This is a genomic window from Sphaerotilus mobilis (assembly GCF_004216565.1).
Classification (GTDB): Bacteria; Pseudomonadota; Gammaproteobacteria; order Burkholderiales; family Burkholderiaceae_C; genus Sphaerotilus; species Sphaerotilus mobilis.
In genome coordinates this window covers 1-54,192 of the sequence record NZ_SGWV01000015.1, presented here as the reverse complement: position 1 = coordinate 54,192, position 54,192 = coordinate 1, and the positions used below count along the sequence as shown (strand labels likewise).

At 67.7% G+C, this 54,192-nt stretch carries 60 protein-coding genes and 2 pseudogenes (1 of these 62 only partly in view); 25 read left to right on the top strand and 37 right to left on the bottom strand.

What is annotated here, in order from left to right; all coding sequences use genetic code 11:
• The 6 genes from EV685_RS20405 to EV685_RS20380 form a co-directional block, all read right to left on the bottom strand.
• On the bottom strand, positions 1-297 hold the start of the coding sequence (locus EV685_RS20405; protein ID WP_130483916.1) for a tannase/feruloyl esterase family alpha/beta hydrolase. 1,572 nt of this gene lie to the left of the window's left edge; 297 of the gene's 1,869 nt are visible here — the first part of the coding sequence; its start codon is at positions 295-297; the stop codon falls past the left edge of the window.
• Positions 298-418: 121 nt separating this feature from the next.
• A complete protein-coding gene (locus tag EV685_RS20400) occupies positions 419-1,318 on the bottom strand; it encodes a helix-turn-helix domain-containing protein (protein ID WP_165396882.1) in 900 nt (299 codons plus the stop codon).
• 74 nt (positions 1,319-1,392) lie between these two features.
• Positions 1,393-2,262, bottom strand: a complete 870-nt coding sequence (locus tag EV685_RS20395) for an IclR family transcriptional regulator (RefSeq protein WP_130483914.1) — start codon at positions 2,260-2,262, stop codon at positions 1,393-1,395.
• A gap of 87 nt (positions 2,263-2,349) precedes the next feature.
• A complete protein-coding gene (locus EV685_RS20390; RefSeq protein WP_130483913.1) occupies positions 2,350-3,105 on the bottom strand; it encodes an SDR family NAD(P)-dependent oxidoreductase in 756 nt (251 codons plus the stop codon).
• 35 nt (positions 3,106-3,140) lie between these two features.
• Positions 3,141-4,355 carry a CaiB/BaiF CoA transferase family protein gene (locus EV685_RS20385; protein WP_130483912.1) on the bottom strand — a complete coding sequence of 405 codons (1,215 nt, stop codon included), beginning with the start codon at positions 4,353-4,355 and terminating at the stop codon, positions 3,141-3,143.
• On the bottom strand, positions 4,355-5,230 hold the full coding sequence (locus EV685_RS20380) for an HTD2 family dehydratase (protein WP_130483911.1): 876 nt from the start codon (positions 5,228-5,230) through the stop codon (positions 4,355-4,357). The genes EV685_RS20385 and EV685_RS20380 overlap by 1 nt, the downstream gene beginning before the upstream one ends.
• A 236-nt stretch (positions 5,231-5,466) precedes the next feature.
• Here EV685_RS20380 and EV685_RS20375 point away from each other — a divergent pair, with 236 nt between their 5' ends.
• The 8 genes from EV685_RS20375 (at position 5,467) to ypfH (ending at position 12,310) form a co-directional block, all read left to right on the top strand.
• Entirely contained in the window at positions 5,467-5,889 is a 423-nt protein-coding gene (locus tag EV685_RS20375; protein ID WP_130483910.1) for a VOC family protein, read from the top strand.
• A 58-nt stretch (positions 5,890-5,947) separates the two neighbouring features.
• Entirely contained in the window at positions 5,948-6,997 is a 1,050-nt protein-coding gene (locus tag EV685_RS20370; RefSeq protein WP_130483909.1) for a TRAP transporter substrate-binding protein, read from the top strand.
• A 96-nt stretch (positions 6,998-7,093) separates the two neighbouring features.
• Positions 7,094-8,980, top strand: a complete 1,887-nt coding sequence (locus EV685_RS20365) for a TRAP transporter large permease (protein ID WP_130483908.1) — start codon at positions 7,094-7,096, stop codon at positions 8,978-8,980.
• A 25-nt stretch (positions 8,981-9,005) separates the two neighbouring features.
• Positions 9,006-9,908, top strand: coding sequence for an NAD-dependent epimerase/dehydratase family protein (locus tag EV685_RS20360; protein ID WP_130483907.1), 903 nt, complete (start codon positions 9,006-9,008; stop codon positions 9,906-9,908).
• Between the two features lie 38 nt (positions 9,909-9,946).
• Entirely contained in the window at positions 9,947-10,717 is a 771-nt protein-coding gene (locus EV685_RS20355) for an SDR family NAD(P)-dependent oxidoreductase (protein ID WP_130483906.1), read from the top strand.
• A gap of 19 nt (positions 10,718-10,736) precedes the next feature.
• Positions 10,737-11,147 (top strand): cupin domain-containing protein, encoded by a 411-nt coding sequence (locus EV685_RS20350; protein ID WP_130483905.1) that lies wholly within the window; start codon positions 10,737-10,739, stop codon positions 11,145-11,147.
• Positions 11,148-11,178: 31 nt separating this feature from the next.
• Positions 11,179-11,502 carry an antibiotic biosynthesis monooxygenase family protein gene (locus EV685_RS20345; protein ID WP_130483904.1) on the top strand — a complete coding sequence of 108 codons (324 nt, stop codon included), beginning with the start codon at positions 11,179-11,181 and terminating at the stop codon, positions 11,500-11,502.
• Between the two features lie 190 nt (positions 11,503-11,692).
• A complete protein-coding gene (gene ypfH / locus EV685_RS20340) occupies positions 11,693-12,310 on the top strand; it encodes an esterase (protein WP_130483903.1) in 618 nt (205 codons plus the stop codon).
• 16 nt (positions 12,311-12,326) lie between these two features.
• Here the strand turns inward: ypfH and EV685_RS20335 are convergent, their stop codons facing one another.
• From EV685_RS20335 to EV685_RS20325, 3 genes are all read right to left on the bottom strand, one after another.
• Positions 12,327-12,752 (bottom strand): GFA family protein, encoded by a 426-nt coding sequence (locus EV685_RS20335; protein WP_130483902.1) that lies wholly within the window; start codon positions 12,750-12,752, stop codon positions 12,327-12,329.
• Positions 12,753-12,765: 13 nt separating this feature from the next.
• Positions 12,766-13,863: an LLM class flavin-dependent oxidoreductase gene (locus EV685_RS20330; protein WP_130483901.1), complete on the bottom strand. Its 1,098-nt coding sequence runs from the start codon at positions 13,861-13,863 to the stop codon at positions 12,766-12,768.
• Positions 13,864-13,934: 71 nt separating this feature from the next.
• Positions 13,935-14,492, bottom strand: coding sequence for a flavin reductase family protein (locus tag EV685_RS20325; RefSeq protein WP_165396881.1), 558 nt, complete (start codon positions 14,490-14,492; stop codon positions 13,935-13,937).
• Between the two features lie 271 nt (positions 14,493-14,763).
• On the opposite strand from EV685_RS20325, the gene EV685_RS20320 reads away from it, so the two are divergent.
• From EV685_RS20320 to EV685_RS20310, 3 genes are all read left to right on the top strand, one after another.
• Positions 14,764-16,791, top strand: a complete 2,028-nt coding sequence (locus EV685_RS20320; RefSeq protein ID WP_165396880.1) for a sigma-54-dependent Fis family transcriptional regulator — start codon at positions 14,764-14,766, stop codon at positions 16,789-16,791.
• 229 nt (positions 16,792-17,020) lie between these two features.
• Positions 17,021-18,259 carry a bifunctional 3,4-dihydroxy-2-butanone-4-phosphate synthase/GTP cyclohydrolase II gene (locus EV685_RS20315; protein ID WP_130483899.1) on the top strand — a complete coding sequence of 413 codons (1,239 nt, stop codon included), beginning with the start codon at positions 17,021-17,023 and terminating at the stop codon, positions 18,257-18,259.
• Positions 18,256-19,695, top strand: a complete 1,440-nt coding sequence (locus EV685_RS20310) for an NAD-dependent succinate-semialdehyde dehydrogenase (protein ID WP_130483898.1) — start codon at positions 18,256-18,258, stop codon at positions 19,693-19,695. Before EV685_RS20315 ends, EV685_RS20310 begins: the two co-directional genes overlap by 4 nt.
• Before the next feature lies 1 nt (position 19,696).
• Here the strand turns inward: EV685_RS20310 and EV685_RS20305 are convergent, their stop codons facing one another.
• On the bottom strand, positions 19,697-20,623 hold the full coding sequence (locus tag EV685_RS20305) for a LysR family transcriptional regulator (RefSeq protein ID WP_130483897.1): 927 nt from the start codon (positions 20,621-20,623) through the stop codon (positions 19,697-19,699).
• 113 nt (positions 20,624-20,736) lie between these two features.
• Here EV685_RS20305 and EV685_RS20300 point away from each other — a divergent pair, with 113 nt between their 5' ends.
• From EV685_RS20300 to EV685_RS20275, 6 genes are all read left to right on the top strand, one after another.
• Positions 20,737-21,897, top strand: coding sequence for an acyl-CoA dehydrogenase family protein (locus EV685_RS20300; RefSeq protein WP_130483896.1), 1,161 nt, complete (start codon positions 20,737-20,739; stop codon positions 21,895-21,897).
• A gap of 46 nt (positions 21,898-21,943) precedes the next feature.
• Positions 21,944-23,164, top strand: a complete 1,221-nt coding sequence (locus EV685_RS20295) for a CaiB/BaiF CoA transferase family protein (RefSeq protein ID WP_130483940.1) — start codon at positions 21,944-21,946, stop codon at positions 23,162-23,164.
• Positions 23,165-23,179: 15 nt separating this feature from the next.
• The gene (locus tag EV685_RS20290) at positions 23,180-25,228 is read left to right on the top strand and encodes a 3-hydroxyacyl-CoA dehydrogenase NAD-binding domain-containing protein (RefSeq protein WP_130483895.1); all 2,049 of its coding nucleotides are present in this window, start codon (positions 23,180-23,182) and stop codon (positions 25,226-25,228) included.
• A 26-nt stretch (positions 25,229-25,254) separates the two neighbouring features.
• Complete coding sequence (gene pcaF, locus EV685_RS20285) at positions 25,255-26,457, top strand: 3-oxoadipyl-CoA thiolase (protein ID WP_130483894.1); 1,203 nt, start codon at positions 25,255-25,257, stop codon at positions 26,455-26,457.
• A gap of 112 nt (positions 26,458-26,569) precedes the next feature.
• Positions 26,570-27,076, top strand: a complete 507-nt coding sequence (locus EV685_RS20280) for a VOC family protein (protein ID WP_165396879.1) — start codon at positions 26,570-26,572, stop codon at positions 27,074-27,076.
• A gap of 3 nt (positions 27,077-27,079) precedes the next feature.
• Entirely contained in the window at positions 27,080-27,967 is an 888-nt protein-coding gene (locus tag EV685_RS20275) for a TolB family protein (RefSeq protein ID WP_130483892.1), read from the top strand.
• A 286-nt stretch (positions 27,968-28,253) separates the two neighbouring features.
• Here the strand turns inward: EV685_RS20275 and EV685_RS20270 are convergent, their stop codons facing one another.
• Complete coding sequence (locus EV685_RS20270; RefSeq protein WP_130483891.1) at positions 28,254-29,300, bottom strand: LacI family DNA-binding transcriptional regulator; 1,047 nt, start codon at positions 29,298-29,300, stop codon at positions 28,254-28,256.
• A 140-nt stretch (positions 29,301-29,440) separates the two neighbouring features.
• Between EV685_RS20270 and EV685_RS20265 the strand changes: the two genes are divergently transcribed.
• A complete protein-coding gene (locus EV685_RS20265) occupies positions 29,441-30,613 on the top strand; it encodes a phytanoyl-CoA dioxygenase family protein (protein ID WP_130483890.1) in 1,173 nt (390 codons plus the stop codon).
• Between the two features lie 44 nt (positions 30,614-30,657).
• Positions 30,658-31,683: a Gfo/Idh/MocA family protein gene (locus EV685_RS20260; protein WP_130483889.1), complete on the top strand. Its 1,026-nt coding sequence runs from the start codon at positions 30,658-30,660 to the stop codon at positions 31,681-31,683.
• An 80-nt stretch (positions 31,684-31,763) separates the two neighbouring features.
• Here the strand turns inward: EV685_RS20260 and EV685_RS20255 are convergent, their stop codons facing one another.
• From EV685_RS20255 to EV685_RS20235, 4 genes and pseudogenes are all read right to left on the bottom strand, one after another.
• Positions 31,764-32,702 carry an anhydro-N-acetylmuramic acid kinase gene (locus EV685_RS20255; protein ID WP_242615705.1) on the bottom strand — a complete coding sequence of 313 codons (939 nt, stop codon included), beginning with the start codon at positions 32,700-32,702 and terminating at the stop codon, positions 31,764-31,766.
• Positions 32,605-33,276 (bottom strand): annotated as a pseudogene (locus tag EV685_RS20250) (LacI family DNA-binding transcriptional regulator); the annotation flags it as partial. The gene EV685_RS20255 and the pseudogene EV685_RS20250, both read right to left, overlap by 98 nt.
• Before the next feature lie 137 nt (positions 33,277-33,413).
• Positions 33,414-33,560 (bottom strand): annotated as a pseudogene (locus EV685_RS21250) (oxidoreductase C-terminal domain-containing protein); the annotation flags it as partial.
• A gap of 120 nt (positions 33,561-33,680) precedes the next feature.
• A complete protein-coding gene (locus EV685_RS20235; RefSeq protein WP_130483887.1) occupies positions 33,681-33,935 on the bottom strand; it encodes a DUF1653 domain-containing protein in 255 nt (84 codons plus the stop codon).
• A 174-nt stretch (positions 33,936-34,109) separates the two neighbouring features.
• Between EV685_RS20235 and eptB the strand changes: the two genes are divergently transcribed.
• A complete protein-coding gene (eptB, locus tag EV685_RS20230) occupies positions 34,110-35,876 on the top strand; it encodes a kdo(2)-lipid A phosphoethanolamine 7''-transferase (RefSeq protein ID WP_130483886.1) in 1,767 nt (588 codons plus the stop codon).
• A gap of 22 nt (positions 35,877-35,898) precedes the next feature.
• Here eptB and EV685_RS20225 read toward each other — a convergent pair whose 3' ends face one another.
• Together EV685_RS20225 and EV685_RS20220 are read right to left on the bottom strand one after the other, a co-directional pair.
• Positions 35,899-36,789: a pirin family protein gene (locus EV685_RS20225; RefSeq protein WP_130483885.1), complete on the bottom strand. Its 891-nt coding sequence runs from the start codon at positions 36,787-36,789 to the stop codon at positions 35,899-35,901.
• A 92-nt stretch (positions 36,790-36,881) separates the two neighbouring features.
• The gene (locus tag EV685_RS20220; RefSeq protein ID WP_130483884.1) at positions 36,882-37,508 is read right to left on the bottom strand and encodes an FMN-dependent NADH-azoreductase; all 627 of its coding nucleotides are present in this window, start codon (positions 37,506-37,508) and stop codon (positions 36,882-36,884) included.
• Between the two features lie 135 nt (positions 37,509-37,643).
• Between EV685_RS20220 and EV685_RS20215 the strand changes: the two genes are divergently transcribed.
• From EV685_RS20215 to EV685_RS20205, 3 genes are all read left to right on the top strand, one after another.
• On the top strand, positions 37,644-38,639 hold the full coding sequence (locus EV685_RS20215; RefSeq protein WP_130483883.1) for a LysR family transcriptional regulator: 996 nt from the start codon (positions 37,644-37,646) through the stop codon (positions 38,637-38,639).
• A 58-nt stretch (positions 38,640-38,697) separates the two neighbouring features.
• Positions 38,698-39,561, top strand: a complete 864-nt coding sequence (locus EV685_RS20210; RefSeq protein ID WP_242615703.1) for a hypothetical protein — start codon at positions 38,698-38,700, stop codon at positions 39,559-39,561.
• Between the two features lie 122 nt (positions 39,562-39,683).
• Positions 39,684-39,971, top strand: coding sequence for a cupin domain-containing protein (locus tag EV685_RS20205; protein ID WP_130483882.1), 288 nt, complete (start codon positions 39,684-39,686; stop codon positions 39,969-39,971).
• A 26-nt stretch (positions 39,972-39,997) separates the two neighbouring features.
• On the opposite strand, the gene EV685_RS20200 is transcribed toward EV685_RS20205, so the two are convergent.
• Both EV685_RS20200 and EV685_RS20195 read right to left on the bottom strand, forming a co-directional pair.
• The gene (locus tag EV685_RS20200; RefSeq protein ID WP_130483881.1) at positions 39,998-40,558 is read right to left on the bottom strand and encodes a dihydrofolate reductase family protein; all 561 of its coding nucleotides are present in this window, start codon (positions 40,556-40,558) and stop codon (positions 39,998-40,000) included.
• A gap of 89 nt (positions 40,559-40,647) precedes the next feature.
• The gene (locus EV685_RS20195) at positions 40,648-41,046 is read right to left on the bottom strand and encodes a tautomerase family protein (RefSeq protein ID WP_130483880.1); all 399 of its coding nucleotides are present in this window, start codon (positions 41,044-41,046) and stop codon (positions 40,648-40,650) included.
• Positions 41,047-41,161: 115 nt separating this feature from the next.
• Here EV685_RS20195 and EV685_RS20190 point away from each other — a divergent pair, with 115 nt between their 5' ends.
• Entirely contained in the window at positions 41,162-42,079 is a 918-nt protein-coding gene (locus EV685_RS20190) for a LysR family transcriptional regulator (RefSeq protein ID WP_130483879.1), read from the top strand.
• A gap of 20 nt (positions 42,080-42,099) precedes the next feature.
• Here the strand turns inward: EV685_RS20190 and gloA2 are convergent, their stop codons facing one another.
• The 15 genes from gloA2 to EV685_RS20110 form a co-directional block, all read right to left on the bottom strand.
• Positions 42,100-42,483, bottom strand: a complete 384-nt coding sequence (gloA2, locus tag EV685_RS20185; RefSeq protein WP_130483878.1) for an SMU1112c/YaeR family gloxylase I-like metalloprotein — start codon at positions 42,481-42,483, stop codon at positions 42,100-42,102.
• A complete protein-coding gene (locus tag EV685_RS20180; RefSeq protein ID WP_130483877.1) occupies positions 42,483-43,208 on the bottom strand; it encodes an SDR family NAD(P)-dependent oxidoreductase in 726 nt (241 codons plus the stop codon). Before EV685_RS20180 ends, gloA2 begins: the two co-directional genes overlap by 1 nt.
• A 33-nt stretch (positions 43,209-43,241) precedes the next feature.
• On the bottom strand, positions 43,242-44,276 hold the full coding sequence (locus tag EV685_RS20175; RefSeq protein WP_130483876.1) for a DUF2157 domain-containing protein: 1,035 nt from the start codon (positions 44,274-44,276) through the stop codon (positions 43,242-43,244).
• Positions 44,277-44,314: 38 nt separating this feature from the next.
• The gene (locus EV685_RS20170) at positions 44,315-44,776 is read right to left on the bottom strand and encodes a methyltransferase family protein (protein WP_130483875.1); all 462 of its coding nucleotides are present in this window, start codon (positions 44,774-44,776) and stop codon (positions 44,315-44,317) included.
• Between the two features lie 15 nt (positions 44,777-44,791).
• On the bottom strand, positions 44,792-45,346 hold the full coding sequence (locus EV685_RS20165) for a DUF4256 domain-containing protein (protein WP_130483874.1): 555 nt from the start codon (positions 45,344-45,346) through the stop codon (positions 44,792-44,794).
• The gene (locus tag EV685_RS20160) at positions 45,343-45,756 is read right to left on the bottom strand and encodes an SRPBCC family protein (protein WP_130483873.1); all 414 of its coding nucleotides are present in this window, start codon (positions 45,754-45,756) and stop codon (positions 45,343-45,345) included. Before EV685_RS20160 ends, EV685_RS20165 begins: the two co-directional genes overlap by 4 nt.
• 3 nt (positions 45,757-45,759) lie before the next feature.
• Entirely contained in the window at positions 45,760-46,116 is a 357-nt protein-coding gene (locus EV685_RS20155) for a DUF2834 domain-containing protein (RefSeq protein ID WP_130483872.1), read from the bottom strand.
• Between the two features lie 27 nt (positions 46,117-46,143).
• Entirely contained in the window at positions 46,144-47,106 is a 963-nt protein-coding gene (locus tag EV685_RS21285) for a GNAT family N-acetyltransferase (protein WP_338054475.1), read from the bottom strand.
• Between the two features lie 36 nt (positions 47,107-47,142).
• Positions 47,143-47,574, bottom strand: coding sequence for a VOC family protein (locus EV685_RS20140; RefSeq protein WP_242615702.1), 432 nt, complete (start codon positions 47,572-47,574; stop codon positions 47,143-47,145).
• Positions 47,528-47,743, bottom strand: a complete 216-nt coding sequence (locus tag EV685_RS20135) for a DUF4287 domain-containing protein (protein WP_130483871.1) — start codon at positions 47,741-47,743, stop codon at positions 47,528-47,530. The genes EV685_RS20140 and EV685_RS20135 overlap by 47 nt, the downstream gene beginning before the upstream one ends.
• A 25-nt stretch (positions 47,744-47,768) precedes the next feature.
• A complete protein-coding gene (locus EV685_RS20130) occupies positions 47,769-48,167 on the bottom strand; it encodes a GFA family protein (protein ID WP_130483870.1) in 399 nt (132 codons plus the stop codon).
• Between the two features lie 86 nt (positions 48,168-48,253).
• Positions 48,254-48,568 (bottom strand): hypothetical protein, encoded by a 315-nt coding sequence (locus EV685_RS20125; protein WP_130483869.1) that lies wholly within the window; start codon positions 48,566-48,568, stop codon positions 48,254-48,256.
• Entirely contained in the window at positions 48,565-48,966 is a 402-nt protein-coding gene (locus tag EV685_RS20120; protein ID WP_130483868.1) for a hypothetical protein, read from the bottom strand. Before EV685_RS20120 ends, EV685_RS20125 begins: the two co-directional genes overlap by 4 nt.
• 126 nt (positions 48,967-49,092) lie before the next feature.
• The gene (locus EV685_RS20115) at positions 49,093-49,770 is read right to left on the bottom strand and encodes a DUF4336 domain-containing protein (protein WP_130483867.1); all 678 of its coding nucleotides are present in this window, start codon (positions 49,768-49,770) and stop codon (positions 49,093-49,095) included.
• A gap of 108 nt (positions 49,771-49,878) precedes the next feature.
• Positions 49,879-50,385, bottom strand: coding sequence for a BglII/BstYI family type II restriction endonuclease (locus EV685_RS20110; RefSeq protein ID WP_165396877.1), 507 nt, complete (start codon positions 50,383-50,385; stop codon positions 49,879-49,881).
• Positions 50,386-51,013: 628 nt separating this feature from the next.
• Between EV685_RS20110 and EV685_RS20105 the strand changes: the two genes are divergently transcribed.
• Positions 51,014-52,129, top strand: coding sequence for an IS110 family RNA-guided transposase (locus EV685_RS20105; protein ID WP_130483936.1), 1,116 nt, complete (start codon positions 51,014-51,016; stop codon positions 52,127-52,129).
• A gap of 324 nt (positions 52,130-52,453) precedes the next feature.
• On the opposite strand, the gene EV685_RS20100 is transcribed toward EV685_RS20105, so the two are convergent.
• The 3 genes from EV685_RS20100 to EV685_RS20090 all read right to left on the bottom strand — a co-directional run bounded on the left by EV685_RS20100 (position 52,454) and on the right by EV685_RS20090 (position 54,045).
• Positions 52,454-52,900, bottom strand: coding sequence for a hypothetical protein (locus EV685_RS20100; RefSeq protein WP_130483865.1), 447 nt, complete (start codon positions 52,898-52,900; stop codon positions 52,454-52,456).
• A gap of 81 nt (positions 52,901-52,981) precedes the next feature.
• Complete coding sequence (locus EV685_RS20095; RefSeq protein WP_130483864.1) at positions 52,982-53,620, bottom strand: hypothetical protein; 639 nt, start codon at positions 53,618-53,620, stop codon at positions 52,982-52,984.
• An 89-nt stretch (positions 53,621-53,709) separates the two neighbouring features.
• Positions 53,710-54,045, bottom strand: coding sequence for a hypothetical protein (locus EV685_RS20090; RefSeq protein ID WP_130483863.1), 336 nt, complete (start codon positions 54,043-54,045; stop codon positions 53,710-53,712).
• Between the last annotated feature and the right edge of the window lie 147 nt (positions 54,046-54,192).

Here is a 54,192-nt window from a genome sequence, read left to right as displayed (position 1 = left end):
CGCGTTGCCCGGGCCGACGACCATCTTGACCAGACACATCCCGGCACCCAGCACCGGCGGCACGGGCGAGGCGGGTGTGCCCGGAAGGGCCAGCGGGTCGCCGGCCGCATAGGACTTGACCAGCAGCACGGTGGTGTTCGCATCGGGCGCGAACGACGTCTTCAGGCCGTCGTCGCAGGCCTGGGCCGTGGCCGTGGGTGTCGCCGCCGGGGCGTTGCCGCCGCCGCAGCCAGCCAGGGCCAGCGTGGTGGCGCTCAGCACGGCCAGCATCGGGGAGGGGTAAGTCCGGGAATGCATCTGTCGGGTCTCCTTGATTGGGGCTCGCTCGACTGAAGCGAGTTGTCCGGGAGCGTAGGCAGACGGGTATCGGCGGTCTTTCAGGAAAGGGGGCGGCCTGTCGAAAAGCGGCGGTCTGCGCTCAGGTCTTTCTCGCAACGGCGGGCGTGATGCCGCCATGGGCGCGAAACACCTGGGTGAAGTGCGACTGGCTCGAGAAGCCCAGCGCGAGCGCCATCTCGGCGATCGGCATCGAGGTGGTCTTGAGCAGCGTGCGGGCGCGAGCGAGTCGTTGCTGCAGCACGTAGCGGTGCGGCGTCATGCCCATCGACGCCTTGAAGCACTGTGCGAAGTGGTGCGGACTCAGGTCGACCTCCCGAGCCAGCGCGACGATGCTCAGGTCGTCGCCGAGGTGGTCGTGGATGTGCTCGATGATCCGTTGCCGATGGGCCCTGCCCAGCTGACCGGCCGGTGTGACCTCGATAGGCGCGCCGTAGTGCGAGGCCAGACGCCCAAGCAGCGAACACGACAGTCCCTGCGCGTAGAGCGCACCGCCGGGCGCCCCGCGTTCGGCTTCCTCCAGCAGTTCCTGCATCAGCCACTGCAACTTCGGATCGAAGACCTCGTGCGTCGTGCGCAGGTCGAACGACGCCGTGGCGGGCGCCAGCGTGCGGACCATCTCCGGGCTGAGATGTACGCCGACCGTCTTGCCGGGCTCGCCCAGCCAGCGTGCGCCGCTGCGCTGGAAGTCGCGGCCATAGAGTTCGAACATGCCGGGCTGCGTCGACAGCTCCACCGTGCGCGCGCCGAAGCGATACCAGCGTCGGCCGCGCCCGCGCAAGGCCATCAGCACCAGGGGTACGTTGACGTGTGCGGGGCCGCGCTGCGAGTCCGTGGGGATCGGGAAGACCGCCAGCGGCAAGCCGGCCCAGCCGTCGGGCAGCTCGAACTCCGGCTCGCCGCTCGCGTGGCGAGCGACATCGGCGGGATCGCAGATGGCGGCAAGGCCGAGGTCATGGTGCTGTTCAGCGGGGTCGGCCATCGGTGTGTCTCCAGGCCGATCACGATGCCTGCCGATGCGCCCGCAGGCGATCGGGGCCTGCCCTTGCATCGCCCTCAGCGACCGCCGTTGCGGGCCGCCCGACGCGAGGGTGCGTCGCGCTCGGGCGACTCCATCGCGCCGGCCGACACCATCCCGCCGACCCGGCGCGACAGGTTGCGGGCGGCCGAACCGAGGGCCTCGGTCACTTCCGGGATGGACTTGCGCTGGGTCTGGTCCAGCCGCTCGGCGTAGGGCACCGTCAGCGCGGCGATCGCGCGGCCCTGGGTGTCGAGCACCGGGAAGCTCACGGCCCACAGCCCGCGCACCTGCACGCTGGGGATGGACTCGAAGCCGGCGACGCGGATCTGGTCGAGGATGCTGTCGATCTGCGGATCGGCCTGCTCGGGTCGGCGCTGCAGCGATTCCTCGATGCGCAGCTTGCGGGTCTCGTCGTCCTGGAAGGCCAGCAGCACCCGGCCAGAAGCCGAGATCAGCACGTCCAGCTCGGCCCCTGCGCGCACCGCGAAGCCCATGCCGCTGGGCGTGTCGACCTTGCTCAGCACGACCTGCTTGCCCTGGCCGTAGACCGTCAGGTGGCAGGACTGGTCCAGCTCGCTGGCCAGGCGCTGCATCACCGGGGTGGCTTCGAAAAGCAGGCGGTGGGTGGGCGGGTTGACGTGGGCCAGCTCGAACAACTTGGTGGTGATGCCGTAGTTGGTCTCGTCGACCAGCGTCACGTAGTTGCGGTTCACCAAGCAGGCCATCATCCGGTAGATCTCGCCCACGCTGCGACCGAGCAAGTTGGCGATGTCCTTCTGCGACATCGGGTGCTCGCTGCGGCACAGGGCCTCCAGGATGTCCAGGCCCTTCTCCAGCGCCGGGGCCGAATAGGACCGGCTTTCGGCGTCAGCCACCGGTGTTGTTTCGTTCTTGTCCACGTTCATCGCTGCGCTCCAGCCTTGCCGATGCCCGCCGATCGTGCCGGACATCCTGTCGATTGCGCATTATCTTGGTGAGGCGCAGGGAGGGGATCACGCCGGCAGGCCGCCGTCGATCATGAAGGTTGCGCCGGTGACGTAGGACGCCTCGTCCGAGGCCAGCCACAGCATCGGGTAGGCCATCTCGGACGGATCGGCCCAGCGCTTGAGCACGCACGGCGGCACCAGTTCATCGACCGCCTGCGCCCCCATGCGCCGAACATGGAACGGCGTGCGCGTGTAGCCCGGGCAGACCGCGTTGGCACGCACGCCGTGTTCACCTTCTTCATAGGCCAGCGTACGGGTCATGGCCAGCACGCCGGCCTTGGTGGCGTCATAGGCACCCATGCCCTTTCGGCCGTAGACCGCATAGGTCGAAGACGTGTTGACGATGCTGCCCCGGCCGCAGCGGCGCAGGTGGGGCAGGGCCGCACGCGTCATCGACACGAAGCTCAGCAGGTTGACGCGGATGATTGCGTCCCAGGTCTCCCAAGGCGCATCGGCCAGGGCCTCGTAGCGGCGGATGCCGACGTTGTTGACCAGCACGTCGACGCCGCCCAACCGCGCGACCACGTCGCCGATGACGCGGTCCGCCTCGGCTTCCACACCGAGGTCGGCGACGTGGCCATGAACCTCCGCGCCCGGAAGGATCTGGCGGATCTCGTGCACCGCGCTCGCCACGGCGTCCTCGCTCTGGTCGACCAGCGCGACGCGGGCGCCTTCCTCGCAGAAGATGCGCCCGGCAGCCGCGCCGATGCCCCCGCCGCCGCCGGTGATCACGGCGACCTTGCCCTGCAGTCTCGTGCCCATCTCTGTCTCCTGTGGTGGTCGTTGTTGACCGGTGTTCAGCGCATGGCCGGCACCGGCGCGAGCGCAGCGCCCGATGCCTGCAAGGCCACGATCTGGTCGGTCGAATAGCCCAGCTCGGCCAGCAGCGCGAGGTTGTCCGCCCCGCGCGGCTGCGCCGGCTGGCCAGGTGGCGGGTAGTGGCCGTCGAAGCGCACGGTCGAGCGGATGGCCGCCGTGCGGCCTTCGGTCGGGTGGTCTTCCCAGCCGATCAGGCCGACCGCCTGCAGGTGCGGGTCCTGCGGCAGCGTCTCCAGCGTGTGGCAAGCCTGCACGGCGATGTCTGCCGCCTGCAGGATGGCCAACCACTCGGCGGTGGTCCGGTTGGTCAGTGGCGCACTGCGGATCTCGAACCATGCCGCGACGTGGCGTGCCCGGGCGGCGACGCTGCTGAAGCGCTCATCGCCCAGCAGGTCATGCCGGTCGGTGGCGGCGAGGAAGGCGCGCACCTGCGGGTCGGTGTTGACGGTGAAGGAGATCCAGCCGTCGGCCGTCTGTACCGGCCGGTTGTGCGGGCTGAGCAGGCGCTGGTCGCCGGGCGGTCCCACCGGCGGGTCGAAGCTGCGCTGGGCCAGGTGTTCCTGCAGCACAAAGGCCGACATGGTCTCGAACATCGGGATCTCCAGGCTGCAACCGGTGCCGGTGGCGCGCTGCTGCAGCACGGCGGCCAGCACCGCACCGGCGGCGATCTCGCCCGAGACGTGGTCGCAGATCAGCAGGGGCACATAGCTCGGCTGACCATCCCGGGCCAGCGCCAGACCGGCCATGCCGGTGGCCCCCTGCACCACGCTGTCGTAGGTTGGCTGGCCGGCATAGGGGCCGTCGGTGCCGTAGCCGGTGATGAGGCAATAGACCTTGTCCGGGTGCCGCGCCAACACGCTGTCCGGGTCGATGCCCAGCCTTGCCAGCGCCTGCGGTCGCATGTTGGCCACGATCACGTCGGACGTCGCGATCAGTCGGTCCAGCACCTCGCGTGCGGCGGGCTTCTTGATGTCCAGGCAGACGTTGCGCTTGCCCCGGTTGAAGTGCAGGTAGGTGCCCGAGTGCTGGCCGGTCGGCGACAGGCCGCCCAGGCCGCGCATCAGGTCGCCTTCGGGGCTTTCGAGCTTGACGATCTCGGCGCCGTACTGGCTCAGGCGCCAGGTGCAGACGGGGCCTACCACCACCGAGGTCAGGTCCAGCACGCGCACGCCCTTGAGCGGTTCGAAGGCCATCAGAGGCTCACCTCCAGCTCGACCGCGAGCTGCTGCTGGTCGTCCAGGGCCTTGAGCCGCCAGCCGCCGTCGACGGGATCGGCGCACAGCGTCACCGGGCGGTTGCAATACAGCGGTGCCACATGACGAGCCTTCAGGCTTCGGGCCACGATGCCCAGATCGAGGCGCAGGAACTCGGTCAGCAGCAGCGTGGACAGGCCGCCGTTGACGACCAGGTCCGGAAAGCCCTCGACCTCGCGGGCATGTTGGCGATCGAGGTGGATGCGGTGGGAGTTGAAGCCCAGCGCCGAGTACTGGTAGATCAGCGTGTCGTCTGGCACCACGGTCTTCTGGTGGGCCGACGTGGCGACTGACGTGGCCACTGACGTGGCGGCGGGTGTTGCAGCCGGTGTTCCAGCCGGTGTTGCAGCGACCGCACTGGCCGCACGTGCGGGCAGCAGCAGATAGGTCTGTGACTCGACCAACGCTGGCTCTGCGTGGGCGAGCGCCCGCAGTTCATGGTCCAGCGTGACCACTGCCATCGGACCTGACGCCGTGGTCTTGTGCACCACGCTGCGCACGCGGCTTGAGCGCTGCACGGCCGCGCCGATCGGCAGGTCCTGGTGAAAGCTGACCGTGCGACTGCCCAGCATCAGCCGGGGCAAGCCCAGGTCCGGCATCGGCACCCCCAGGCCGGGGAATCCGTCGCTGCGCAAGGCCGATCGGCGCGTGTCGGCCGCCAGCAGAAAGAAGTGCCAGCCACGGGGCAGGGGCTGGCCGTTCGCCAGTGTGTCGGGGTCCTGGTCCAGCATCGCGGCGACACGACGCACGCTGGCAAGGGTGCAGCTCTCGTCGCGCGTCACGTCGGGGGTGGGGGTCTTGTCCGGTTCGGTCATGTCTGGCCGTCAATCAAATGTGAATGAAAACGTTCGCCAATGAAGACAAAGTCTGCCTGAGAAGTCCAAAAGTTGCCGACTCACGGGCTAATGGTTTTCACGAGTGCATCATTAATTTCACCAATGCATCATGCCGACCCAGGCGACCGGTCTGCGTGTCGCCGGACCCGGCATCGCGACGGCACGACTCCGGCACGACTCCCCGACATCTCCCCCTCTTTCGACGAAGGATCGGCATGAACTTCAAGTTCCACCACATGAACCTCTGCACGGACAACCTGCCGAGGCTGACCCAGTTCTACAAGACGCTGTTCGAGCTGGGCACGATCAACGACAAGGAGCACACCGTCGTCAGCGGCGTCCGTCAGGACCGCGCCTACACCGGTGCCGTCGACTTCCTGACCGACGGGGCGATCGAGTTCCACTGGGCCGAACGCGACCTGGAGACCGGCTTCAAGATGAAGCAGTTCGTCAACCCGATGGGGCATGGCCACTTCTGCTTCCGCACCGACGACATCAAGGGCTTCATGCGCAAGTGCGACCAGCTCGGCATCCGCTACTCGGACTACGGCTGCTGGGCCATTCCGGGCTGGCACCAGGTCTTCCTGCACGACCCCGACGGCCACGTCATCGAGGTCCATCAGCCCGGCGTGTTCTGAGCCGTCCAGCGACGCAACCCGACCCGACCCGACCCGACACGACACGAGGAGACTCCACATGCAAGAAGACCAGACCCCGAACGCCGCCCCTCAGGATTGCGGCCGCCGCAGCGCGCTGCGACAACTCGCCGCCGTGGCCGCGACCACGTTCGTGCCAGGCGCGGCCATGGCGCAGGCGGGCGGCAAGTTCGCCTTGAAGATCGCCATCTCGCTGCCCGAGTCGCACCCGACCACCGCCGCGCTCAAGTCCGCCTGTGCCGACATCGGCAAGGAGTCCGGTGGCCGCCTGACGATCGACGTCTACCCCAACGGCCAGCTCGGCAGCGACACCGACACGGTCTCGCAGGTCCGCTCCGGTGCCATCGACTTCGTCTGCACCGCCGGCACGATCTGGGGCAACCTCGTGCCGGTGACCTCGATCAACACGATCGCCTTCGCCTTCCCCGACTACGCGACGGTCTGGAAAGCGATGGACGGCGATCTGGGCGCGCACATTCGCGGCGCCTTCGACAAGATCAACCTCGTGCCGATCGGCAAGGTCTTCGACCATGGCTTCCGTCAGACCACCACGGCGGCCAAGCCGATCGTCGAGCCCAAGGACCTCGCAGGCCTGAAGATCCGCGTGCCGGCCAGCCAGATCCTGACCTCGCTGTTCAAGGGCCTCGACGCCTCGCCAGCCACGGTGCCGATCGGCGAGCTCTACACCGCGTTGCAGACCAAGGTCGTTGACGGGCAGGAGAACTCGCTGCCCACGATCGACGCGACCAAGCTCTACGAGGTGCAGAAGTACTGTTCCTACACCTCGCACATGTGGGACTGCTTCACGCTGGTGGGCAACAAGCGCATCTGGAGCGCACTGCCCGAGGACCTGCGTGCGCTGGCCACGCGCAACTTCGAGGCCCATGCGCTCAAGCAGCGCGCCGCCCACGATGTCCTGACGGCCTCGCTGGAGACCAAGCTCAAGGGCCTGGGCATGCAGTTCAACAAGGTCGACGTGCGCCCGTTCCGCGAGGTGCTTGCCAAGTCTGGCTTCTACGTCGAATGGCAGAAGAAGTTCGGCCCCGAGGCCTGGGCCCTGCTCGAGAAGTACAGCGGCAAGCTGGTCTGACGCTCGCCTGATCGGGTGCCGATGAACGCTGGCTGACAGCGTTCGCGGCACCCCTGTTCCATCCGAACCCTGTCGACTGCCCGCGGGCAGGCCACCATGTCGCAAGCCCTTACCCGCAACCCAGCCGATGCGGACCTGAGCGGCGCCGTCGCGACGGCAGACGCCGCCGTCAACCGTGCCCTGGCCCGCTGGATCGCGCCGCTCGAGGCCCTCTGCGCTTTCCTGATGCTGGCCATCGTGGCGATGCTGTTCGGCGGTGTTGTCACGCGTTACGTCTTCGGCCACCCGATCACCTGGATCGACGAGGTGGTCTCCTTCGCCTTCATCTGGGTGGCCATGCTCGGTGCCGTGCTGGCCATGCACCGCAATGAGCACCTGCGCCTGACGATGTTCGTCGAGCGCATGCCCGAGCGCTTGCGGGTGCAGGTGCATGCCTTCGCGCTGGCGGCCATCGCGGCCTTCCTGATCGGACTGATCGGCCCGGCGATCGAGCATGTCGAGACCGAGTGGATCGTCGAGACACCCGCGCTCGGCCTGCCGGGAGGCCTGCGCGTGGCGGCCATCGCTGCCGGCCTGATCCTGATGCTGGCCGTCGTGGCCGTCTATGCCGTGCGCACGGTGCCCAAGGGCTCGCTGGTGATCGCCGTGGTCGGTGTGCTGGCCTATGTCGGCCTGTGCACCTGGCTGGCACCGCAGTTCGCGCAACTGGGGCTGGCCAACATCCTGATCTTCCTGACCGGTCTGGTCGCCCTTTGCCTGGTCGCGGGCGTGCCGATCGCGTTCTGCTTCGGCTGCGGGGTGATGAGCTTCCTGGCCTTCTCCAGCCATGTACCGCTGATCGTCATCGTCGGGCGCATCGACGAGGGCATGGCCAACATCGTGCTGGTTTCGGTGCCGATCTTCGTTCTGCTGGGCTGCGTGCTCGATGCCACTGGCATGGGCAAGGCCATCGTTGATCTGCTCGCCTCGCTGATCGGCCACGTCAAGGCGGGCATGAGCTACGTGCTGCTCGGCTCGCTGTTCATTGTCTCGGGCATCTCCGGCTCGAAGGTGTCGGACATGGCCACCGTCGCGCCCGCACTGTTCCCGGAGATGCGCCGACGCGGCAACAAGCAACCCGAGATGGTCGCGCTCCTGGCCACCGGCGCGGCCATGGCCGACACCGTGCCGCCGAGCATCGTGCTGATCGTGCTGGGCTCGGTGGCGGGCGTGTCCATCGCCGGCCTGTTCGAAAGCGGCTTCGTCGTCGCCATGGTGCTGCTCGTCTCGCTGCTGCTGTTGGCGCGCTGGAAGGCCCGCCACGAGGACACCTCCAGCGTGCGCCGCCCGGCCTGGAAGGCCATCGGCCGGCTGGCCGTGATCGCCGCGCCCGCCTTGGTGCTGCCCTTCCTGATCCGCAGCGCGGTCGGCGGCGGCGTGGCCACGGCCACCGAGGTGTCGACCATCGCGGTGCTCTACGCGATGCTGATCGGCCAGATCCTCTACGGTGGGCTCGGGCTGCGCCGCATCTACGTGATGCTGGTCGAGACGGCCGCGCTCAGTGGCGCCATCCTGCTGATCCTGGGCACCGCATCGGCCATGGCCTGGGCCATCACCCAGAGCGGCGTGGTGCAGCAGATGTCGCAGGTGCTGACGACGCTGCCCGGCGGCATCTGGGCCTTCATGGCCGTGACCGTGGCGGTCTTTCTGGTGCTGGGCTGCCTGCTCGAAGGCCTGCCGGCGGTCCTGCTGCTCGCGCCCATCATGTTTCCGATCGCCAAGAAGCTGGGCATCCACGAGATCCACTACTCGATGGTCATCGTCTGCGCGATGAACGTCGGCTTGATGATGCCGCCCATCGGTGTCGGCTTCTATGTGGCATGTCGAATCGGTGACGCAAAGCCTGATGACGCGATGGTGGCCATCTGGCCCTACATCGCGGCCCTGTTGGTCGGGGTCCTGGTGATTGCGGCCGTGCCATGGTTCTCGACCTTCATGCTGTGAAGCGGCGAACGACAGGAGATTCAGGATGAACGTCTTCATCACGGGCGCCAGCGGCTACATCGGCGGATCGGTCGCCCAGGCACTGATCCGGGCGGGCCACCGTGTGCGTGGCCTGACGCGCGACGACCGCACCGGCGCCTTGCTGGCCGCTTCCGGGATCGAGCCGGTCATTGGCTCGATCGACGACGCCGACCTGCTGGCCCGCGAGGCCCGTGCGGCCGACGGCGTGATCCACACCGCCAGCGCGGACCATGCGCCCTCTGCCCTGTCCCTGGTCGATGCACTATCCGGATCGGGCAAGTTGCTGCTGCACACCAGCGGTTCCAGCATCGTGGCCGACGATGCCCACGGCGAGCGCCTCTCGGACCACGTGATCCACGAGGATGCGCCGCTGGTCGTGCATCCGCTCAAGCAGGCCCGTCGGGACATCGATCTGGCCGTTCTGGGAGCCGCAGCCAAGGGCGTGCGTTCGGTGGTGATCTGTCCCGGGTTGGTCTATGGCCTCGGACGTGGTCTCAAGCGCGACAGCGTGCAGGTCCCCTTTCTGGCGGCGAATGCTCGCCAGCGCGGTGTCGTCGAGATCGTCGGCTCGGGGCGCAACGTCTGGTCGAACGTCCACCTGGATGACCTGGTCGAGCTTTACCTGCTGGCATTCGACCGGGCACCAGCTGGCTCGTTCTACTTCGCCGAGAACGGCGAGGCGGCGTTCAGCGACGTCGGTGCTGCCATTGCCAGCCGACTGGGCTTGCCGGGTGTCGTCTCGGTGCCTGTTGACGAGGCCGTCCGCCAATGGGGCGAGGCCCGTGCGCGGTTCTCCTTCGGTGGCAACAGCCGCATGCGTGCGGCGCGAGCCCGTCGGGAACTGGGCTGGGCGCCACATCAGGCCTCCTTGCTCAACTGGATCGCGCACGAGCTGCCGGTCGCTTGATCCGACCTCTGTCCATCCCGAATTCCAGAAAGATCCAGATGCTGTTGAAGGACAAGGTGTGCGTCATTGCCGGTGCAGGTTCGCTGCGCAGCATCGGCTACGCCACGGCTGAACTCTTTGCCGAACACGGTGCCAAGGTCGTGCTGGCCGACGTGATGCTGGACGACGCGCTGGTGGCCAGCCTGCGTGCGTCGATCGAGCGCCACCTGGGCCGTCCGGCCGAGGTGCAGGGCTGGCGCTGTGACGTCACCCAGGCGGAGGACTGCGACATCCTCGTCGCCAGGACGCTCGACCTGCACGGCACGATCGACTGCCTGGTGAATGCGGCCGGCATCGTCAAGTCGACGCCGCTGCTGGAGATCGGCGCGGACGAACTCGACCGCATGCTCGACGTCAACCTCAAGGGCGCCTTCCACCTATGCCAGAGCGTCCTGCGCGTGTTCGTCGAGCGTCGCGGCGGCACGATCGTCAACGTCGCCTCGCTGGCCGCGCAACGCGGCGGCGGCCTGGTGGGCGGGCCGCACTATGCGGCCTCCAAGGGCGGCATGTTGAGCCTGACCCGCAGCATCGCCCGCGAGTTCGGCGCGCTGGGCATCCGGGCCAATGCGATCTGCCCGGCCATGATCGATTCGCCCATGCTCGACGGTCTGCCGGCCGATCGGCTGCAGGGCATCGTCGACGCCATCCCGCTCAAGCGCATCGGCGCGCGACGTGAAGCGGCGGGTGCCTGCCTGTTCCTCGCGTCCGACCTGTCCGGCTTCGTGACCGGCGCGACGCTGGACGTCAACGGTGGCGCGCACATTCACTGAATCGAACCGGACACCCGACATGAGCGACCACGCGCATTTCCTTCCCTTCGACACCCTGCCTGAAGTTTCTCGCGGCAATGGCATCGTCAACTACCCGATCGCCGGCCGGAAGCAGGGCGCGCGCGCCATGCACACGGGCATCACGATGCTCCCGGTTGACGTGCCGGCGCCGCCCCATGTCCACAATGCCGAGGAACAGGTGACCGTGCTCGAAGGCCGCGTGAAGATCCGCCTGGGCGAACGCGAGCAGGTCTGTGGCCGTCTGGACTCGACCTTCATCGCGGCCGGCGTCGAACATGAACTGGTCAACGTCGGTGACGCACCAGCCTGGGTGCTGGTGGTGTATGGCACGCCGGACGTGACGCGCACCTTTGTGGCCACGGGTGAGACCGTGGCCATCGGCTCGGACGCTGACCGCTTCACGAACTGATCGCGTGTTCTCACTTGTGAAGGCTGCCAACATGATTTTTGAGATCGCCGACATCCACGTCCAACCGGGCCGCGCTGCGGAGTTCGAGCAGGCGTTGAACAAGGGCCTGCACGAGGTCTTTCCGCAGGCCCGAGGCTTCCTGGGCCACGAGGTGCAGCACTGCATCGAGACGCCGGAACGCTACGTGCTGCTGCTGCGTTGGGAGACGGTGGAGGACCACACGGTGGGCTTCCGGAGTTCGCCCCTGTTTGCGCAATGGCGCGGCCTGGTCGGCGACTTCTTCGCGCAGCCGCCGAAGGTCGAGCACTTCAAGTGCATCGATCGGTCGACGACGGTCTCTGGAGCCGAACGATGAGCGGATTCCCGCGTTCAGCCGGCCACGCTTCTGCAGGGGGGGTGAGTGGCAGCATGTGGCCGGATTGGTTTGGCGGCCGGGACAGTCTGTTCCATGCTTCCCGCTTGATCCTGCCCGGCTGACTGACTAAGGTCTGGTCAATGGCGGCAAGCATCGCTTGTGCCTTTCTGACCCAACACCCGAGATCGACATGTCCCTCGCCATCACCGTCCAGCGCCCCACCTCAGCCACCGAGCTGATCCTCCTGTTCCACGGCGTGGGCTCCAGCGCCGCCGACCTGGCGCCGCTGGGCGAGGCGTTGGCACCGCATCGGCCGCAGGCCTGCATCGTCAGCGTGCAGGCGCCCGACGCCTCGGACTTCGGCTCGGGCTGGCAGTGGTTCTCGGTCCAGGGCGTGACCGAGGCGGGCCGTCCGGCTCGCGTCGCCGCGACGATGCAGCGCTTCGTCGACACCGTGCAGCACTGGCAGCGCGAGACCGGCATTGGCACAGCGACGACGACGCTGCTGGGCTTCTCGCAGGGCTCGATCATGGCGCTGGAGTCGACCCAGCAGCCGATCGCGCTGGCCTCGCGCATCGTGGCCATCGCCGGGCGCTTCGCACAGCCGCCTCGGCTCGCACCGGCCGGCACGCGCATCCATCTGCTGCATGGTGATGCCGACGCCGTGATGCCCGTGCGCCTGAGTGTGGACGGCCAGGCCCAGCTTCAGGCGCTGGGTGCCGAGGTCACGCTCGACCGCTTCCCTGGCCTGGGCCATGGCGTTGACGCCCGCGTGTTGGCCAAGGTGCTCGACAGGCTCAAGGACTGAGCCACTGGGCGCCGTCCTACGCCGCCTTGGGCCCTTGTGCAAAGGTCTGGACGCCGGCTGGCATGTCGTTCGCCTCGACCCATGGCTGGGCCGAGTCGCACCACAGTGCGAGCGTCGGGCGCACCCAGCTCGTGTCGTCCAGCGTGCCGGCCTTGACCCAGTCCAGCGTGGGCCGCGCCACCACGTCCGACAGGATCGGCGAGCCACAGCGGCCGCAGAAGTGCCGGTAGACCGGCTGGCCGCTGCCGCCGGTGTCGGCATAGACCTGCGTCCGACCCCGCGTGAACTGGAGCGCGCCCTTGGGCACGCCCACGTTGACCGAGTACGCCGCGCCGGACTGGCGCTGGCAATGGGTGCAGTGGCACAGCGCCACGACGACCGGCTCGGCCGTCGTCGTGTAGCGCACGTCGCCGCACAGGCATCCGCCTTCGATGCTGGGCACGGGCTGACGGGACTCAGCGGCCCAGTGCCGCGCGGATCTTGGGCATGACCTCGCGGGCCAGCAGCGTCATCGACTCCCACTCGCGGGCGCGGTTGGCGCCGGAGCCGTCCATTGACGCCATCAGCAGCGCACCGAACGGGCCGGTGCGCTCGCGGAAGGCCAGCAGCTTTTCGGTGACGGTCTTGGGCGAGCCGTAGACCACCATGCTGTCGATCAGCTGCTCGATCGTGACCTCCGAATCGGGCTGCTTGGGGTCGGCCTTCATGACGGCCGTGTAGTTCACCGCCAGCAGCACCTTCCAGAGGTATTCGAAGTAGTAGTAGTTGCTGCCTGCCGGATCCATGACACGGTCACGCGCCTCGGAGTCGCTGCGCGCCAGCACGATGTTGCGTGCCACGCGCCAGTCGTCGCCATTGGGCTTGCGGCCGCCCAGCTCGCAGCCTTCGAGGTACTTCTTCCAATGGCTGGCGATGACGTACTCGGGGCAGAAGTTCGCGCTCATCGGGCTCCAGCCGCGCTGGCCGGCCGTCTTCACGCTGTCCGAGAAGGGCGACATCGCCGTCATCATGATCGGCGGGTGCGGCAGCTGGAACGGCTTGGGGATGTAGCCCACGCCCAGCTCGGGCATGACGGTCTGCGACAGCTGGATGTTCCAGTGCTTGCCCTCGATGTGATACGGCGGGTCCTGGCGCCACAGCTTCAGGATGGTGTCGATCGACTCCATCATCCGCTCGCTGCGGTAGGCGTTGTCGAGGACCTGGAACAGCTCCATGTCGCTGGCCAGGCCGCCCGGGCCGATGCCGAACATCAGACGGCCGCGGCTCATGTGGTCGAACTGGGCGACCTCGGCGGCGACGACGGCCGGGTGGTGGTTGGGCAGCGCGATCACGCCGGTGCCGAACTTCACGTGCTTGGTGCGGCTCAGCAGCGAGGCCATGAACATCAGCGGCGCGGCGATCGGCTCGGTGGTGCACGACATGTGCTCGCCGAACCAGACCTCGTCGAAGCCGAGTTCATCGGCGTGGATCACGCGGTCGGTGTTCTCCTCGTAGGTCTCCGCCGTCGGACGGGTGGGCGGGTGCAGGGGCATGCCGAACAGGCCGAGTTTCATGGTCAGTCTCCTCTTGGGGTTGGAAGCGCCGGCTGGCGCGGGGGAAGAAAGCGGGGCAGGAGGCGTGGCGGTCAGGCCGCTGCGGCAAGGCGGGCGCGTTGGCCGGCCAGCCAGACCAGCGGCTGTGGCGCGGAGGTGCCAGTGGCCGTCTCGGTCGGCGCACATCGCACGCGGACGACACGGCCGACGAAGAGGGTGTGGGTGCCGTAGTCCAGGGTCTGGTCGACTTCGCACTCGATCGCGGCGGGGGCGCCGTCCAGCCAGGGCAGGGGACCGTCGCCGGTCGTCCAGGCATCACGCCAGTCGTCCGAGCGAAAACGCTGCTCGCGCAGTGCGGTCTGCGAGAAGAGCTTCAGCAACGGGTGCTGGTCGTCGGCCAGCAGGTTGATGCAGTAGCGGCGCGAGCGCTGCAGCACCGGATGGAGGCCGGCATCGCGGTTGACCGCCACCAGCATCGACGGCGGGTCCATCGACACCGGGATCACCGCCGAGGCCGCCATGCCGTGCGGCTGGCCGTCCGTGTCCCGGCTGGTGACGATGGCCACCGAACTGGCCAGCCGGCGCATCGCTTCCTTCAGGTGGGCGGACAGGTCCTGCTGTCCTTCTCCCACGCTGTTGCTTGTGCTCATCTCGCTCGTCTCCTGTGTGGCGTCGTTCGCCTTGTGCAGGAGTCCTTGCCAGTGCCGTGCCACGGGTAGGAAACGAGACAAATCAAGCACTTGCCGGCGTCGGCGGTGTCGCACGCGGCGGCGGATGCGACAGTCGACTGTCGCAGCCCGGGTGCGGCGCGACAGCCCTCGGCGACACCTCGACAAAGGTCGGACGCCGGCACGGGTTGTCACCATAGGCGAAACGCGGCGTGCACCCTTAAATTCGTGCGCCAACCGTGGGAGAGCCGACTTGGCCAACAACAGTCACGCGCACCTCGTCATGGCCGCGCTGGAAGGGCGGCGCCCGGTTCAGATGCCCGACGTCGAGCCCGGCGTGCTGGCCTCGTGGATGCGCAGCGTCACCGAACATGGACTGGAGCCCGACCGGATCGTCGAGCCCGACGTCCTGACCCACGCCGAACTGCAGGTGCGACGCGCACCGATCGAGGAGATGAGCGCGTACTCGTCGCCCGAGATCGACCGGCTGTTCCAGTCCCTGAGCGATCACGCCCAGGTGGTCATGCTGTCCGACGCCCAGGGCGTGGTGATGCATTTCCGCAGTGCCTCGACGGTCGTCGACACCTGCTCGAACCTGCGCGTGTTGCCAGGCTCGGTCTGGAACGAGGAGAAGCAGGGCACGACCGGTGTCGGACTCTGCCTGCGCGAGCAGAAGCCGCTGTCGGTGGTGATGTCAGAACACTTCGCGACCAAGCTGGCCGGCCTGAGCTGCACCGTGGCGCCGATCTTCGGCGCGGAGGGCCGGCTGGCCGGGGTCCTCAACGTGACCGCGATGCGCAGCACCGACCACACGCTTCAGGCCGTCGTGCGGCAGATGGTGGCCAGCTCGGCGCGCCGGATCGAGAACGTGTTCTTCGACCGGCGTCACGTCCGTGCCCGCGTCCTGCGGCTGTCCCGCCACGATGATTTCAGCGACACGGCGGCAGAGGCGCGCTTGGCCGTCGACGAGAGTGGCCGCATCATCGATGCGACACCCAATGCCGCGCGGCTGCTTCGCAGCGTCTCGATCAACGGGCGTGCCCGTGAATTGCCCGAGCAGCTCATCGGCCGCAAGTTCAGCGCGATCGTCGACGCCGGCCATGTCGAGCGCCTGCTGCAGGACCCGTTGGCGACGCTGGAGGGCGTCAACGGTCGCATTCACCTGCGGGTGACCGAGCCGCCCAGGCGTGCGCCCGTGAAGGTTCAGGACATCGATGTGGCCCCTCGTGCGGCCCGCTTGGCGCCGCAGTCTGCGGCGCCCAAGGTGTCGACCTCGAAGGCCGCGACGGCGCCGACGCTCGAGGAGATCGTCGGCCACGACGAGGCCATGCTGGAGCGCCTGCGCTTCGCCCAGCGCCTGCATGCGCGGGGCCTGCCGCTGCTGCTGCAAGGCGAGACCGGCAGTGGCAAGACACAGCTCGCGCGGGCGCTGCACGAGGATGGGCCGCATCGCGCCGGAGGCTTCGTCTCGATCAACTGCGCGGCGATCCCGCAGGAGTTGATCGAGAGCGAGCTGTTCGGCCATCGACCCGGCGCCTTCACCGGTGCGGCACGTCAGGGCTCGCCAGGACGGCTGATGGGCGCCCACGGTGGCACGCTCTTCCTCGACGAGATCGGCGACATGCCACTGGGCCTGCAGGGCCGCTTGCTGCAGGTGCTGTCCGAAGGCGAGTTCGTGCCGGTCGGCGCGACCGAGCCGGTGCAGGTCCGCTTCGCGCTGATCTCGGCGAGCCTGCGCGACCTCCAGGCACTGGTACAGGAAGGCCGCTTCCGCGAAGACCTCTACTACCGCTTGAGCGGCGCCACGCTGGCCCTGCCACCGCTGCGGGAACGCACCGACCTCGACCAGCTGGTCGAACGCGCCTTTGCTCGGGCGGCAACAGAGGCTGGTGTCGACGACTGCCCGCTGGGCGCGGCTGCCATGGATGTGCTGCGCCGTCACCGCTGGCCCGGCAACATTCGCGAGTTGCAGCACGTCGCGAAGTTCAGCGTGGCCATCAACGATGACGGCGTCATCGGCCTGTCGTCCCTGCCGGCCTCCCTGCGCGAACAGGTCGAGTGCGCCGAGCCAGCCGAGCCACTGGTTGGACGCAAGGGCGGACCGGCCTCGCCACCGGCTGTGAAGCGCCAGGTGTCCGATGCCGAATCGCTGCTCACGTTGATGGAGCGGACCGGCTGGAACGTCTCGGCCGCCGCTGCCCAGCTCGGCATCTCCCGGGCGACCCTGCACCGTCGGCTCAACGAGTTCGACGTGCACCGCCCACGCCGCCAGCCTCACTGAGGCGCGACAGCGACCCGACTGGACTGTCGCAGGCGCTCGTCGCATGCGACACCTGCCTGTCGCAGCCGCTGTGCGCACAGGCGCCGGTCCGCAGTGCGACGGTTGCAAGTCCTTGTTTCTTCAAGCGTGGCGACCTGCAGCCCTGGCTGCAAGACCGATTGGCACGGACTTGGCTATCTCCTGATCCATCCACGGCCCTGCAGGGCCGGATCAACCCAGGAGACAGGTGATGGCCTTGCATCGGATCGAAGACGCTCTGGCGGCGCTCGCGCGCGGCGAGATGGTGGTGGTGGTGGACGACGAGGACCGCGAGAACGAGGGCGACCTCATCCTGGCGGCTGAACACGCGACGCCGGAGTCCATCGCCTTCATGGTCCGCCACACCAGCGGCATGTTGTGCATCGGTCTGCCCGGCGAACGGCTGGACCAGCTCGGCCTGCCGCTCATGGTTGAGCGCAACACCGACTCGATGCGCACGGCCTACACCGTCACCGTCGACGTCCGGCACGGCACGACCACTGGCATCTCGGCGGTCGACCGGGCGCTGACCTTCCGTGCGCTGGTCGACCCTGATGCCGTGCCATCGGACTTCAACCGTCCGGGCCACGTCTTCCCGCTGCGGGCCGTGCCCGGTGGCGTGCTGCACCGGCCAGGTCACACCGAGGCATCGGTCGACTTGACCCGCCTGGCCGGCCTGCGCCCCGGTGGCGTGCTGGCCGAGGTGGTCAACGACGACGGCACCATGGCCCGCCGGCCGCAGCTCGAGGACTTCGCCCGCACCCACGGCCTGGTGATGATCTCCATCGCCGACCTGGTGGCCTACCGGCGCGCGCGCATCGAGGTCCGGCGCGAGTCCGAGGCCCGCCTGCCGACCCGCCACGGCATGTTCACCGCCTGCGTCTACCGCGCCCAGGGCGGTGAGCACGAGCATCTCGCGATGGTCATGGGCGACCTGCAAGGCGCCGAGAACCTGCTGGTCCGGGTCCATTCCGAGTGCCTCACCGGCGACACCTTCGGCTCGCTGCGCTGTGACTGCCGACAGCAGCTGGAAGCTTCGCTGGCCGCCGTCGGCCGGGCCGGGCGCGGCGTCGTGCTCTACCTTCGCGGACACGAGGGGCGCGGCATCGGCCTGACCCACAAGCTGCGCGCCTATGCGCTGCAGGACGCCGGGCGCGACACCGTCGAGGCCAACCTGGAACTGGGCCTGTCGGTCGATGCGCGCGACTACAGCGTGGGCGCGCGCATCCTGCAGGACCTGGGCATCACCAGCATCCGGCTGCTTACCAACAACCCGGCCAAGTACCAGGGCATCGCCGAGTTCGGCCTGAACATCACCGAACGCGTGGCGCTGCAGACCCCGCCGACTGCCGAGAACGAGGCATACCTGCGCACCAAGCAGCACCGCATGGGTCACACGCTCGGCCTTCCGGCGCGCGACCCGCAGCGGTCCGACGAGGTGAGTCCGTGAGCGCGCACGACGTCCGTCACTTCATCGCCGGGGTCTGGCGCGACGGCGCGGCCGGACGCACGCTGCCGGTGATCGATCCGTCCGACGGACGGGTGATCGGTCAGGTCGCACGGGCCGAGCGCAGTGATCTCGAAGAGGCCGTCGCGGCGGCCCGCAGCGGCTTCGAGACCTGGCGTGCCATGACCGCCATCGAGCGGGCCCGCATCATGCGCAAGGCCGCGACGCTGTTGCGCGAGCGGGCCGATGCCATCGCCACCCTGATGACGCGCGAGCAGGGCAAGCCGCTGCTGGAATCGCGCGCCGAGACGCTGGCGGCGGCCGAGATCATCGACTGGTTCGGCGACGAAGGGCTGCGTGTCTATGGCCGGCTGGTGCCGTCGCGCCACGACCTGCGGATCCGGCAGATGGTGGTCAAGGACCCGGTCGGTCCGGTCGCCGCGTTCACGCCGTGGAACTTCCCGATCAACCAGGTCGTGCGCAAGGTGGCGGCCGGGCTGGCTGCGGGTTGCTCGATGCTCGTCAAGGGCCCGGAGGAAACCCCCGCCAGCCCCGCCGCGCTGATCCGCGCCTTCGCCGACGCCGGCCTGCCGCCGGGCGTGCTCGGGCTGGTCTATGGTGATCCGGCCGAGATTTCCGGCTACCTGATCCCGCACCCGCTGATCCGCAAGATCACCTTCACCGGCTCGACCGCCGTGGGCAAGCAGCTTGCTGCGATGGCCGGCCAGCACATGAAGCGCGCGACGATGGAGCTGGGTGGCCATGCGCCGGTGATCGTCTGCGATGACGCGGACCTCGAACTGGCCGTGAAGATCTCCGTGGCCAGCAAGTTCCGCAACGCCGGTCAGGTCTGCATCTCGCCCACCCGGTTCCTGGTCCAGCGCCGTGTGGCCGATGCGTTTGCCGAGGAGTTCGCGCGGCAGACCGAGGCCCTGCAGGTCGGCAACGGTCTGCTCGACGGCACGCAAATGGGGCCGCTGGCCAATGCCCGCCGCGTCACCGCCATGCAGGACCTGACCCGCGACGCCATGGCCCGCGGTGCGCGCCTGCTGACCGGGGGTGAACGCATCGGCGAGACCGGTAACTTCTGGCGCCCGACCGTGCTCGCCGATGTCACGCTCGATGCGCGCGCACTCAACGAGGAACCGTTCGGCCCGATGGCGCTGATCCGCCCGTTCGACACGCTCGACGAGGCCATCGCCGAAGCCAATCGCCTGCCCTATGGCCTGGCCGGCTATGCCTTCACCCAGGGCCTGCGCAACGCCGACCGGCTGACCCGTCACGTCGAGGTCGGCATGTTGTGGATCAACATGGGCGCGCTGGCATCGGCCGAGATGCCGTTCGGCGGCATCAAGGAATCCGGCCACGGAACCGAGGGCGGCAGCGAGGCGCTGGAGGCCTATCTCGACACGCGATCCGTGGCAGTCATGAACGCCTGATTCAGCGCGTGGCGGATGGGTCCCGTGAGAAGGAGGTCGCCCAAGAGCGGGACCTGGCCACGATGAAGTCGATCAGCGTGCGTGTGGCCAGCGTCTGGTAGCGACCGGGCATGCGCAGCAGGTGCAGGCGCGAGCCGAAGACGCTCAGGCGCCAGTCGTCCAGGGCGGTGACGAGCCGTCCGTCGACGACATCCTGCGCGACCACGTAGTCCGGCACCAGTCCGAGGCCCAGGCCGGCCAGCACGGCCTCGCGCAGGAACTGGAAATTTTCGGAGGCCAGCGTGGGATGCAGCGTGCGCTCGTGGCGCTCGTCGCCTTGGTAGCCCGTGACCTTCAACTCGCGTCCGGACACGGCAGAGGTGATCAGCGGCTGCCGTGCCAGGTCGTCGAGCGTCTGCGGCAAGCCTTGCACATCGATGAAGGCGGGCGTGGCGCAGAGCACATAGCGCACCCGGGCCAGCTCGATCGCGATCAGGTTGGGCGGCGGTTCGGACATGACCCGCACGGCCAGGTCGACCTCGTCGCGCAGCAGGTCGCCGACCTGGTTGTCGAACAGCAGCTCGAGCGCGATGTCCGGGTACTGGCGCTTGAACTCGATCAGCCACGGTGACATCACCAGGTGGCCGAAGCCCGTGGGCATGCTCAGCCGCACCGAGCCGTGCAGCGCCTTGCCGAACATCGCCACCGATTCGCGCACGGCCTCCCATTCGTTGCGGATCGCGCTGCCATGTTCGTAGACGCGCTGGCCCACCTCGGTCAGCTCCATGCGCCGGGTCGTGCGCCGAAGCAGTTGCTGGCCGACCGACTTCTCGAGCTGGGTCAGGTGGTAGCTGACGTTGGCGCGGCTCATCTTCAGGTTGCGGGCGGCCAGGCTGAGGTTGCCGGCTTTCACGATGTCCACGAAAAGCGCCAGGGCGTTGAGGTCCATTGGGGGTCCTGTTCGTTTGATTCGTCGAAAGCGCTTGACAGTGTGTTTATCGGCTTTGTGATTGTCAAACACGACCACCGAACCAACAATCGTTTCTGTCCCCTGGAGAGCCCATGTCCCTCGATCAAGAAACCTTCCTGCTGCTCAAGGACGCCGTGCAGCGCTTTGTCCGCGAACGCCTGGTCCCCGCCGAGAACCACGTCGAGGAGCACGACGAGGTGCCCGCCGACATCGTGTCCGACATGAAGGACCTGGGTCTGTTCGGCATCTCGATCCCCGAGGCCTTCGGCGGCATCGGCCTGTCGATGGCGCAGGAATGCGAAGTCGCCTATGAGCTGGGACAGACCGCCCTGGCTTTCCGTTCGGTGGTCGGCACCAACATCGGCATCGGCTCGCAGGGCATCCTGATGGACGGCACGCCCGAGCAGAAGGCGCACTGGCTGCCGCAGATTGCCAGCGGCGAACTGATCGTGTCCTTTGCGCTGACCGAGCCGGATGCGGGCTCGGATGCGGCTTCGCTCAAGACCCGTGGTGAACGCGATGGTGATCACTACGTCCTGCACGGCAGCAAGCGCTACATCACCAACGCCACCCGTGCGGGCGCCTTCACCCTGATGGCTCGCACCGACGGGCCCGGTGCGGGCGGCATCACCGCTTTCATCGTGCCGGCCGACTCCCCCGGGCTCTCGCTGGGCAAGCCTGACAAGAAGATGGGCCAGCGCGGCACCAAGACCTGCGACGTCAACCTCGATGGTGTGCGCGTCCCGGCCGCGAACATCATCGGCGGCGTGCCGGGCCGTGGCTTCAAGACGGCGATGAAGGTGCTGGACCGGGGCCGCCTGCACGTCTCGGCGCTCGCTTGCGGCATGGCGCAACGCATCCTGCAGGAGAGCATCGCCTACGCCCAGCAGCGCCGCCAGTTCGGCCAGCGCATCGGCGATTTCCAGCTGATCCAGGCGATGCTGGCCGACAGCCAGGCCGAATTGCTGGCAGGCTGGTCGATGGTGCATGCCACGGCCCGTCGCTACGACGAGCGGGCCGCCGGCCGTGACGATCCGGACGTCGGCATGCACGCGTCCTGCACCAAGCTGTTCACCACCGAGATGGTGGGCCGCGTCGCCGATCGTGGCGTGCAGATCCACGGCGGCGCGGGCTACATCAACGAATACAAGGTCGAGCGCTTCTACCGCGACGTGCGTCTGCTGCGCCTGTACGAGGGCACCACGCAGATCCAGCAGATCATCATCGGCAAGCACCTGATGCGCCAAGGCTGAGGGGGGCTACATGACCACGCACGCCACATCTTCCGTCGCCGGCAGCATCGGCGCCTTGACCGGTCTGCGCGTTCTGGACCTGACGCGCGTGCTCGCCGGCCCCTGGTGCACCCAGACGCTGGCCGACCTGGGGGCCGACGTCATCAAGATCGAACGTCCCGGCGCCGGTGACGACACCCGCCACTGGGGGCCACCGTATGCCCGTGATGCGAACGGCGAGGAGACCCGCGAGGCGGCCTACTTCCTGGCCGTCAACCGCAACAAGCGCTCGGTCACGTTGGACCTCGCCAGCCCCGAAGGCCAGGCGCTGGTGCGGCAGCTGGTTCCGCAGTGCGATGTGCTGGTCGAGAACTACAAGGTCGGCGACATGGCCCGCTACGGGCTGGACCCTGACAGCCTGCGCGCGCTGAACCCGGGTCTGGTCTATTGCTCGATCACGGGCTTTGGCCAGACGGGACCCTATGCGCCAAGGGCCGGCTATGACTTCATCGTGCAGGGCATGGCCGGCTTTATGAGCGTGACCGGCGAACGTGACGACCTCCCCGGCGGTGGTCCGCAGAAGGCCGGGGTGGCGATCGCCGACCTGGCCACCGGTGCCCATGCGGTCATCGCCATCCTGGCCGCGTTGCGGCACCGCGACCGCACCGGCGAAGGCCAGCACATCGACATGAGCCTGCTGGACGTGCAGGTCTCACTGATGGCCAACATGGCCAGCAACTACCTGGCGACCGATCGGGCGCCCAAGCGCTGGGGCAACGCACACCCCAACATCGTTCCCTACCAGGTCTTCGAGGTGTCCGACGGCTGGGTCATCGTGGCCTGCGGCAATGACCACCAGTTCGGCAAGCTGGTGGAAGCGGGCAGCCGGCGCGAGCTGGCCTTCGATGCACGCTTCTCGACCAACCCTGCCCGGGTGCGCCACCGCGACGAACTGGTCGCCGAGCTCGAGTCGATGATGCGCCAGCGCAGCCGAAGCGACTGGATCGCCACGCTGGAGGCCATCGGCGTGCCCTGCGGCCCGATCAACGACCTGGCCGATGTCTTCGCCGACCCGCAGGTCATCGCCCGCCAGATGCGGCTCGACCTGCCACATCCGACTGCCGGACAGGTGAGCGTGCCGGCCAGCGCGCTCAAGCTTTCGGCCACGCCGGTGAGCTACCGCATCGCCCCGCCGCTTCTGGGCCAGCACACCGAGGAGGTGCTGAAGGAACTGGCCGGACAGTCCGACGCCGATCTGGCGGCGCTCAAGGCCCGATCGATCATCTGACCCAAGAGACCCCCCATGCCTTGCCACGACATCGCAGTCGTCACGCTCGACAACCCACCCCTGAACAGTCTGGACCACGCTCTGCGCGTTCGCATCGTCTCGGCACTGACGGCGGCGCAGGCCGACCCCGCCATCCGCGCCATCGTGCTGACCGGCAGCGAGCGAGCTTTCTCGGCGGGTGCGGACGTGACCGAGTTCGGCACCCCGCGCCAGTTCGCGGAGCCCATCCTTCGCAGCGTGCTGGAGCAGGTCCGCCACAGCAGCAAGCCCGTGGTCGCCGCCATCGACGGTGTGGCACTTGGCGGTGGACTGGAGCTGGCGCTGGCCTGCCACGGTCGTGTCGCGACCCGCCGGGCCAAGGTTGGCCTGCCAGAGGTCACTTTGGGTCTGATTCCCGGCTCGGGTGGCACCCAGCGGCTGCCTCGGCTGGCCGGCATCGATGTGGCGCTCGGCCTGATGCTCGGCGGTACACAGAAGACCGCCTCCGAATTCGTCGACACCAGCCTCTTCGATCGAGTGGTGGAGGGCCATCTGCTGGACGCCGCGTGTGCCTGTGCTGCGGAGCTTGCAGATGCCGGCGCGCCGTGGCCCCATGCCGATCGCATCCACCTGGACCCGGGTTATGTGTCCACCAAGGTCTCGCTGGCCCGCCAGCGGCTGAATGCGCGCCAACGCCTGCAGCCGGCCTATGCCGCGTTGCTGGATGCGGTGGCGGCTTCGGCAGGACCGATGGATGAAGGTCTGGCGCTGGAGCGGTCCTTGTTTCTCGGCCTGATCGGCTCCACCGAGGCGCGTGCGCTGCGCCACCAGTTCAAGGCCGAACGAGAGAGCGCGCGCCTGCCCGATGCGCTGCAGGTCGCGCCGCGCCCAGTGTCGACCGTGGCGGTCATCGGCGCCGGCACGATGGGCACGGGCATCGCGATCTGCGCGCTCGATGCCGGCCTGGACGTGATCCTGGTCGAACAGGACGACGCCGCGTTGTCGCGTGGTCGCCACCGTGTGGCCGACCACTATGCCGCGCGCGTGTCGGCTGGCAAGCTCGATGAACACGCAGCCGTCGCCGTTCAGGCCCGCTTGCTGCCCACCATCGACTGGCAGGCCATCGGTCGTGCCGACCTGGTGATCGAGGCGGTGTTCGAGGAGCTGTCGGTCAAGCAGGACGTCTTCCGCCGGCTTGATGCAGTCGCCCGTCCTGGCGCGGTGCTGGCCACCAACACGTCCTACCTGGACATCGACACCATCGCGGCCGTGACCTCGCGCCCGCAGGACGTGCTGGGTCTGCACTTCTTCAGTCCGGCCAACGTGATGAAGCTGCTGGAGGTCATCCGCAGTCGCGACACGGCAGCCGACGTGTTGGCCACCGGCATGGCGCTGGGCCGCACGCTGCGCAAGTCGCCGGTGCTGTGCGGCAACGCCTTCGGCTTCATCGGCAACCGCGTCTACAACGCCTACCGACGCCAGTGCGAGTTCATGCTCGAGGACGGCGCCTGGCCCGAGGACGTCGACCGTGCCTTGACGGCCTTCGGCGTTGCGATGGGGCCATTCGCCGTGGCCGACCTGTCCGGCCTGGACATCGCCTGGCGCATGCGCCTTGCCCAGGCGGCCACACGCGACCCGCGCGAGCGCCACGTGCCGGTGCTGGCGCAACTCTGCGAGCAGGGCCGCATGGGGCAGAAGAGCGGTGCCGGCTACTACCGCTACACCGACGGCCAGCGTGCGCCGTCCACCGACGAGACCGTGCGTGGCCTGATCGAGCAGGCCAGCGCCGCCCGTGGCCTGCAGCGGCACGCGCTGAAGGCCGACGAGATCGTGCGCCGCGCCCTGCTGGCCATGGTCAACGAGGCCGCCTGCCTGCACGCCGATGGCGTGTCGTCTCGCCCGGGTGACATCGACGTCGTGCTGGTCCAGGGCTACGGCTTCCCGCGCTGGCAGGGCGGCCCGGTCTTCTGGGCCCGAGAGCAGGATCGAAAGCAGCTGTTGGCCGAACTGCGCGAACTCGTCGCGGCCGGTGGTCGCGGCATGCGTCTGGCCGACGAGGCGGCGCTGGCCCTGCTGCTCGACTGAACCCCATCCCTCCGAACACCTACCCAATGACCCACGCCTACATCTGCGACGCCATCCGCACCCCCTTCGGCCGCTACGGCGGTGCGCTGTCCATCGTCCGTGCCGACGATCTCGGTGCGATCCCGATCAAGGCCCTGATGGACCGCAACCCGCAGGTCGACTGGGCGGCTGTCGTCGATGTTCTGTATGGATGCGCGAATCAGGCCGGCGAAGACAACCGCAACGTGGCTCGCATGAGCGCGCTGCTGGCCGGCCTGCCGATGGAGGTGCCCGGCGCCACGATCAACCGCCTCTGCGGATCGGGCATGGACGCGATCGGTTCGGCCGCCCGCGCCATCAAGTCCGGCGAAGCGGGCCTGATGATTGCCGGCGGCGTCGAAAGCATGAGCCGCGCCCCGTTCGTCATGCCCAAGGCCGAGAGCGCCTTCTCACGCGCCAACGCCGTGTACGACACCACCATCGGCTGGCGTTTCGTCAACAAGCTGATGAAGGCGCAGTACGGCGTCGACTCGATGCCCGAGACGGCCGAGAACGTCGCCACCGACTTCGGCATCGAGCGTGAGGCGCAGGACCGCATGGCCTTGGCGTCGCAGCAAAAGGCCGTGGCGGCGCAGAAGGCCGGTGTGTTCGATGCCGAGATCTGCCCGGTCACGATCTCGCAGAAGAAAGGCGATGCGGTGATCGTCAGCAAGGACGAACACCCGCGCGAGACCAGCCTGGAAGCGCTCGCGAAGTTGAAGGGCGTCGTGCGTCCCGATGGCACGGTGACGGCCGGCAACGCCAGTGGCGTCAACGACGGCGCGTGTGCCTTGCTGCTCGCCGATGAGGCGAACGTGGCCCGCTATGGCCTGACGCCGCGCGCCCGCGTGGTCGGCATGGGCACGGCAGGCCTGGCCCCGCGGATCATGGGCTACGGCCCCGCACCGGCGACGCTGAAGGTGCTGGCGCAGACGGGGCTGAAGCTCGATCAGATGGATGTCATCGAGCTGAACGAGGCCTTCGCCGCCCAGGGGCTGGCCGTGCTGCGCGGCCTCGGGCTGGCCGATGACGATGCGCGCGTGAACCCGAACGGCGGTGCCATCGCGCTCGGCCATCCGCTGGGCGCGAGTGGCGCGCGGCTGGTGACGACTGCCGTCAACCAGTTGCACCGCACCGGTGGGCGTTATGCGCTGTGCACGATGTGCATCGGCGTTGGGCAGGGGATTGCGGTGATCGTCGAGCGGGTGTGAGGTCCGGTGCATTGCGCGGCGCCGAATCTGCCGTCGCTTGCACCCTGGCATGGCCATGCGTCATGCTGCGCGCGCTTCGTTCGCCATCCTACACCTCAGACCCAGCCACGACATGTCCAGCCCACCCAAACTCTTCCAGATCTGCATCGTCGTCCACGACGTGCGCCAGGCCAACGCCCACTGGGCCCGCCTGCTCGACCGCCCGGAGGCGCCGGTCGAGGTGATCTTCCAGGGCGCCATCGTCCACCACACACACGGCCAGCCGGCCGACTACGTCGATTGCCAGGTCGCCAAGCACGACCTCGGCCACATGGTGCTGGAGCTGATGCAGCCCGGCCCTGGCCCCAGCCCGTGGCGCGATCACCTCGATCGGCACGGGCAGGGCGTCTTCCACGTTTGCCTGCAGGTCGATGACCGCCGGGCCTTCCAGCGTGAGCTTGGCGAGATCGGCGTGGGCCTGCCGTATCACGTCGGCTACTGGCCGGGCGGGTCGTACAGCTATGTCGACACCCGGGCGCAGCTCGGGCTGGAGTTGAGCGTCAATCACCAGGCCGACCACACGCAGCTGATGCAGGCACTGCTCAGCGGTGCGGCGCAGCCCTTCGACGAGATGAGGTGATCCATGCCCGGCAACCTGACCCTTCTCGAACTGCGCGCGTTGCTGGCGCGGCGCGCCTCCACCAGCGTGCTCGAGACGCTGGATGTCGACACCGGCAAGCGCACCGTGCTGAAGGTCTTCGACGCCGTCATCGAGGCACCGAACTGGACCCGCGACGGTCGCAGGCTGATCTTCAACAGCCAGGGCCTGATGCATGCCCACGACTTGGCGAGCGGCGAGGTCACACGCATCGACACTGGCTTCGCGGTCGACTGCAACAACGACCACGTGCTGTCGCCGGACGACACCGAGCTGGCGATCAGCCACTTCGCGCACGAGGACGTCGAGTCGCGCATCTACATCGTGCCGATCGGCGGTGGCGAGCCCCGCCTCGTGACGGAACGGGGGCCGAGCTACCTGCACGGCTGGTCGCCCGATGGCCGGCGACTGGCCTATTGCGCCGAGCGCGGCGGGCAGTACGACATCTACACGATCAACATCGATGGCGGACCGGAGACGCGACTCACCGACACGCCCGGGCTGGACGACGGGCCCGAGTACTCACCCGACGGCCGCCACATCTGGTTCAACTCGACGCGCAGCGGGCTGATGCAGGTCTGGCGCATGAACGCCGACGGCAGCGAGCCGACGCACATGGTGCGCGAGGACCGCAACAGCTGGTTCCCACACGTCTCGCCCGATGGCCGGCGCGTGGTCTACGTGGCCTATGGGCGCGACGACGTCGCGCCGGGCGACCATCCACCCGATCGCCAGGTGGAGATCCGGCTGGCGTCGACCGAAGGAGGCGAGTCCCGCGTGATCGCGCAGTTGTTCGGCGGGCAGGGGACGATGAACGTCAACTCGTGGTCGCCGGACGGTCGGCGCATCGCGTTTGTGTCCTATCGGACCTGACGCGGGTCGCTTGTGCCGATCGCCCTGACGGTGCCTGTGGCAGAGCGACGCCACTGACCTGACGGTATGTCTGACGGTATCAAGCTGGGCCCGAGTCATGATTTGCTCGTGGCCATTGGGGCGGCAGCCCGCACTTGACGATTGGGTGGGCCTCGGTCGTGACGCTGAGCAGCAGACCACAACATCCCGTTCGAACAGCGATGGCGTTGTCGTGCTGTGGGACGGCCGACGGTTGGGTCCCGGCCAACGTCGAGCGCGCTGTGCACGGACGCTGGCTGCGGCTCCATCATGGCCCATGCCCCACGGAAGCGACCGTGCCTGGCAGGTTGAACGGTGTGATGACCTCGACGTTGGATCGGGTTGACGTCAAGGCCGCAGGTGCCGCGCCGTGGGCCTGCATCACCACCTGGCAGGCCATGTGCAGGTCGTGCAGCAGGTCATGGTGCAGGACGCTCGACAGCCGTCCTGCCCGCAGCAGGGCGAGGTTGTCCTCGTCCAGGTCGTGGCCGATGAAGGCCCGGCAGGGACGCTGCGCCTGATCGAACGCGGCGAGGATGGCGGCATTGGCGCCGCCGACCGAATACACGGCTGCCACCTCGGGGCAGCGCGCCAGCAGCTGCGCGACCACGGCCACCGTCGGGGCGTGCAGGCCCAGGCCGGTGTCGAGCACCCGCACCCGGTGGCCCGGCTGATGCATGGACATCGCCTGTGCGAAGGCCTGGATCCGCTCGCCTTCGCCCTGGAAGCGCTGGCCACTGCTGGACACCAGGATGTCGGTGGGCGCCGGCCCGAGCCATGACGCCATCAGGTAGGCCGCCGTCTGCCCGGCACTGCGGTTGTCCAGCCCAACGTAGGCGCTGCGCGAGCCAGGGTGGATGTCGGTGACCAAGGTGACGACCGGGATGCCCTTGGCCTGCAGGCGCGCTGCGGCATCGGCCACGACCGGGACGTCGGGGGCCTTGAGCAGCACGCCGTGGCTGCCGCGTCGCGCGAGGGCGTCGAGCAGGTCCACCAGCTCGTCTGCGGCCCAGGTCTCGGCGACGTGCTCGCGCACCCGGAAGACGGCCGGGTGCATGCGCCGCATCGCGCTGTCCAGGGCGTCGCGCACGATGCGCGAGAAGCGCGTCGGGGTCTCCATCACCAGGTCGATCAGGAAGCGACGGCCTTGCAGGCCGACCTGGCGCTGCTGCCGCTCCAGTTCGAGCTGGGCCTGCCGGACCCGCCGCTGCGTCGCGGCCCGCACCCCCGGCCGGCCGTGCAGGACCCGATCCACCGTCGCCAGGCTCACGCCGGCCTGCAGCGCGATCTCCTTCATGGAAAAGGCGTGCGTCATGTGTTTCCCCCCAGGAGCGATGCCCGTTCATCGAGCCCGGATTCTGCGATCTTCCTGAGGTGTTTCTGAGGTGTTTTGACCGCCCGTCGGCGCCCGGCCTTCCTAAACTTCCATCAAGACAACGCACCCCAGGACGCCCCATGAACCACCCCACTTCCCCGCGCTGGCTGCGTGCCGATGAGGCCCGGCTGGACGACTTGCGCAGCGTCCTGTCCGCACACACGGATCCGGCTGGCTGCCCACAGGCCGCACGCCTGCTGGGCGACGTGCCCGTCTACGACTGCGCGTCGCTGCGCGAGCGGCTGGCTCGATCGGTCGAGGCCCGGGATGCGCTGATGGCCGAGTGGGCCTGGGTGTGGGAAGAAGGGCCCGGCATCCTGGTGCTGCAAGGTGCGGTGGCCGCGCCGGAGGTCGATGCGGTGACGGCACGCTTCCAGGACATCATCGACCGCGAACGCAGCAGCAGCAGCGGGGGCGACCACTTCGCCAAGGCGGGCGCCAATGACCGCGTCTGGAATGCGCTGGAGAAGCTCTGCCGGATCGACCCGGTCTCGTTCGCGCGCTACTACGCCAACGACATGATCGCGCTGGCCAGCCAGGCGTGGCTGGGGCCGGCCTACCAGATCACCTCGCAGGTCAACAACGTGCGGCCGGGTGGCGCCGCGCAGACGCCACATCGGGACTACCACCTCGGCTTCTGCTCGCCCGCCCAGGCCGAGCGCTATCCGGCGCATGTGCACCGCCTGTCGCCGATGCTGACCTTGCAAGGCGCCGTGGCGCATGTGGACATGCCGCTGGAGAGCGGGCCAACGCTCTACCTGCCGCATTCGCAGAAGTACGCCCACGGCTATCTGCTGGCCGATCGGGACGACTTCCGCGCGCACTTCGCCGAGCACCGCGTGCAACTGCCGCTGGGCAAGGGTGATGCCGTGTTCTTCAACCCCGCCTTGCTGCACGCGGCCGGCGAGAACCGCTCGCACGACATCCAGCGCATGGCCAACCTGCTGCAGGTCTCGTCGGCCTTCGGGCGGGCGATGGAGTCGGTTGACCGCGACGGCATGTCGCGGACCTTGTATCCGCATCTGCTGGCGATGCTGGGTCAAGGCGAGCTCGACGGCGACGGCGTGGACCGTGCGGTGGCCGCGTGCGCCGAAGGCTATGCATTCCCGACCAACCTGGACCGCGATCCGCCCCTGGGCGGCCTGGCGCCCGAGAGCCCGCAGGCGGTGATGCGACGGGCGCTGCGCGAGGGCTGGACGCCCGAGCAATGGTCCGGCTGGCTGGACATCGCCGCCCACAAGCGTCTGACCTGAAGCGTGCAACCTGCATCCTGAAACCTGACATCGAGGAGACACCCATGTCGCCCACATCGCCCCTGAAGGTCGGCATCGTCGGCCTGGGCCGGCTCGGCCGTCGCCACGCCAGCTACCTGGCCCGCCGCATGACCGGCGCCCGACTGGTCTCGGCCTGCAATCCGAGCATGGGTGCCCTGGACTGGGCGCGCGACGAACTCGGGGTCGAGCGCCTGCACCAGGACTACGACCGCTTCATCGCCGAAGCGGACCTCGATGCCGTCGTGCTCGCCAGCCCGACCACCGAGCACCCGAGGCAGTTCGAGGCGGCCTTGCGAGCCGGCAAGCACGTCTTCGTGGAGAAGCCGCTGGCGCTGGACCTGGCGACCTGCGAGTCGCTCACGGCCTTGGCGCAGGCCTGCCCCGAACAGGTGGCGATGGTCGGCTTCGAACGTCGCTTCGACCCCGATCTCATGGCGGCCCAGGCGGCCGTCGCGCGCGGGGAACTGGGTCGACCGTACATGGTGCGTTCGCAGACCTGCGACATGAACGACCCGAACGGCTTCTTCGTGCGCTTCTCGGCCACCTCTGGCGGCATCTTCAACGATTGCAGCGTGCACGACATCGACCTGGCGCGCTGGATGCTGGGCAACCCACGGGCGCTGAAGGTCTTCGCGAGCGGCACGATCGCCCTGCACCCCGATCTGGCGCGCCACCACGACGTCGACAACGGCATGGCCATCATCGAGTTCGAAGGCGGCGCGCGCGCCATGCTGTACGCCAGCCGGACCATGCCGCATGGCCACGAGACCACGCTGGAGGTGATTGGCACCGAAGGCACCGTCCAGGTCGGCTATGGCGCCCAGGCCGGCGCCACGGTCTACCGCTCGGCACGCGGGGTCCATCACCCCGTCCTGCCGGATTTCTATGCCCGCTTCGAGCAGGCCTTCTTCCACGAGATGGACGCCTTCGTGGCGGCCTGTCTGGGCCACGGCGACCTGCCCGCCACGCTGGCCGACGCGACCGAGGCCACGCGCATCGCGCTGGCGCTGACGCAGTCGTTCCAGAGCGGCCAGGCGGTCAGCCTCTGAGATCGCGCGTGATGCGGCCGTCCAGCGGCGGCGTCACGCTGCCACGCTGCAAGGCTGACCTGCTCAGGCAAGCATCGTGATCAGGGCCTGACCGGCAAGCCCCGGGCCGCCCGAGGGGGCAGCACCAGCTTGCCCAACACGCCGAAGTCCCGCGCACCGCAGGCCGCCGGGATGTTGTTGCCGACGCTGTGCAGCGTCGCAAAGGCGAGGGTGGCGAACTTGATCGCCTCCTTGAACTGGGAGGGCAGGCCATAGGCGTCCGACAGCCTCAGTTGGATGTGGGGCAGGACGGTCACATGGCCCGTCAACGCCCGAACGATCGCGCAGGCGGTGAACTCGGTGAAGGTTGCCACCAGGTCGGCCGGTGAGAGGTGGGCATGTCGCGCCATCACCGCGTCCGCGTAGTCGCCGCCGAAGTCGAGGCGCCAGGCACAGCGTGGCACGCGACGGCTGAAGAAAGGATGCGCATTCAGCTCGGCCAGGCAGCCCGCGTCGACGCGGCCCGTTGCCGCGACCGCACCGTTGGCGTCGTAGGGCTTGCCGAACAGCTTGTTCATGGCGTGGTCGATCATGACGTTGCCGGGGCCGCAGTCGAAGGCCTGCATCCGGCTGCGATCCGGGTTGGCGACCTGCAGGTTCGAGATGCCGCCGATGTTGAGCGTGGCGATCGGCGCGAGGTCCTTGAAGAAGACGTGGTCGAGGAACTGCATCAGCGGTGCGCCCGTGCCGCCCAAGGCATGGTCCACCGACCGGAATTGCGTGACCGTGGGCACATCCGTGAGCACCGCCACGACGCCGGGCTCACCGATCTGCAGGCCGCAGGGATCGCCGCCGGTCGTCCACCGTTCAAAGGGCCGCGCGGTGTCCGCCACCGCCGCCATGCGGTCGCGTTCCGGCGGCTCCTGGTAGACGGTCTGGCCGTCATAGCCGATCACGGCGACGTCCTGGGGCTTGAGCTTGCGGGCCTTCATCAGCGACAGGGCCGCTTCTGCGAAGACGGCGCCAACGACGTCGTTCAGCCGCGTCAGCGCGAACAGCGTCAGGTCGTTGCGGAATTCGAGGCACCGACCGGCAAGAGGCGCGGATCACCAGCGTCGGCGACACCGCGATGTGCCGTGGTGGGGTGGCTGACCGACCTGCGGCCCCACCAGCATTGCCAGCGTCTGCGAGCAGGTCGACGACGGCAGCACCGGCCAGGCGGCCGATCTCGTCGATGTGCTGGTCGACCACGGTCATCGGCGGGTCCAGCAGCGTGGCCCATTCGAAATCGTCGAAGCCCAGCACCGAGATGTCGTCGGGGATGCGCAGGCCGGCGGCCTTGATCGCCCGCATCGCGCCGTGCAGCAGCGGGGTGTTCAGCGCGTAGATCGCGTCCGGCCGCTGGGCCGATCGCAGGTGTGCGGCCATGGCATCGTGCACGCCTTCGGCCGAGTTGTCGGACTCGACCAGGTCGATCGCCATCGTGGCCGGCGCGGCATCGCGCAGGCCCCGTTCGCGCGGGGCGCGTGTGTTCCATTCCTTCGGATAGGCCAGCACCGCCACCCGGCGGCAACCGAGCGAGGCCAGGTAGCGGGCGACCAGTCGACCGGCTTCGAGGTTGTCGCAGCCGACTCACGCTGGCGTTCGCCGTCGCGCAGGCCAGGATGCGTTCGCGGGTCTCCACGCCGACGCCGGGCTTGCCCGACAGGGCGCGAGAGACCGCGAACGTGGAGACACCGAGCCAGCAGGCGTTCGTCCAGGTCGTGGAAGACCGAGAACGCCAAACCTGCAGGGTCGCCTCTCACGAACCAGCGGTCCGCGCCCGTGGACAGGCCGGCCATCTGCAGTTTCACGTCTTGCAGGTCACACCAGAACCACGGCGTGGCCCAAGCCTTCAACAGCCATCCGTGTGGGCGGCTCCTGGCGTGAACTCAGCGCGTTCACGCGTTCTTGGGGACCGCGATGTGACCGTGTCCTGGCGCTTGTGCCGTTCGCCCTGACGGCGCCTGTGGCAGCCCTCAGTCGGATCGACCCCAGGGCGCGAAGCGGGGCACCTCCTTGCCGTCCACCGTCAAGGTGCTGAAGAACATCGCGTGCGGTCGCACCCACAGGCCGGTGGCGTTGTAGAGCGGCCGGTAGACCACCAGTGGCTCCAGCGTCTCGCTGTGACGGGCCACGCCGATGACCTCGTACTCGCCGCCCTTGTAATGGCGGTAGCGGCCCAGCGGTGTGGGCGGCAGGTCGGGCAGGGAAGGGGAGTCGTTGGGGTTCATCGTGATTCAACCGTCGTGCGGTCCTGAGGACAAGTGATGGCGCTGCGGACGCCAGCCCACATCGTGTCGCAACAACCAGCTTGTGGGTGATTTCCAGTGATTCCGGTGATGCACCGGTCCGCCGTGCATCCGTAGCGTTTGGTGCCTGTCGAGCTCCGATGGAAGACACCAAACATGAAACCCGATCGCCCCGTCACGCTGCCGCCGCCCGGCGCAAACTTTCTGTTTCGACGCAGCGCGTCACCCGGTGATGCTGACACGCGCTGGCTGGCCTGCTGCTGTTTTGTGCTGGGCACCGGCCTGCTGCTGAACCTGCCGGTGTTCTGGCGACGAGGGGTCGGGCTCGCCGAGCGTGCCGGTCTGTCGCAGGCCCTGTGGGTGACGCTGCTGGAGGCCGCGCTGGTGCTGGGGCTGAGCGGGCTGTTGATCGGCCTGGCCGCCTTGGCCGGACGCAGTGCGCTGCGGATGGTGGGCGCCAGCGTGATCCTTGTCGGCGCGGCGGCGGCCTGGTTCATGTGGCAGTTCCAGGTCGTGATCGGCTACGGCACCGTGCTGGCGACGCTCACCCGGGACCATGACCTGACCCGCGAACTGCTCGACGCCCGCCTGATGCTGTGGTGGACCGCCCTGGGCCTGTTGCCGACCCTCGCCTGGCTGCGCCACACGCCGGGCAGCTGGTGGCGCGGCCATCGCCGTGTCGCCCGCCTGGCCGGCTGGCTGGTCTGGATCGCCGTGTGCGCGGTGTTGATGAGCGGGGCCCGGCTGGCGCTGGCCTCGGCGACCCGGGTCACGCAGGACGTCGTGCCGGCCGATGCGCCACGGGCCTCCAGCGCGGCGGGCGTGGCCGCTCATGCCTACCTGCCGTCGAACTGGCTCGCTGGCGTGGGTGCAGTGGCCGGGCAGGCCTGGCGACAGCACCGGGACGGCCAGCAGCTCAAGGACCCTTCGGTGCTGCACCGCCACCTGCCCACCGTGCCGCTGGACGGCCTGGTGGTCGTGCTGGTGATCGGCGAGACGACCCGGCACGACCGCATGGGCGTGCTGGGTCATCACCGCGACACCACCCCGCACCTGGCGCGCGAACGTGATCTGGCGGCCTTTGCCGCCCGTTCCTGCGACACCTCGACCCAGCTGTCGCTGGCCTGCATGTTTGTGCGTCCGCAGGCGGTCGTGGCCGGGCTTGGCGGTGCGCCCGACCGTGTCACCGAGCGCGATGTGTTCGCCGTCTACCGCAGCCTCGGCTTCCGCATCGAGCTCTACGCGCTGCAGGGCGAGGCGGGCTTCTACAGCCGCGTCGGTGCCGACGAGATGAAGCTGCGCGAGATGATCCTGGCCGAGCCGCAGAACCTCGGTCGTCCCACCCACGATGTCCTGCTGGTCGACCAGTTGCGCGCCGCCGTTGACCGCCACGAGGCACGCGAACCGCGCCAGCCGCTGCTGGTCGTCCTGCACACCAAGGGCTCGCATTACCACTATGCCCAGCGCTACCCGGTCGAACAGGCGATATGGCGGCCCGACTGCAGCGACCCGGACGGCACCTGCGACGAGGCCTCGCTCTTCAATGCCTTCGACAACAGCGTGCGCTACGTCGACACGGTGCTGCAGGGCGTGCGCGACGTCGTGCGGCAGCGGCGGGCCTTGGTGGTCTATGCCGCCGACCATGGCGAGTCGATCGGCGGCGGCACCCACTTCCACGCCACGCCCAAGGCGATCGCGCCGCCGGAGCAGTTCAAGGTCCCGATGCTGTTCTGGGCCAGCCGGCGCTTCCTGGCCGATCCGGCGCTGGCCGCCGGTCATGCTCGCCTGATGGACCGTGCGCGTGTCTCGCCAGCCGATCGGCACGGCCACCATGAGCTGTATGCAAGCCTGCTCGGCTGCATGGGCGTGCGCTCGCCCGATGGCGGCATCGACCCGGCGCTGGACCTGTGCGCCGGGCCTTGAGGACAAGGTCTGGCCGCGCGGCTCAGGCCAGCCGGCCGGCCCGGAAGTCCTCGACCGCCTGGTAGAGCTCCTGCTGCGTGTTCATCACGAAGGGCCCGTACTGCGCGATCGGCTCGTTCAGCGGCGCGCCGGCGATCAGCAGCGCGCGGGCGCCGTCCGGACCGGCCTGCACCCGAACGCCGTCGGCAGCCGCTTGATTGGCCAGGATGGCCATGCGCTGAACCGGCACCTCGGTCGACTGGCCTTCGGGTCCGACCCGGGCTGCACCTCGGTAGACATAGACAAAGGCGTTGTGGCCGGCCGGCAGTGCCTGTTCGATGCTGGCGCCGGGTTCGAGGTGCAGATCGAGGTAGACCGGCTCGGTGGTCTCGCGCTGCATCGCGCCGGTCACGCCCTGGCTGTTGCCGGCGATCACGCGCACGGTCGCGCCCGGCAGGCTGACTTCGGGGATCTGCTCGGACGGGATGTCGCGATACCAGGCCGGCCGCATCTTGTCGCGCGAATGCAGGTTGACCCAGAGCTGGAAGCCTTCCATGCGGCCTTCCTCCTGCTCGGGCAGCTCGCTGTGGATCACGCCGCGCCCGGCGGTCATCCATTGCACGCCGCCGTTGGTCAGCAAGCCCTCGTTGCCGGCCGAGTCGCGGTGACGCATGCGACCCGCGAGCATGTAGGTGACGGTCTCGAAGCCGCGGTGCGGGTGATCTGGGAAGCCGGCGATGTAGTCGTCGGCCTGGTCGCTGCCAAAGGCGTCCAGCATCAGGAAGGGATCGAGCCGGCGCTGCAGGTTGTTGGTCAGCACGCGGGTCAGCTTGACGCCCGCGCCGTCCGAGGTCGGCTGGCCGGCGACCAGCCGCTCGACGGTGCGCGCTTGCGTGACGTTCTGGGTGACGTTCTGCGTGACGGGGGTGCTCATCGGGGGCTCCTGTGCAACGTTCGTGGGGTGGCGAAGGTCCGGCGATGCGGGGCGTGCCGCAAGGCCGGACCCGGCAAGGCGGGCAGTGTCGTTCAAACCGCGGCGGTCGCGCCCAGCAGCGCGTCGATCTGGGCGCGGGCTTCGGCGATGCCACGTTCGCTGGCATCCGGGCCCATGCCCTGCGCCTCGGCGTAGATCACCTCGACGTCGGTCATGCCGAGGAAACCCAGCACCTGGCGGATGTAGGGCACCTGCGTGTCGCTGGGCAGGTCGCGATGGATGCCGCCGCGCGTGGCGACGACATAGACCTTCTTGCCCGTCAGCAGGCCCACCGGGCCGGTGGCGGTGTACTGGAAGGTCACGCGGGCCCGGGCGATCGCGTCGATCCAGTTCTTGAGCTGCGCGGTGACGCCGAAGTTGAACATCGGCGAGGCGATCACGAGCACATCGGCGGCCTGGACCTCGGCGATCAGCACATCGTCTTGCGCCACCCGGGCGGCGGCCGCCGGGCTGCGCTGCTCGGCCGGCGTGAAGAGGGCCTGCAGGGCGGCCTCGTCGAGCACCGGATGCGGGTCGCGGGCCAGGTCGCGAACGACCACGCGGGCGGCGGGCTGGCGGGCTTGCAGGCGCCCGACCAGTTCGGCGGCCAGGCGGCTGGACAGGGAACCCGCGTCGGCGGTGGCGGTGCGGGCGCTGGTGTTGACTTGCAGGATGTTCATGGCGGTGTTCCTCAGGGAAGTGGATGCGATGGGTGTCACTCTATCGATGCTTCTCCAGCAACAGAAGCCACGTTCATGGATATGATTGATCCGCCAGTGGAACGATGATCCGTGCCCGGACACGAAGGACTGCCCATGACGATCGACGCCGATGACCTGCTGCTGTTCGCCCGCGTGGTCGAGGCCGGCAGCCTGAGTGCCGCAGCCGCGCGGCTGGACTGGCCCAAGTCGACCGTCTCGCGCCGCCTGTCCGGGCTGGAACAGCAGCTGGGCGAGCGCCTGCTCCAGCGCAGCACCCGCCGGCTCAGCCTGACCGAGTTCGGCCAGGGCGTGCTCGAACATGCGCGCCAGGTGGTGGCCGAGGTCGAGGCGGCGCAGGCGCTGGCCGCGCATCGGCAGGTCGTTCCGTCGGGTCGGCTGCGGGTGTCGATGGCGGGCGATCTGGCGACCTTTCTGCTGGCCGACATCGTGGCCGACTTCCTGGTGCGGCACCCCCAGATCACGCTGGAGCTGGATCTCTCGCCACGCCGCGTCGACCTGATCGCCGAGAACGTCGACGTCGCCATTCGCGCCGGTGAGCTGCCGGCCGACAGCAGCCTGTCGGCGCGTCGGCTGGTCGACTTCACCGGCGCGCTGTACGCGGCGCCGTCCTGGGTCGACCGACGCGAACCGGTGGTCGAGCCGGCGCAGCTGACCCAGCTCGATGGCCTGGTGCTGTCGCGCGAAGGCGCCGAGCCGCGTGCCTGGACCTTGACCGGGCCGGCTGCGGGCCTGACCTGGACCGGTCGCCCGCGTGTGCATGCCGCGGCCAACTCGCCGCATCTGCTGGCCCAGCTGGCGATGGCGGGGCTGGGCATCACCGCCTTGCCCGACCTCTATGCCGCCGACGCGGTCGCCAATGGCCGGCTGGTGCGGGTCTTGCCGGGCTGGCAGACCGAGCCGTCGCCTGCCTGGGCGGTCTTCCCCGAACGGCGCCTGATGCCCGCCCGCACCCGCGCCTTCATCGACGCGATGGTCAACGGCCTGGCGCAGCGCTGCCGGGCGCATGGCTGCGGCGGCGCGGTCGAGCCCGACAGTGGCGGGGTTCAACGCTCAGGCTCATCCGGCGAGCCAGTGCAGGCCTTAGCCTGAGCGTCCCGATATAAACCCAAGCACTGTGCTGAACGCCCTTTCCAGCTGCGACCCAACCATGCCCACGTCACCCACGCCGTCCACGCCGCCGGCCCTGCCGATCGGCTCGGCCCATCGCCGCCGGCTGCGCACCTTGTGGCAATCGGCTGGCTGGCCCTGCCATGACCTGATCGAGGCCGAGTTGCTGGCGGCCGGCCTGCTGCTGCGCACGCTGGACGAACAGGGCCGCATGACGCTGCACCTGAGCGACGCGGGCGTGCAGGAACTCGTGCGCGCCAGCGAGCAGAACCGCCGCGCCCGCAGCGCCCACGACGGCCTGGCCACACGGGTAGCGGCGACGCTGGCGCGTGAAGGCCGGCTGGCCTGGTGTGCCCTGAGCGTTCGCGCGCCCTTGCCGGCAGGGTCGGCCGACGTGTCCGCCGAAGCACCCGACAGCCAGGCTGGTGATCTGCTCGACGGCTTGATCGACGGTCTGGCCGACCCTGCGGCAAGCGCCTCGCGCGTGCCGCAACGCTGGCCCATCGTGCTGCCGGATGTCTATTCCATCCGCCAGACCAGCGCGCCGGGCTGGCTGCAGCCGCAGGTCCACGAGATCAAGGTCAGCCGCGCCGACCTGCTGGCCGACCTCCGGCTGGCCGACAAGCGCGCCGCCTACCTGGCCGTGGCGGGCGCGCTGTACTACGTGCTGGCCGACGGCATCGGCGATGCCGACGACGTGCCGGCCGAATGTGGCGTGCTGCTGGCGCGTGGCACCGCGCGCGAACACGCGGAGGCGGCCGGCGAGCCGGTCGTGCTGGAACTGCAACGACTGGCTCCGACCCGGCCGCTGGACCTGCCCGGCGGCCTGCCCTTCGGCGTCTGGATGGCGCTGGCCCGCAAGGCCCCGCAGGCCCAGCCGGACGAGCCTCAGCGCGGACTCTGACCGCAGCGCTCCGGTCAGCCGGGCCATGGCCCATGGCCCGCCGGCATCGGATGTGGCCCGGACCTCCTAAGCTGTGCAGACCTTGCTGACGCCCGCGGCTTCGACGGGCTTGGAGAAGCGCCATGACGACCTTTGCCGAATTCGAGTCCGCCGAGCGGGCGGCCGGTGCCGACGCCGTGATCGAACGCCAGTGGGCGCCGCTGACCGTGCTGGACACCCACACCCATCCCTTTGCCGCCCGGGCGCTCGTCGTGCAGGGCGAGTTGTGGCTGGCGGTCGACCGGGACGGCCAGCACGGCGCCGAGCGCCGCCTGGGCCCGGGCGATCGCTTCGAGCTCGCCCGTGACGTGCCGCACCGCGAGCGTTACGGCCCCGAGGGCGCCACCTACTGGGTCGCCCGCAAGGCCTGAGCGGGCCTGCTCGTTGCTCGTCGTTGTCAGACCGCGGGTCGCGGCACCGCGTAGTGCAGCTCGGCGAAGCCACTGCCGACCTGCTGGACCGACAGCAGGCGCAGCGGTGGCGACGTGAAGCGACGCGGCAGCAGCGGCTGGCCACGGCCCAGCGTGACCGATCCGACCTGCACCTTCAGCTCGTCCACCAGGCCAGCGTCCAGGAACTGGCCGACCAGCTCGCCGCCGCCCACCAGCCAGACGGTCTTGCCCGCCGCCGCAGCCGTCATCGCCGCATGCACGGGCCGGACATCGCCCTGCACGAAGCGCAGATCGGCACCGGCGATCACCGGCAGGGACCGGTGGCTGAAGACCCAGACCGGCTGTGCATAGGGCCAGGACGTACCGGGATCGTCGGGCGTGCGCACCACGTGCCGCAGCATCCATTCGTAGGTCGACGCGCCCATGGCCAAGGCGCCGACGCTGGCGAAGAAGCCGGGGAAGCTGGTGTCGCCGATGTCGGCCAGCGGGAACAGCCATTCCAGGCCGTGATCCTCGGTCGCGAGGAAGCCATCGAGGCTGCAAGCGGTGTAGTAGACGGTGGCCATGACGGGGCTCCTGCGTGTGCACGGTGGCGGTGAGCCCATGCTAGTCATGCACGGACGATCCGTGGCCCTCAGACCTCAGACCTCGGACCTCAGGCGTCCGACCGATGCGCGCGCGCGTCCTGCGTGCGTCCGCCCCAGCCCCAGGCGGCGCCGCGCACGTCGTGGATCTGCACATAGCTGACCGGGTGCAGGTCGCCCAGCCGGGCCCGCAGCAGCTCGTGCACGGCGGCGATGTAGCGCGCCTTCTGGGCCTTGGTGTTGGTCTCGTCGGTGATGCGGATCTCGACGAAGGCGGTCGGCCGGGCCAGCGTTGTCAGGCTCGCGCCGCCCACGGTCCATTGCGCGGGCGGCACGAACTGCAGCGCGATCGAGGTCAGGTCGCGGCGCTTGTCCAGCACGCCTTCGGTGGCCTGCAGCAGGTCTTCGGCGATGTCGCGCGCCAACGCGGGCGAGGGCAGGGCGCCGATCAGGACGGTGAGGATGGGCATGGGGGATCTCCTGTGTGGGGTTGCTGTTCACTCTAGGCGGCAAGCCGGGGCTCGGAAACCGCACCGCGCAGGCAACGGTCTTGCGGAATCTGCAAGAGCGATCGACCATCACGCCATGAACCTGCAACTCGACGACGTCGCCCTGTTCGTGCGCGTGAGCGCCCTGGGCACCCTGTCGGCCGCTGCCCGCGAGCGCGACGTGCCGGTCAGCCAGGTCAGCCGCAGCGTCGACCGGCTGGAAGCCGCCTGCGGCGTGCTGCTGCTGCGCCGCTCGACCCATGGCCTGAGCCTGACCGACGAGGGCGATGCCTTCCTCGCCCAGGCGCGCCGCCTGCTGGACGTCCAGGCCGAACTGGCGGCCGACCTGAGCGGCCGGCTGGACGCGCCCGGCGGCTGGGTCCGGGTCAGCGTCAGCGCGGTGCTGGCTCAGAGCCTGATCGCGCCCAGCCTGCCGTCCCTGCTGGACCGCCATCCCGCCCTGCGCCTGGACATCGGTGCCGAGGACCGGCTGGTCGACATGGTGCGCGACGGCATCGACGTGGCCTTGCGCACCGGCACGCCAGCCAGCGACACGGTGGTCGCCCGGCCGATCGGCAGCCTGCGGCGCGGGCTCTACGCCTCGCCCGGCTACCTGGCCCGCCACGGCATGCCGGCCAGCGTCGACGCGCTGGCCAGCCATCGCCTGGTGACCAGCAGCGCTGCGCCAGCGCTCAACGACTGGACCTTCCAGCGCGACGGCCGCGAGCAGGTCTGGTGCGCCGCCCAGCCGGATCGCCACCTGACCCGCGTCGACAGCTCGGCCGCGCTGCTGGCGCTGGTGCTGGCGGGCGTCGGCATCTCGCGCCTGACCGATCTTGCGGCCCTGCCGCTGCTGCGCGGCGGGGCGCTGCAGCCGGTGCTGCCGGAGGCCTTCACCTCGGCGCCCACGCCGGTGTTGGCGGTGATGCTGCGCGAGCGCCACCGCCTGCCGAAGGTGCGCGCCTGTGTCGACCACTGGGCCGACTGGCTGGCCGCGAACACGCTGGGCGGATGACGCCGAGACCCGGCGGGCCTTCAGGCCTCGTAGAGCTCCACCGGCAGCCCGTCCGGGTCGGCGAAGAAGACGAAGCGGCGGCCGGTCAGCTCGTCCAGCCGGACGGCTTCCAGCACCAGGCCCCGTGCTTCCAGCGTGGCCTTGCAGGCCTCGACATCGGCCACCGCAAAGGCCAGGTGGCGCAGGCCGCGGGCCTCGGGCCAGGACGGCCGGGGCGGGGCGCCGGGGAAGGTGAACAGCTCCAGCTGGCCACCGTCGGGCAGCGCCAGGTCGACCTTCCACGACTGCCTCGCCGCTCGCCAGGTTTCGGCGACCACGGTGAGGCCCAGGATGTCGACGTAGAAGCGCTTCGACGCCTCGATGTCGGCGCAGATCAGCGCGACGTGGTGGATGCGCTGCAGCATCAGAAATCGGCCGCGACGCAGCGTTGGCCGCTGACGAGGTCGGTCCGTTCGAGGAGGCGCAGGATGGCCGCGGCGACGTCACCCGGCGGCCGCAGCTCGCCATCGGCCTGCCGACGGATGAAGCGCGCCACGTCCGGGAAATCGGCCGGCGCCTGCTCGCGGATCAGCGCCTGCATCGCCGTGTCCATCACGCCCGGGTCGACGTTCAGGGCGATGAAGGGATGCGCTTCGCTGGCCTGTTCAACGGCGACGGCGCGGATGTGGTGCTCCAGCCCCGCCTTGGCGGCGCCGTAGAGCGACCAGCCGGCATAGCCCTTGAGCGCCGCGCCGGAGGACAGGTTGGCCAGCACCTTGCGGCAAGCCAGGTTCTGGAACTGCGCCACCACGACGCTCTGGAACAGGATGGCCGACGTGAAGTTGGCCTGCAGATTGGCCAGCACGGCAGCCGGGTCCTTGCGCGAAGCCGGACCGATCGGGTCCAGCACGCCGGCGTTGCTGATCGCGACCAGCGCCTCGATGGTCTCGGTCAGCTCGGCCGCGACCCTCGCCAGCGCCGGCCGGACGAGCGATGCGATCTGTGTCGGATCTGCCAGGTCCAGCCGGACCGAATCCCGGTGTGGCGCCGTGCGCGAGAACTCCAGCACCCGCCAGCCCGCTTGCGTGAGCTGCTCATGCAGGGCAAGTCCGAGGCCGCGTGAGCCGCCGGTCAGGATGGCCAGTCGCATGGTGGGGGATCCGTTCAAGGGGTTGCGCGGGGCTCAGCGCCGCTGCGCCAGCCAGTCCTGCCAGGTCGCCGGCAGGTGCTGGCGCAGCCAGGCGTCCAGCCGAGCTTGCTGGCGTTGCCAGACGATGCCCAGGCCGATGATGCCGAAGCCGACCGCGGTCAGCACGAAGGGGAACAGCAGGCTCTCGCGGAAGACCTCATAGGTCAGCTGGGACAGGTAGACCGCGACGCCCAGGCCGCCGAACACCACGAACGCCCGCCGCGCCAGCAGCGTGCCAATCGCCAGGAGGGCCACGTTGATGCAGAGGTAGCCGAACCAGTCGAGCTGGCTGTCCGTGCGCAGCAGCGACAGGCCACTCCAGAAGGTCAGCAGGCCGAACAGGTAGAGCCAGAAGGCCGGGTCGTCGGCCGTGCGCGTGCGCAGGTCGACCCACAGCGCCAGCAGCGTCATCAGCAGCCCGAACCACAGCGACACGAACTTGCGCATCGCCCAGTCCGTGTCCGGCGTGTCGAAGACGAAGGGCACCATGTCCATGCTCAGGTACCACAGCGTCAGCGCCAGCGGCATCACCAGGAAAGGCAGTCGATAGCGCCACAGCATGACGGCCGCGACGACCAGCGTGGCCAGCTCCATCCACAGCCAGCGCCAGTCGATCAGGCGGTGGTAGGACTCGTACGCGCGCTCGGGCGCCAGCGTACCGGTGGCGATCTGCAGGCCGTAGACCCCCAACGGCGTCAGCGCCACGACGAAGGTGGCAACGATGCCGGCGGGGATGCGCAGCTTCATCCTGTGCAGCAGCCGCTCGGTCGCCAGCAGACCGGCCAGCGCATAGGCCAGCGACAAACCGGCGAGGCCCCAGCCGCCAAACAGCATCCAGCCCATGTTCATGAACACCGTCATCGAGCCGATCGCGATCAGGCCGCCGAGGTAGTACAGGACATGCGTCGTGCGCAAGGACGCCGTCTCGGTCGATGCCGCGTCCAGGTAGTGCCACAGCGCATCGGCCTGTCCGTCCTGCAACAGGCCGCGCCGGACGGCCTCGTCGAGCTGGGGGCGGGTGATGTTCATGGTGATGTCAGGTTTCGGTGCGGCGCCGCCAAGGCGGCTCAGAGCCAGCGCCGCACCCGGGCGCACCAGGCCCGGTATTCGTCGCCGAACAGGCCGTCGAGGATGCGTTCCTCCGGCTGGATCTGGAAGCGGGTGATGTAGAGCACGAAGGCGACCGGCCCGAGCCAGGCCCACAAGCCGCCCAGGTGCACCGCCCAGGCCGTCAGCAACAGGGCCATGCCGACATACATCGGGTTGCGCGTGACGCGGTAGATGCCACCGGTCACCAGCGCGCTCGAGCGTTCCGGCCGCAGCGGGTTGATGGTCGTGTGCGCGCCCAGGAAGGCCAGCAGCCCGAGCACATCGAAGGTCAGCCCCGCCAGCACCAGCAGCGCCACGACGACCACGCGCAGGCCCGGCAACAGTCCCAAAGACGGGCCAAGCGCCGACAGCGCCCACATGCCCAGGGCGACCAGTGCGCCGACCAGCGGCGGGGGAATCTTGAGTTCAAGTCGCGTCATCGTGGGCATCCGTGTTCAGACCCGCAGGCGGCCCCGGAAGCCGCGCGCCGCATAGTAGGACTCGGCCCCGTTGTGATAGGTGAAGACCTGGTCGTAGCGGCGATCGCAGAACAACGCCCCGCCGAGTCGGCGGATCGCCTCGGGCGTCTGGATCCAGCTCGACGTCTTGCGGTCGAAGGGCTCGATCGCCTGCAGCGCGCGGTACTGCGCCTCGGTCAGCAGCTCGATGCCGATCGCGGCCGCGCGATCCATCGCGTTGCCGGCCGGCTTGTTCTCCTTGCGCGCCTCCAGCGCCGCCCGGTCGAAACACAGGCTGCGCCGACCGGCCGGGCTTTCCGGCGCGCAGTCGCAGAAGATGACGGTGGCGCTGGCCGCGTCGACACCGATCACGTCCGGCTCGCCACCGCTGTTTTCCATTGCCAGCAGCACGCCCATCGCCTCGGGCCGCGCATCCAGGCGCTGGCGCACCTCGGACCAGGCGATGCCGGGGTGGCGGTGCGGGTGCTGCGTGAAGCGCTGCGCCAGCAGGTCCAGCAGCGCAGTCGGGTCGTCGTGCCCGACCGCCGTCATGCACGCGCCTGCACATGCCGCGCGAAGCTGTCCAGGATCGCCTGCCAGCCCTGCTGCTGCTGTTCGACCGGGAACTCGTTCTCGGGCTCGAAGGTGACGCGCACGGTCACGCCGGCATCGCCCCCGTCGACGAACTCGACCGTCGCCGTGCGATCACCGAAGGCGTACGCGATGCGCGCATGAGGCACGACCGCCGTGTAGGTGCCGGCGAAGTCGAAGCCGAAGCTGCCGTCCTTGGCTTCCATGCGCGACGAAAACGCGCCGCCGACCCGCAGGTCGACCTCGGCGCGCGTGGTGTGCCAGTCCGGCGAGGCGGTGTTCCACACCACGATGTCGGCCGGCGTGGTGTAGGCGCGCCAGACCTCCGCGATCGGGGCGTGGGCGACGGTGGTGACGGTGATCGGGGTCATGGTTCAAAGCTCCGAGGTGGGTGAGATGTCGCGCCGCAGGTCCTCGCGCGCCGCCAGGTACAGCGGCAGGGCGATCGCCAGCCCGATGCCAAAGCAGATCGCGACATGCAGCCAGGGCCAGCGCACCGCGACGCCCCGTCGGGACTCCCTCACCACCCAGATCGAGAACACCAGCGCGGCCAGGTAGACGTCCAGCGTGATCGCCTGCGTCAGGTCGTTGGCAAACGCCGCGCCGAAGAACTCGGCGGGACCGAGTCCGCCACCGCCCAGGATGTAGCGGCCGTTGTAGGTCCAGGTCACGACGAAGGCGAGCAGCGCGAGCGCGCGGTAGACGGTCGGCATGTGTCGGCGAAGGTTCATGGCGAGTCGGCGATCACGTTGAAACGCTCAGTCTGCCGTCATCGGTGTGACGTGTGCAAACCGGTGGAAGTCGCCGCTGCGTCCCCGGAAGTGCCGGTAGGCCCGCATCAGCCCTTCATGTTGGAAGCCGCAGTGTTCGAGCACGCGCAGCGAGCGCTGGTTGCTCGTCATCACCGTGGCCTGGATACGAGCGAGGCCGGCCCGTTCATGCGCCCAGGCGACGACTGCCGTACAGGTCGCGCGGGCGATGCCGCGTCCCCAGGCGTCGGGCGCCAGGTCGTAGGCGATCTCGGCTGAGCGATGGACGCGCGACACCTCGTTCAGGCCGACCGTGCCGGCCAACGCACCGCCGTCCCGCCACGCGATCGCCAGCCGCCAGCTTGTCGCGTTCACATCTCCCGGCCGCGTGCCGACATGCGAGCGCAACGCGTCCGGTCCGGCAATGTCCCAGCTGGTGTGTTCATGGACCTGTGGCAGGTGCAGGTAGGCGTACCAAGGCTCGAGGTCGGCGGCCGCCAGCGGCCGCAAAGAAACAAGGGGGTGCGCGAGCTGTGGCAGGCCGGGCAGGTTGTTGCTCGACGCCTGTGGTGCCGCCGGCCCGATCAGATCCCAGCGGTTGCCGCTCAGGTCCTCGAACACGGCCACCGTGCCATAGGGCTCGACCTTCGGTTCGCGCACAAAGACCACGCCACGCGCGCGCCAGGCATGGAAGTCGCGCCAGAAGTCGTCCGTCTGCAGGAACAGGAAGACCCGCCCGCCGGTCTGGTCGCCCACCCGCGCACGCTGCGCCTCGTCGCTGGCGCGGGCCAGCAGGATCTGGCAGCCGCGCCGGTCATCTGCGCCGGGTGGCGACACCACCACCCAGCGCTTGTTCTGCGCCGGCTGGTGGCTGTCCTCCACCAGCGTGAAACCCAGCGTCCCGACGTAGAAGGCCAAGGCGTCATCCTGGTCGTGGACCAGCAGGGAGATCAGGCTGAGGTGCTGGGGCATGGCGCTTGTTTCCGGTGGAGCATCAGGGGCCCCGATTCAATCGGTGTTCTGGCCGATCCGCCACAGCACGCCAGAAGGGTCACTCAGACAGAAATCCCGCATGCGCCAGGGCTGGGTCTCGATGGCCGAACACGTCACCCCATACCGGTCGACCACGCCGGCGCTCTGGACCTGCTGCCACCAGGCGTCCACATCCTCGACCAGCAAATGCATCATGAAGTTCTCGGCCAGAGCCTCCGCGCAGAAATCCTGCAGCAGGAAACTCGCATGGCCGACCCGGAAATAGGCCACGCCACCACCTTCCGAGGCCATCGTGAAACCAAGGTCCCGGTAAAACTGTTTGGACACCTCAAAGTCTCGGGCCGGGACAAAGGCCTTGATCTCGGTGACGAGAAGCTTGGACACGATGTGGCGCCCCAGCTCATCCGCCCGACCGGGCGCGGTGATGCGCCACCAGCGCATTTGCATGGCCGTGGCCCATCTGGTGTTCGGCCTTGAGGTGCGCGACCTGCTCCATGTGTTTCAGGTGCGCCAGGCCGTCGAGGATCTGCAACCAGTGCGCAATCGGTTTTCCATACGTCTTTTCGATCGACGGAAAATACGAGGCCGGGCCTTTTGGCGGGGTCACATCGGACATTGTCAACTCCTGAATCGGCGCCCGCTCACTGCCCGGCCGTGCCCGGCACGTCGCCCAGGCCATGCAACCACGGCATCGCCGACTGCAGCCAGACCTGCTTGCTCGGCGCGAGCTGCGCCCGCTCGTCGATGCAGCCCAGCCGCAGCCCGTAGAACGCCGGGTTCTCGGCCGAGGTCGCGTAGATCGGCGTCCCGCAATCGCCACAAAAACCCTGAGCGCGCCGGTTGCCGCTCTGCGCGGTCTTCACATAGACCTTGGGCGTGCCCGTCAACTCGAAATCGCCAGCCGCCACCGGCACCACCGCCCGGAAGGGCGCGCCCGACATCATCTGGCAGTCGGTGCAATGGCAGGCAAACACCTTGGCCGGGTCGATCAGGGCGGTGAAGCGAATGGCGCCGCAGTGGCAGTGGCCGTGGATGTTCATGGAGGGGGCTCCTGGGTGGATGAGATCGCCCGATCAGAGCACTGCGGATGCGCTTTGGGGAGTGTGCAAGACCCGGGGGCGCTTCGTCATGGCGTCGGTCTCAGCCAAGCCACCAAGGCCAAGGCCCCCACCACCTGAACCGCCACGCCCACCAGACAGGCACCCACACCCCACTGCCGCGCCCGCAACAGCGCCACCCCACCGATCAGCGACATCGCATACATGAGCACAGCAAGCACATAAGCCTCCGGCGCCGGCACAAACACCGAATGCCCACCCCGTCGCGGCGACGTCTCGAAACCGGCGTAGGCCACGATCAGCGATCCACCCAGCAGGCCCAGCAGCACGAGGGCGGCGACGGCGGCTTGGGCCGGGAGGGAGAGGGGCGGGGAGGGTTTCATGCGATGGCATAGATGATCACGCCCAACAAGGCCGTGCCAATTGCAATGGTTGCCATGCCCAATCTGAAGAGTCTCGTTCGATTGAGTTCAACCCGTTGAACGAACAGCGTATTTTGCTCGGCAAGTGTCTTGATGAATTCAGTCGCGGCCTGCATCTGTTCCTGCAAGGATCTGACGTCGCGCTCCAGTTCGGCCACGCGCTGCTTCAATATCTCTGCTTCGGTGCCGATGGGATGTGTGGCCGAAGCTTCAATGCGATCCTCGATGGAATCCCTCTCGGAGCGGTCCCTGACGGCGCTCCAGAGTTTGGCGGCGCCCTCAGCCACTTTCGGTGCCGCTTCAAGCACTTTTCCCCAGGGAATATTGGAAAGAACGGTGATCAAGGTGCCGGCGGCCATGAATTGTTCCGATCGTGGGTGGCAAGGGTGGATGGGGATGTTAAATGTTCGCGCTGTGCGGGAGACGCCCAGGTGACGACGGGACAGCCTGTGAGAACCCGACGCAAACCGGCCATGGTGCGGGCCTCACTTCAACCACGCAAAGGCCTGATTCAGCCTGGCGGATGCCGATTCGTCAACGATCTGATCGTGGGCGACGATGACCCGTTTGATTGGCAATGACAACAGCGGCTGTATCGATCTGCCAATTGTGCGCTTGTCTCTTGTGGCTAGCTTCATCGTTCTCGACATGGCGAGCGTTTCATGCACACCCAAGAGCTTGGATACAAGAGAGGCCAGTCCGCCATTTCCTCGAGAAAAACAGAACAGCAGATCGGTGATGACCAGGGTTCCCGTGTCGCGGTGGAACCAGACGGTTTCATTCAAAATGGGCAGCCCTTCGATGAAGAAGCCCTCCAACTCTGCCTGCCATGGCGCATCTTGCGGTATCAGAGGAAATCTCGCGAGCTCGGGGCGCTTCAGCTCCAAGCCAACAGCAATGAATCCTTGCGCGGACGGAAAGGCACTCACGAAGTCACGAAAGAACAGATGATGACTCTTGTTTGGCGCGACGACGTATCGAACATGCCCAAGGTCTTGTATCTGCCCCATTAACTCGCCGTCGACAGGAATCGGCGAGTGAACCCACAAAGACCCATCTCGAAGCCGGATGATGGTCATCCGCGTCGTTATCGAAATCGGGCCGAACTTGAGGGGGTGCTGCGCATGCCAGACCGCGTCAGGGACGATACAGGCGAGTGACATGGTGGTTCCTGTGAGGTCAAACGTTTGACGTTAGGGAGCGCAGTAGCGTCGAGGCCGCGAACGGAATCCACAACCGCAGCTTTTGGGTAGTCCCTCTCATCGGATTGGCTAGTTTCCGATGCCGACGATGACAATCGGCACGCGTAGGTGCGAGTAAATTCTGAGCCAGTGAAGGGCTTTTGAGAATGTGAGGTAACTCACACAATGCCCACTAATTGCGTCTCGTGTTTTGTCGGTGAGAACTATCACCACGCCAAATTTACAGTGCCCGTTAAGATGGGCGGTTTCCAACTTAAGCAAATCGTGCGAGAACGTTGTTTGGTTTGAGAGTTCTATCTCTACACAAGCGCCATCAATCGCATGACGTGCGTCGATTCCAATTTGGCGCCCCGCGCCTGCCATTTTTTTGATGGAATAAAAATTCTTAAATTCTCTTCGATCCCAGCCTTGACTACTTCGCAAGCTGTTTGTGATAGATGATGTGATATTTTTTGTTGAGGCTGGCAGAGTTGCGCTATTGATCGCATTCTCTATGTCTTTTGAGCACGCCAAGCGACTTGCCATTTTCAGAAATGACTTTCCAAGAGTGTTGGATGCAACTCGGCGGATTTTCATAACGGATCTCGATTTGGCTATAAATTGTACTGAGAGACTAGCGCCGGTATGGCACTTGGCCAGCGCGTCGAATAATGAGAGTGAGTTCATCGCGAGCCAAGTGCTGTGCCGGTGCGGGTCCGCTCGATGGAAGGAATGGGGGCCCAGTGAAGTTCAAAGCTCACGCACCGAACCAACGGCGTGTCCAACGCAGTGCCGAATTCTCGGCTCTTCGCACGCGCCGTTGCCCGGCGCTGAACAGCCGCAGCCTGGGCCTGGGCCGCACGGTACGGCCTATCCGGTGCCGCATTGCGGGCGAACTCACGAACGGAGTTGCTTGTGCTGAGACCCGTTGCGCCGCAATGGCACGTGGGCTCAAGCGCTGCTCAGCAAGTAGGCTGCCTTGGACTCGTCCTTCCAGACTCAGTTTTCTTATCCAGTGGCCACAGGTGCGAAATCATAGAAGTTGTTCGGGGTGTTGCACTTCAATTTGGAGGTCGCCGTACCTGCGGCTTGGGCCTGGTGGCCTGCCGTTGGCGCTCCGCTTGAGCGGAATGTGAAGGGACTTCCCACCTTCGGGCAACGGCGTCGATGCGCCAAGATTGACGGTGCGAGTCATCAATCTGCAGCCATTGAAAGGGGAAGTCCCGTGGACAAGATTACCCGAGGTGTTGCGGCGCGTGTGGGCGTCGATCTTTCCAAGCGCGTGATTCAGGTGCAAGCCGTGGATGCGGGCGGTCGCGTGTTGACGAACCGGTCGTTGGGCCGCGAGAAGTTCCTGCCCTGGTGCACGCAGTTGCCGCCGGGCTGCATGGTCGTGATGGAAGTCAGTTCCAGCGCCCACCACTGGGCGCGCAAGCTGCTGGCCATGGGGCTGGACGCGCGCATCGTCTCGGCGCACCTGGCCGCGCCGTACCGCAGCGAGGGGCACGTGGGGAAGAACGACGCCAACGATGCCGCTGCGATTTGCGAAGCCGCCAGCCGGCCGCATATGCGCTTCGTGCCGGTCAAGAGCATCGAGCAGCAGAGCCTGCTGTGCGTGCACCGCCTGCGCGAGGGCGTGAAGGCCGACCGCACCGCGTGCATCAACCGCATCCGTGGCCTGCTGCTGGAGTTCGGCATCGCCGTGGCCACCGGCGTGCGGGCGTTGCAGACGACGCTGCACGACATCCTGGAGGACGCCGGCAACGAGCTCAACGGCCTGGCGCGCATGACGCTGCAGCGAGCACACGCGCAGTGGCGTGAACTCGACGAACACCTGGCCTGGTGCGATGCACGTCTGGCCGCGCATGCGGCCGACAGCGCCGACGTGCAGCGAGCCGCCGACCTCATGGGCGTTGGCCCCATCACCGCCTCGGCGGCCGTGGCCACGGTGGGCGATTTCAAGCAGTTCGACAGCGACGCGCAGTTCGGCGCCTGGCTGGGTCTGGTGCCCAGGCAGCGTTCCAGCGGCGGCAAAAGCAACCTTGGCACCATCACCAAACGTGGCGATGCCTACCTGCGCACCCTGCTGGTCCAGGGCGCGAAATCGGTGGTCAACACCGCCCACACCCGCACCGATCCGATCAGCCGCTGGGCGTTGGCGCTGAAAGAGCGCTCGGGCTGGCAGAAGGCCGTGGTGGCGCTGGCCAACAAGAACGCGCGCATCCTGTGGGCGGTGATGACGCGCGAGCAGCGCTTCGACCGACACCACGTCAGCACCAAGGCTGCCGGAGCGATACAGCCGTCCCACGGCGCCGACCCGACTGCAGCTGCGATGGGGTGAACCAGTTTCCTTGCACGACGACATGATGAAGATGCACTGACAGGTCAGACCGGCAGCGGGCAAGCTCGACTAACCCCTGGTGGGGCCGCAAGGCCACAGCCACGCGATAGGAATGGAGCCCCGCTGAGCGGTTCGCATCTGGGCCCGCAGCACTCGACCGCCATCCGGGCGCCACCGCTGCAACAAGGCCGTCTGTAGAGTGGCAGTCTGTTCTCTGTTCAGCCGCTTCAGCGCTCGTCGGCAGCTCAAGAAACTCAACATCGAAAAGAGAAAACCAATGCAGACTGGTTGATGGCGGGGGAAGTCCCTGTAAAGGGTTAGGCGTCACTTCCCGCTATCTTCACTGCGTTGAACATCAAGCTTGCCATTCGCGTCTATGGACAAGCGAAAGTTCTTTACCTCGTTTGGTCGAAAGTTTGTCTCGCGCTGGGTCCAATTATCTTGATCCAACGCGCAAAGACCGCCACCCATCGGATCTCGGCTGGCACGGAGCAGCAACTCTCCGGTTGGCACATAGAGCGTTGCAACTTCTCCGACGCCGAGCCGGACAGCCAACGTTCCATTGACTGAGAGAGCGTAGTAGCAGCCGCCGCCAATGAACCCTACATCGCGGAAGACCACCAAAGTGCCATACGCGGTCGACGGCGCAGCCTTGAATGCTAGTAGTCGACCTTGATCTACAGGGATGGCTTGGCTGACTGGTACTGGTGTTGTGGCACAGCCGGAAAGCAGGGCGGCAATGGCTAGGATGAAAAGTGCTCGTTTGTGCATGCTGATTTTCGTGACGCCTAACGTTTGACATGAGCGGTGGCTTGACGGCGCAGCCGGCAAGACATCCGCTCGATGGAATGGTTAGATTGCTGCTACATAAATGAACCCAGCCACAAGAAACGCAAGAAAAGCGAGGGCTTGGCCTGTCGCAAAGTACCCCTGCCAGTTCAGGCTATTGATGAGGATGAGGTGGCCGACCTGCGGATTTCCCGCATGTTTCCTCAACTGGCGCTTTGCCAGCCACGAAGCCCACCAAGGCAGCGGCTTATAGAACTCCGAAAGCACGCGATCAATGCGGATGCCAGTCTGAAGATCTATTCCCCAGAATATCGCCCCTTGCTGGATCTTTTCCTCCTCCACCTCGTACCGTGCAAGGTGCTCTGCAAAAGTCTTTCTAACTGCCTCGCCCGTCTCTTTCCCGATATAAGCCCGCAGACCTATCAGCTTTGAGAGAAGGCCAAACAAGCACGAGAGGCAAAGCAGAGCGCCACACCAAGAAAAGCCTCTCGTTCCGAGTAGCGGAAGAACCTTGTCTGAGTTAGCTATGAGAAATGAGGCAACCGCTGCGGTCCCGACCAGCAGCCATGTCGAAAATTCTTCCAGTGGCTTCGACGCCTTGCTTGCAGCTTCGAACATTGACGAGACGATCGCGTTCTCGGTGTTCTCCCTGGCAAGCCGGTTCCACTCCCGCAAAGGCCCTGTTCGTGGGTCGTGAGTCATAGCAATCTAACGCTGGAGTTAACGGGCTGCGCGTAGCGCAGTCCCGTTGAATGACTTGTTAGGCCTAGGCTGTGTGCGTTTAAATTGATTCACTCCGCTTCCTCAAGCAAGAGAGACGAGTTATCCGAAACGGCAAAAAACTGCCAACGATATGACTCGTACAACCTATGGATAATTCGATCGAACTCGACACTGCCACCAGCCTCCCAGGATGCACCAAAGTGAAGTGAAAGATGTAGTGAAGACGGGCGCGTTTCATCAGGTATCGAGAACTCGATAGCAAAACCTTCTTTAGCTTGGAACAAGCCTGAGTTTGAAGACCACTTGATGCCAGGTATGACCTGATTGCATTGCCTCTGAATATCCTCAGCCGTGCCAAGAGGAAAAGCCTGCTGAACTTCTTCGATGCTGTGAAGAAGATCCATGTCAGGGTTTGGTTGAAGAACAACTATATCGAAACTCAATGTGCCCTCCTGAGGCCTAACGTCAAAAATAAGCGGCTGCCGAAGGCAGTCCGCTTGAATGCCGGGTTAGGCGCAAACCTTGGCTGTATTTGGCTCGCGGGCTAACCA

What these genes read in the sequence shown, in the direction of transcription:
- EV685_RS20215 (WP_130483883.1), top strand. Translation starts at nt 37,644, where the DNA reads ATGACGATCGACGCCGATGACCTGCTGCTGTTCGCCCGCGTGGTCGAG.
- EV685_RS20390 (WP_130483913.1), bottom strand. Translation starts at nt 3,105, where the DNA reads ATGGGCACGAGACTGCAGGGCAAGGTCGCCGTGATCACCGGCGGCGGC.
- EV685_RS20165 (WP_130483874.1), bottom strand. Translation starts at nt 45,346, where the DNA reads ATGACGGCGGTCGGGCACGACGACCCGACTGCGCTGCTGGACCTGCTG.
- EV685_RS20300 (WP_130483896.1), top strand. Translation starts at nt 20,737, where the DNA reads ATGTCCCTCGATCAAGAAACCTTCCTGCTGCTCAAGGACGCCGTGCAG.
- EV685_RS20170 (WP_130483875.1), bottom strand. Translation starts at nt 44,776, where the DNA reads ATGACGCGACTTGAACTCAAGATTCCCCCGCCGCTGGTCGGCGCACTG.
- EV685_RS20315 (WP_130483899.1), top strand. Translation starts at nt 17,021, where the DNA reads ATGGCCTTGCATCGGATCGAAGACGCTCTGGCGGCGCTCGCGCGCGGC.
- EV685_RS20395 (WP_130483914.1), bottom strand. Translation starts at nt 2,262, where the DNA reads ATGAACGTGGACAAGAACGAAACAACACCGGTGGCTGACGCCGAAAGC.
- EV685_RS20190 (WP_130483879.1), top strand. Translation starts at nt 41,162, where the DNA reads ATGAACCTGCAACTCGACGACGTCGCCCTGTTCGTGCGCGTGAGCGCC.
- EV685_RS20350 (WP_130483905.1), top strand. Translation starts at nt 10,737, where the DNA reads ATGAGCGACCACGCGCATTTCCTTCCCTTCGACACCCTGCCTGAAGTT.
- EV685_RS20095 (WP_130483864.1), bottom strand. Translation starts at nt 53,620, where the DNA reads ATGACTCACGACCCACGAACAGGGCCTTTGCGGGAGTGGAACCGGCTT.
- EV685_RS20225 (WP_130483885.1), bottom strand. Translation starts at nt 36,789, where the DNA reads ATGAGCACCCCCGTCACGCAGAACGTCACCCAGAACGTCACGCAAGCG.
- eptB (WP_130483886.1), top strand. Translation starts at nt 34,110, where the DNA reads ATGAAACCCGATCGCCCCGTCACGCTGCCGCCGCCCGGCGCAAACTTT.
- EV685_RS20120 (WP_130483868.1), bottom strand. Translation starts at nt 48,966, where the DNA reads ATGGCCGCCGGCACCTTGATCACCGTTCTTTCCAATATTCCCTGGGGA.
- EV685_RS20330 (WP_130483901.1), bottom strand. Translation starts at nt 13,863, where the DNA reads ATGAAACTCGGCCTGTTCGGCATGCCCCTGCACCCGCCCACCCGTCCG.
- EV685_RS20370 (WP_130483909.1), top strand. Translation starts at nt 5,948, where the DNA reads ATGCAAGAAGACCAGACCCCGAACGCCGCCCCTCAGGATTGCGGCCGC.
- EV685_RS20110 (WP_165396877.1), bottom strand. Translation starts at nt 50,385, where the DNA reads ATGAAAATCCGCCGAGTTGCATCCAACACTCTTGGAAAGTCATTTCTG.
- EV685_RS20270 (WP_130483891.1), bottom strand. Translation starts at nt 29,300, where the DNA reads ATGACGCACGCCTTTTCCATGAAGGAGATCGCGCTGCAGGCCGGCGTG.
- EV685_RS20355 (WP_130483906.1), top strand. Translation starts at nt 9,947, where the DNA reads ATGCTGTTGAAGGACAAGGTGTGCGTCATTGCCGGTGCAGGTTCGCTG.
- EV685_RS20200 (WP_130483881.1), bottom strand. Translation starts at nt 40,558, where the DNA reads ATGGCCACCGTCTACTACACCGCTTGCAGCCTCGATGGCTTCCTCGCG.
- EV685_RS20135 (WP_130483871.1), bottom strand. Translation starts at nt 47,743, where the DNA reads ATGTCCGATGTGACCCCGCCAAAAGGCCCGGCCTCGTATTTTCCGTCG.
- EV685_RS20235 (WP_130483887.1), bottom strand. Translation starts at nt 33,935, where the DNA reads ATGAACCCCAACGACTCCCCTTCCCTGCCCGACCTGCCGCCCACACCG.
- EV685_RS20115 (WP_130483867.1), bottom strand. Translation starts at nt 49,770, where the DNA reads ATGTCACTCGCCTGTATCGTCCCTGACGCGGTCTGGCATGCGCAGCAC.
- EV685_RS20360 (WP_130483907.1), top strand. Translation starts at nt 9,006, where the DNA reads ATGAACGTCTTCATCACGGGCGCCAGCGGCTACATCGGCGGATCGGTC.
- EV685_RS20275 (WP_130483892.1), top strand. Translation starts at nt 27,080, where the DNA reads ATGCCCGGCAACCTGACCCTTCTCGAACTGCGCGCGTTGCTGGCGCGG.
- EV685_RS20205 (WP_130483882.1), top strand. Translation starts at nt 39,684, where the DNA reads ATGACGACCTTTGCCGAATTCGAGTCCGCCGAGCGGGCGGCCGGTGCC.
- EV685_RS20175 (WP_130483876.1), bottom strand. Translation starts at nt 44,276, where the DNA reads ATGAACATCACCCGCCCCCAGCTCGACGAGGCCGTCCGGCGCGGCCTG.
- pcaF (WP_130483894.1), top strand. Translation starts at nt 25,255, where the DNA reads ATGACCCACGCCTACATCTGCGACGCCATCCGCACCCCCTTCGGCCGC.
- EV685_RS20280 (WP_165396879.1), top strand. Translation starts at nt 26,570, where the DNA reads ATGTCCAGCCCACCCAAACTCTTCCAGATCTGCATCGTCGTCCACGAC.
- EV685_RS20130 (WP_130483870.1), bottom strand. Translation starts at nt 48,167, where the DNA reads ATGAACATCCACGGCCACTGCCACTGCGGCGCCATTCGCTTCACCGCC.
- EV685_RS20100 (WP_130483865.1), bottom strand. Translation starts at nt 52,900, where the DNA reads ATGCACAAACGAGCACTTTTCATCCTAGCCATTGCCGCCCTGCTTTCC.
- EV685_RS20125 (WP_130483869.1), bottom strand. Translation starts at nt 48,568, where the DNA reads ATGAAACCCTCCCCGCCCCTCTCCCTCCCGGCCCAAGCCGCCGTCGCC.
- EV685_RS20400 (WP_165396882.1), bottom strand. Translation starts at nt 1,318, where the DNA reads ATGGCCGACCCCGCTGAACAGCACCATGACCTCGGCCTTGCCGCCATC.
- EV685_RS20265 (WP_130483890.1), top strand. Translation starts at nt 29,441, where the DNA reads ATGAACCACCCCACTTCCCCGCGCTGGCTGCGTGCCGATGAGGCCCGG.
- EV685_RS20325 (WP_165396881.1), bottom strand. Translation starts at nt 14,492, where the DNA reads ATGAGCACAAGCAACAGCGTGGGAGAAGGACAGCAGGACCTGTCCGCC.
- EV685_RS20160 (WP_130483873.1), bottom strand. Translation starts at nt 45,756, where the DNA reads ATGACCCCGATCACCGTCACCACCGTCGCCCACGCCCCGATCGCGGAG.
- EV685_RS20155 (WP_130483872.1), bottom strand. Translation starts at nt 46,116, where the DNA reads ATGAACCTTCGCCGACACATGCCGACCGTCTACCGCGCGCTCGCGCTG.
- ypfH (WP_130483903.1), top strand. Translation starts at nt 11,693, where the DNA reads ATGTCCCTCGCCATCACCGTCCAGCGCCCCACCTCAGCCACCGAGCTG.
- EV685_RS20375 (WP_130483910.1), top strand. Translation starts at nt 5,467, where the DNA reads ATGAACTTCAAGTTCCACCACATGAACCTCTGCACGGACAACCTGCCG.
- EV685_RS20305 (WP_130483897.1), bottom strand. Translation starts at nt 20,623, where the DNA reads ATGGACCTCAACGCCCTGGCGCTTTTCGTGGACATCGTGAAAGCCGGC.
- EV685_RS20385 (WP_130483912.1), bottom strand. Translation starts at nt 4,355, where the DNA reads ATGGCCTTCGAACCGCTCAAGGGCGTGCGCGTGCTGGACCTGACCTCG.
- EV685_RS20090 (WP_130483863.1), bottom strand. Translation starts at nt 54,045, where the DNA reads ATGGATCTTCTTCACAGCATCGAAGAAGTTCAGCAGGCTTTTCCTCTT.
- EV685_RS20260 (WP_130483889.1), top strand. Translation starts at nt 30,658, where the DNA reads ATGTCGCCCACATCGCCCCTGAAGGTCGGCATCGTCGGCCTGGGCCGG.
- EV685_RS20210 (WP_242615703.1), top strand. Translation starts at nt 38,698, where the DNA reads ATGCCCACGTCACCCACGCCGTCCACGCCGCCGGCCCTGCCGATCGGC.
- EV685_RS20195 (WP_130483880.1), bottom strand. Translation starts at nt 41,046, where the DNA reads ATGCCCATCCTCACCGTCCTGATCGGCGCCCTGCCCTCGCCCGCGTTG.
- gloA2 (WP_130483878.1), bottom strand. Translation starts at nt 42,483, where the DNA reads ATGCTGCAGCGCATCCACCACGTCGCGCTGATCTGCGCCGACATCGAG.
- EV685_RS21285 (WP_338054475.1), bottom strand. Translation starts at nt 47,106, where the DNA reads ATGCCCCAGCACCTCAGCCTGATCTCCCTGCTGGTCCACGACCAGGAT.
- EV685_RS20140 (WP_242615702.1), bottom strand. Translation starts at nt 47,574, where the DNA reads ATGCAAATGCGCTGGTGGCGCATCACCGCGCCCGGTCGGGCGGATGAG.
- EV685_RS20180 (WP_130483877.1), bottom strand. Translation starts at nt 43,208, where the DNA reads ATGCGACTGGCCATCCTGACCGGCGGCTCACGCGGCCTCGGACTTGCC.
- EV685_RS20290 (WP_130483895.1), top strand. Translation starts at nt 23,180, where the DNA reads ATGCCTTGCCACGACATCGCAGTCGTCACGCTCGACAACCCACCCCTG.
- EV685_RS20380 (WP_130483911.1), bottom strand. Translation starts at nt 5,230, where the DNA reads ATGACCGAACCGGACAAGACCCCCACCCCCGACGTGACGCGCGACGAG.
- EV685_RS20345 (WP_130483904.1), top strand. Translation starts at nt 11,179, where the DNA reads ATGATTTTTGAGATCGCCGACATCCACGTCCAACCGGGCCGCGCTGCG.
- EV685_RS20365 (WP_130483908.1), top strand. Translation starts at nt 7,094, where the DNA reads ATGTCGCAAGCCCTTACCCGCAACCCAGCCGATGCGGACCTGAGCGGC.
- EV685_RS20220 (WP_130483884.1), bottom strand. Translation starts at nt 37,508, where the DNA reads ATGAACATCCTGCAAGTCAACACCAGCGCCCGCACCGCCACCGCCGAC.